This window comes from Komagataeibacter saccharivorans (assembly GCF_003207825.1).
Taxonomy (GTDB): Bacteria; Pseudomonadota; Alphaproteobacteria; order Acetobacterales; family Acetobacteraceae; genus Komagataeibacter; species Komagataeibacter saccharivorans.
The window spans coordinates 1-57671 of the sequence record NZ_NKTY01000019.1 but is presented as its reverse complement, the minus strand read 5'-3'; the positions used below and the strand labels follow the sequence as shown (position 1 = coordinate 57671).

The window sequence follows — 57671 nt, the reverse complement described above, 5'->3', positions numbered from 1 at the left end:
ACCTGATACGGGATTTCCGTCACCACGATCTGCCAGGTACCGAAACGGCCCTGTTCCACTTCCCACTTCGAGCGGATGCGAAATGCGCCGCGTCCCGTCTCGTAGGCGCGGACCATGGCCTCGCCATCTTCGACAATGCTGCCACCGGTGGGAAAGTCGGGACCGGGCATATGCGCCATCAGTTCCGCCGTCGTCGTACCAGGCTTGCGGATCAGGGCAAGGGCGGCGGCACAGATTTCCCCTACATTATGCGGCGGGATGCTTGTGGCCATACCCACGGCGATACCGGCCGCGCCATTGGCCAGAAGGTTGGGAAAGGCCGCGGGCAGGACAACAGGTTCCTGCTCCTCGCCATCATAGGTGGGGCGGAAATCGACGCTGTCTTCGTCAATGCCTTCCAGCAGCGCCTTGGCGACAGTGGTCAGACGGGATTCGGTGTACCGCATGGCCGCCGCGTTATCACCGTCGATCGAGCCGAAATTGCCCTGCCCTTCGACCAGCGGGTAGCGCACGGCAAAATCCTGCGCCAGCCGGACCAGCGCCTCGTAAACCGAAGCATCGCCATGCGGATGGTATTTACCGATCACATCGCCCACCACACGGGCGCATTTCTTGAACCCGGCGGACGGGTCCAGCCTGAGCTGCTGCATGGCATAGATCATGCGCCGATGCACAGGCTTCAGCCCGTCGCGCACATCGGGCAGCGAGCGCGACATGATGGTTGACATGGCATAGGCCAGATAGCGTTCGCTCAGCGCATCGACCAGCTTGGTATCTTCGATATGACCGGCTGTTGTGTCCACAGGCATGCAATCTTCCTCCCGCAGGTGAACAGATAGCGAAACTTTACGGTTTGTCCACCGGGTTGTGTCCGTCGGGTTCCGCAGGCTCGTCCTCACCCGCCTGACCGGGTGGCACGATATCGGCCTTACGGGCAATCATATCCGCCAGTCTGCCCCGTGCTTCAGGCACGGGACGGTGGCGCTGTCCAAACGCGTCACGATGCAGGAAATGACCGGACAGGCGCAGGCCGTCATACCAGTCCTGCGGCGTACCCACCTGATCGGAGTCCAGAACGAAAGCCGGAAGCGGCAGCAGGCGGTCGCGCCATTCCCCAGCCCGCTCATCCGACACGGCCCGTCCCGTACGCGGCGAGACCCATTTCAGATCGCCACTGTCCCCACCAAGCGCACAGTGCCCCAGATCCAGACCAAAACCCAGTTCGGACAGAAGCAGCAGTTCCCACCGAACGACTTCCGCCATGCCTTCGCGCTCCGCCCATTCAGGGTCGAGGCTTATGCGCGCCAGCAGGCTGGTCAGCCCCTGAAATACGGCCAGATGGGGCTCGCGTTCCGGCAGGCTGCCATCAGCCAGTGCGCACAGGGAAGCCAGAATGGCCAGCGGCACCGGATAATCCAGTATGCGCGCGGCAGACGCATGCACCGTTTCAGCCGTAATCGTGCCAAGCTGTTCGGACAGGCGGGCAACCCAGCGCGCGCGCACCAGATTGCCGGTCTGCCATACCGCGCGACCCCGGCTGGATGATCCGCCACGGGCCAGCCCATGATACAGGCCGTATTCGCCCGTCAGCACATGGACAATCGCGCTGCCTTCCCCATACGGGGTGGCAGATAGCACAAGGGCGGGTGCCTCCCATTCCATCAGGAAGCACCCGCCCTTGCGTAAAGAAAACCGGAAACCGGCAACTCAGATCAGTTGCCAGCAGCCTTTGCCACTTCAGCGGCAAAGTCGTTTTCTTCCTTCTCGATGCCTTCGCCAAGCTGGAAGCGGTCGAAACCGATCAGCTTCGCACCAGCCTTCTTGACGATCTCGCGCACGCGGCTTTCGCCATCATGCACCCAGACCTGCTCCAGCAGCACCACTTCTTCGTAGAACTTGCGGATACGGCCATCGACCATCTTTTCAATGATGGCTTCCGGCTTGCCCGATGCACGGGCCTGTTCCACCAGAACCGCGCGCTCACGCTCAAGCGCCTGCGGGTCAACACTGTTCACGTCCAGCGCAGCCGGACGGGTCGCCGCGACGTGCATGCCGATCTGACGGCCCAGCGTTTCCAGCGCATCGCTGGCGGACGGTGCTTCAACAGCGGCCAGAACGCCAATCTTGCCCAGACCGGGGCTGACGGCGGAATGAACGTATGTCGCAACCACGCCCGACGGGACGCTCAGCACGCGCGCACGGCGGATGGACATGTTTTCGCCAATGGTGGCGATCAGGTGCGTCAGTTCATCGGCAACGTTGCGGCCGCTCTTGAGCACGGCTGCCTTCAGCTTTTCCAGATCGTCGCCAACCGTAAGGGCGGCATGCGCCACTTCGGATACGAAGTTCTGGAAATGCTCATTACGGGCCACGAAGTCGGTTTCGGCATTGATCTCGACCATGGCAGCCTTGTTGTCGGCCTGCGCCACGCCAACCAGACCTTCAGCCGTCACACGACCGGACTTCTTGGCAGCAGCCGAAAGGCCCTTCTTGCGCAGCCAGTCGATCGCGCCTTCGATGTCGCCTTCGGCTTCCTTGAGCGCCTTCTTGCAGTCCATCATGCCCGCGCCGGTCTGCTCACGAAGATCCTTGACGAGTGCTGCGGTGATTTCCGCCATTATCCTGATACTCCTCACGACAGGCGCACGCCCCGCAATCCTGCGGGGCGTGTCCTTGCTGTGTCAGTAGCGTCGCGGGGTCATGCCACCACGACGCAATGATGTTATTCCGCGCTTGCGGCGGCTTCCGTCACGGCTGCTTCCACGGCGGGGTCAACCGGCAGTTCTTCGGCAGCGCCAAAGTCTTCGCCCGACGCGCCCAGCTCGGCGGAGATGCCATCGAGCACTGCGGACGAAACCAGCTCGCAATACAGCGCGATGGCGCGGATGGCGTCGTCGTTACCCGGAATCGGGAAAGTCACGCCACGCGGGTCGGAGTTGCTGTCCAGCACCGCCACAACCGGGATACCCAGCTTGTTGGCTTCTTCAACCGCCAGTTTTTCCTTGTTCGTGTCGATCACGAACAGGATGTCCGGCAGGCCGCCCATTTCCTTGATGCCGCCGAGCGAACGCTCCAGCTTCTCACGGTCGCGGGTGATGTCCAGGACTTCCTTCTTGGTCAGGCCCTGGGTGCCGTTTTCCAGCATGTCGTCAATGCCACGCAGGCGCTTGATCGAACCGGTAATGGTCTTCCAGTTCGTCAGCATGCCGCCCAGCCAGCGGTGGTTGACGTAATACTGGCCGCAACGCTTCGCCGCTTCCGCGACCTGGTCTGCCGCAGCGCGCTTGGTGCCGACGAACAGCACGCGACCGCCACCGGCCACGGTGTCACGGATCGCCTTGAGCGCACGGTCCAGCATGGGAACGGTCTGCTGCAGGTCGATGATGTGAACCTGGTTACGCACACCGAACAGGTACGGCGCCATGCGCGGGTTCCAGCGGCGGGTGTGGTGACCGAAGTGCACGCCGGCTTCAAGAAGCTGGCGCATGGTGAATTCAGGCATTGCCATTTCGGCTTGATCCTTGTGTCTGGTTTATCCTCCGTGAAGCGCGCCCTGTTTTTCAGGACACCAGAGGTACTGGCTTCACGTGCGAATTGGCCCCAACGCGGGACCGTGGCGGGATATGGCCGTTTTCGGCGCGCATTGCAAGAGCCGTGGGCCAGCATCCCGGCCATGATGCAACTTTTTTCCCGAGCACGGGTTAGGCTGCGCAAGGATGCGACACCATCCACCGCGCCGCATGCGCGCGGCCAGATATTTCGATAACGGACATAAGGACCGATCCCCCATGGCAATCACCAAATACGCGACGGCACACTGGTCAGGCGGACTGAAGGACGGCAAGGGCGAGATCTCGACCCAGAGCGGGGTACTGAAGCAGCAGCCCTACGGCTTCAATACCCGTTTCGAGGACAAACCCGGCACCAACCCCGAGGAACTGCTGGGCGCAGCCCATGCCGCGTGCTTCGCCATGGCGCTGTCGGGCATTCTGGGCGGGGCGGGGCTTACGGCCACGTCGCTCGATGCAAAATCCGAAATCGTGCTGGACAAGCAGGGCGAAGGCTTTGCCATCACCCATGCGAAGCTGACGCTGGAAGCCGAAATCCCCAACGCGACGGAAGAACAGTTCAGGGAACTGGCGGAAAAGGCGAAAGCAGGCTGCCCGGTCTCCAAGCTGTTCAATGCAACGATCACGCTGGATGCCAAGCTGAAAGGCTGAACCGGCAAATGGCGGGGAGCGGATGGCGTTCCCCGCCCGACCTCATGCTCAGGCACCATACGCTTCATGACAGGCATGGCATTCAGTCAGGTCTCGACCGACGGACCCCTTCCCATCCCGTCCTGATCGACATGGTCAGGCAGGTGGCAATCCGGGCAACTTCACAAAATTACAGGTTCCTGATTGCCCACCTGCCCCCGATGGCGCAGCAGGTGATCGGCCAGAACGCAGGCCATCATCGCCTCGCCCACCGGCACGGCACGGATACCTACGCAGGGGTCATGACGCCCCTTGGTCATGACATCCACGTTCTCCCCTTCGCGCGTGACGGAGGGAACGGGCGTCAGGATCGAACTGGTTGGCTTGACCGCAAAGCGGGCCACGACCGGCTGACCGGTGGAAATCCCCCCCAGCACGCCACCAGCATGGTTGGACGCGAACCGGAGCGCGCCATTTTCCATCCGCATCGGGTCCGCGTTTTCCTCACCCGTCAGGCAGGCGGAAGCGAACCCTTCCCCGATCTCGACCCCCTTGACGGCATTGATGCTCATCAGCGCCATGGCGAGGTCGGAATCAAGCTTGCCATATATCGGCGCACCCAGTCCCGGCGGCACCCCGTCGGCCACCACCTCGATCACGGCGCCGATGGAAGAACCCTTCTTACGAATATCGGCAAGGTAGTCTTCCCATACCGGCAGGATCGAAGCATCGGGACAGAACAGCGGATTGGCATTCACCATATCCCAGTCCATCCGCGCGCGGTCGACCGCATGCGGACCGACCTGGACCAGCGCCCCGCGGATACGCACGCCCTGCCCCAGTACCTTGCGCGCCACGGCTCCCGCCGCCACCCGCATGGCCGTCTCCCGGGCAGAAGACCGCCCACCACCACGATAATCGCGTATGCCGTATTTCATGTCATAAGCGACATCGGCATGGCCAGGGCGGTAACGGGTGGCGATATCGCCATAATCACGCGAACGCTGGTCGGTATTGCGGATCAGCAGGGAAATGGGGGTGCCGGTTGTCTGCCCCTCGAACACACCGGACAGGATTTCAACCTGATCGGCTTCCTGCCGCTGGGTGGTGAATTTCGACTGCCCCGGACGGCGGCGGTCAAGCCACGGCTGGATGTCGGATACATCCAGCGGGATGCGCGGCGGACAGCCATCAATCACGCAGCCAATGGCCGGGCCATGGCTTTCGCCCCACGTGGTGACACGGAACAGATGGCCGAAAGTGTTATGGGACATAAGGGCAGACTTCCCGCAATCAGTTACCGGCGACCGTGATGTCCGGCGCGGTCGGGTTCTTCATGCCGACAATATGGTAGCCGGAATCAACATGGTGGATTTCACCCGTCACGCCACCGGACAGATCGGACAGCATGTACAGCCCGGCCCCGCCAACTTCCTCCAGCGAGACGTTGCGTTCCAGCGGGGAATTATACTGGTTCCATTTCAGGATATAGCGGAAATCGCCAATGCCGTTGGCCGCCAGCGTCATGACCGGCCCGGCCGAGATGCCATTGACACGGATGCCATCGCTACCCAGATCGACCGCCATGTAGCGCACCGAAGCCTCAAGTGCCGCCTTGGCCACGCCCATCACATTATAATGGGGCATCACACGCTCGGCCCCCAGATAGGTCAGCGTCAGCATCGACCCGCCGGGGTTCATGATGCTGGCCGCGCGACGTGCGACAGCGGTGAAGGAATAGCACGAAATGTCCAGCGCCTTGAGGAAGGCATCACGCGGGGTATCGACATAGCGCCCGCGCAGGAACTGCTTGTCTGCCCAGCCGATGGCATGGACCAGAAAATCGATCTTGCCCCATTCCTTTTCGATTGCGGCAAAGGTCTCGTCAATCGCGGCGTCGTCCGATACGTCACAGGGCAGGACCAGCGACGACCCGACCGATTCCGCCAGCGGACGCACGCGCTTGCCCAGTGCTTCCCCCTGATAGGTGAAGGCCAGTTCGCCCCCCTGTTCGGCCACGGCGCGCGCGATGCCCCACGCGATCGAGCGGTCATTCGCCACCCCCATAACAAGTCCCCGCTTCCCCTTCATCAGTGTTCCCTTGGCGGAGATTTTGGGCGCGCCGTCTGACATGTTATTATCCTTAATGATAAATGGCGGATGAATTTTCGGCCTCGTGGTTGCACAAGCAGCCGTTTCGGACAAGATGCCGAGTGTCGCAATTGTAGCGAATATTCCTCACGCGGTAACTTACCTTATGTTTCCATATGTTTCGCATTCCAGCCCTGATGGGCCGGATGCGCGGCAGACAGCATTGCGGAACCTGAAATTCATGACCCCTCCCCTTATCGCCCTGGATGCGGACCCGTTCGACCTGTTCGATGCCTGGATGCGCGATGCAAGCGAACACGAACCCAATGACCCGAACGCCATGGCACTGGCCACCGCAACGGCGGAAGGGCGGCCTTCGGTCCGTATGATCCTGCTCAAGGGGGCGGACCGGCGCGGGTTCGTGTTCTATACCAACCTCAACAGCCGCAAGGCTGCCGATCTCAAGGCCAATCCCCATGCGGCCCTGCTGTTCCACTGGAAAAGCATCCGCCGCCAGATCCGCATAGAAGGCCCGGTGGAACCGGTCAGTGCGACCGAAGCGGACGCCTATTTCGCCAGCCGCAGCCGCATATCGCGACTGGGGGCGATTGCGTCCAACCAGTCGCACCCGCTGACGGACCGCGCCGTTTTTGAAAAAGCGATTGCCGAGCTTGAGGCCCGCTACCCCGGCGACGATGCCGTCATTCCCCGCCCGGCCAACTGGACCGGCTTTCGCGTGGTGCCCCAGCATTTCGAATTCTGGCAGGACCGCCCCTACCGCCTGCATGACCGCGTCGTATGGGACCGGCAGGGCGAAGGGTGGAACACACAGCGGCTTTATCCCTGATGCCCGAACTTAACGCCGCGTGATCCGTTTTCATCCGGGGGGACCTGCCTGCGCGTCTCCCCGGATGAACGGAGCATGAGGTACGTTGATGTGCATACGTAGTATACTTCTGCCACTGGCGGGGATGAGCAACGCGGAAAGCGCCCTTCAGGTCGGCGGCTATCTTACTTCCATGTTCAATGCACATCTTTCGGTCCTGCATGTGGGTACTGACATGCAGGAAATCGGCCCCCTCGTCGGTGAAGGGATGTCGGGCGCAATGGTGGAAGACATGATCGCGGCAGCGCTGAAGGAAAGCGCATCGCGACTGAAGGGTGTCCACCAGCTTTTCAATGACTTCATCCAGCGCACCCATATTCCCGTTGTAAAGGCCGAGACCCACCACCCGCATGGCCCCAGCGCCAGTTTCATTACCCATACCGGCCATACCCGCAGCATCGTATCCTTTCAGGCCCGGCTTTCGGATCTTGTGGTCGTGCGCCAGCCCAACCCGGAAGGGGATGTCTCCTCCTCCGATACGCTGCATGCCGTACTGTTCGAAAGCGGACGCGGGGTCATCATCGTTCCGCCCGTGGCGACCGAAACTGTCGGCCGGCGCGTCTGTATCGGCTGGAATGGTACGGTTGAAGCCGCGTCGGCCATTCATCACGCCCTGCCCCTGCTGCGCCGCGCGGATGCGGTGCATATCGTGCACAGTCCGGCCTACCAGCGCCCTGGCCCGGATGCCCGGCATGTCGCCGCTTTCCTTGCACGACATGACATCGCCGCCACTATTCACAAATTTGGTAGTGATTATCGCCCGGTGGGGGAAGACATGCTGGCGACAGCCCACAGCTTTGATGCCGACCTGCTGGTAATGGGGGCGTATTCACATTCCCGCCTGCGCCAGATGATATTGGGGGGTGTAACGCGGCATATGCTGGAAAACAGTGATATTGCCGTCCTGATGAGCCGCTGAACCGCCAGAATCGTCCATCATCGGCGCACCGGAGGGGATATAGAAGAAACAAGCAGGCAAAAACGTATATCTACAGCCAGACGCCTTGATTTTACGCCCCACGGGGATTAGGTGTGGCGTGAAAAGAACGCCATAGCCTAGTGTAAAATCTGGTCTGGGGGATATTATGCGCATTGATGCGGACATTGTGGCAGAACTGAAGCAGGCGGGTGAGAACGCATCCGAAGTGCTTCGTGTTGCCCTGACGCGACTGCGCGGACGCATTGCTCTTGTTTCTTCTTTCGGGGCGGAATCAGCGGTCATGCTGGCGCTGGCAGCCGAAATCGATCCTGCGGTCCCGGTCCTGTTCCTTGAAACCGGCCAGCATTTCCCCGAAACGCTGGCATACCGGCAGGAACTGGCCCGCGTCCTGAACCTGCGCGACGTGCGCGACCTGCATCCCGCCAAAAAGCAGATCATGAACCGTGACCCCGAAGGCCAGCTATGGGCCTTCGACCCGGATGCGTGCTGTGCGCTGCGCAAGGTCGAACCGCTTGATGAGGCGATGATCCCCTTCGATGCGTGGATCACGGGCCGCAAGCGTTCACAGGCCGCCACCCGGCAGGGCCTGCCGGTCGTGGAAGCCACCGGGGATGGCAAGGTCAAGATCAATCCGCTGATAAGCTGGACCCCACGCGAACTTGATGCCGAGATGACGCGCCGCAACCTGCCGCGCCATCCCCTTACGCTGCGCGGCTATCCTTCCATCGGCTGCGCGCCCTGCACCCGGCCGGTTGGCGAAGGTGAAGATCCGCGCAAGGGTCGCTGGGCCGGGCAATCCAAGACGGAATGTGGTATTCACGTCCGTGCGGCGGGGTGAGGCCAGCCTGTCCCCTTTCATCGGCCCGGTTTCGGGGCCATCTACTTTTCCTGTTTTCTTTCCTGTTACGGAAGGTCTGTAATCCATGGACGATCTCGACCAACTAGAGGCCCAGAGTATCTTCATCATGCGTGAAGCGTACCGGAAGCTGAAGCCGCTGGCGATGCTGTGGTCGCTGGGCAAGGATTCCAACGTCATGGTCTGGCTGGCGCGCAAGGCCTTTCTTGGGCGCGTGCCGTTCCCGGTCATGCATGTGGATACCGGCAAGAAATTCCCGGAAATGTACAAATTCCGTGATGAATATACCAAGAAATGGAACCTCGAACTGCTGCTGGGCGACTGTCCGCCGGTTGAGGAAATCGATCCCACCCTGCCGCCTGCCGCGCGTTCCGCCGCGCGCAAGACCGCAGGACTTGCCGCGATGATCGACAGGTACAAGCTTGCGGGCGTGATCGCCGGCATCCGGCGTGACGAGCAGGCCACCCGTGCCAAGGAACGTGTGTTCAGCCCCCGCGGCTCCGGCCACAAATGGGATGTCCGCAACCAGCCGCCGGAATTCTGGGACCAGTACGCCACCCCGCATGAAGCCGGCATGCATGTGCGCGTCCATCCCCTGCTGTCATGGCGCGAGATTGACATCTGGCGTTATATCGAACGCGAGAACATTCCGCTGGTCGATCTGTATTTCGCCAGGGACGGCAAGCGTTACCGCTCGCTGGGCGATCAGGACATCACCAGCCCGGTCGAAAGCAATGCCTCGACGGTAGCGGAAGTGATTGCGGAACTGGAAACGTCCCGCACATCCGAACGCGCGGGACGTGCCATGGATCATGAATCCGAGGATGCGTTCGAACGCCTGCGCGTGGCCGGTTATCTCTGAGCGGACAGGACGGAGTTACAATACAATGAGTACAATCCCGACCCCTGCCCCGCAGGACGCAGCCACCCCCATCGTGATCGTGGGCCATGTTGACCACGGCAAATCCACGCTGATCGGTCGCCTGCTGTACGATACCGATAGCCTGCCCGAAGGGCGGGTCGCGCAGATTATCGAATCCAGCAAGAAGCGCGGCCTTACGGTTGAATGGAGCTTCCTGCTCGACAGTCTCCAGATCGAGCGCGATCAGGGCGTGACCGTTGATTCCACCCGCATTCCCTTCCGGCTGGGAACACGGCAGTTCGTGATCGTTGATGCGCCGGGCCACCGCCAGTTCCTGCGCAACATGATTACGGGCGCTGCCGATGCCGAAGCCGCCGTGCTGGTGGTTGACGCAAACGAAGGCGCGCAGGAACAGACCCGCCGCCACGCCATGCTGCTGCGTCTGATCGGCATCCGTCATGTCATCGTGCTGATGAACAAGGTCGATATCCTCGACTACGACCAGCAGAAGATCGAAGCGGCTGAACAGGACGTGACCAACCTGCTGCGCCAGCTTGAGATCGAGCCGACCGTATTCGTTCCCGCTTCCGCCCGTGAAGGCGACAATATCGCCGACCGGTCCGAACGGATGGCGTGGTACAAGGGCCCGACGCTGACCGAAGCGCTGGCGCAGGTGCCCGCACCGTCTTCCCGCGCCGACCTGCCGCTGCGCCTGCCGGTGCAGGATGTCTACCGTTTTGACAGCAAGCGTGTCGTTGTCGGTCGTATCGAACGCGGCCGTATCCGCGTGGGTGATGAAGTGGTGGTTGGCGTGCATGGCGCCCGCGCGCGTATCGCCACGATCGAAAGCTGGCACACAGCACCGCAGGTTGCCGCCGTTGCCGGTCAGTCCGTGGCTGTCACGCTGGAACCCGACGTGATCCCCGATCGTGGCGATTTCCTGTTTCCGGCATCGGAATCGCCGCTGCGCGCGGCCCGCATCCGCACGCGCCTGTTCTGGCTGCGTCAGGAACCGCTGCATGTGGGCGAAAGCTTCAAGCTGCGTCTGGCCACGGCTGAACATCAGGTTACGGTCGCGGCAATTGACTCTGTTGTCCGCCTTGAGGACCTGACCGAACAGCCTGCTGAGGAAGTCCCGCCCGAGGGCTTTGCCGAGATCACGCTGGCCGTATCCGAGACCATGCTGTTCGACCCCTTCCTGCCGGGCACGGCGGACGGTCGTGGCGTGCTGGTCGACCGTAACCAGCAGATCGTGGGCGGCGCACCGCTGATGGGTGTTGCCGAAAGTGTTGCGGGGCGCAACGCCATTCACCCCACCGGCAGCGCCGTTTCGCTGTGGGATCGCGCGCAGGCCAAGGGACACCGTGGCGGTGTGTTCTGGATGACCGGCCTGCCCGGCGCAGGCAAGAGCACGCTGGCCCGTGCAGCGGAAAACCGGCTGTTCGCCCGCGGGATCGATGTATCCGTGCTTGATGGCGATACGCTGCGCGCGGGGCTGTGTTCGGACCTTGGATTCTCCGATGCGGACCGGCGTGAAAACGTGCGTCGTGCAGCGGCAGTAGCCCGGATTCTGGCTGAAAGCGGTCAGGTCGTGATCGTGGCGCTGATTTCCCCCACCGTCGCGGACCGGGAACTGGCCCGTCAGATCGTTGGCGAAGGTTTTCATGAAATCTTCATCGACACACCGCAGGCCACCTGCGAACAGCGTGACCCCAAGGGTCTGTATGCTGCGGCACGCGCGGGCAAGATCGAAGGCTTTACCGGCATCGACGCCCCTTACGAAGCCCCTGCCAACCCCGCCCTGCGACTGGAGACGGCAGAGCGCACCAGCGATGAAACGGCGGCAAAGCTTGCCACCTTCATCAGTGATGCGATCCGCATTGACAGTGCGGCGGACCGCCAGCGTTCGTAACTGCACAGGCCTGCTCCCCTGGGGGCAGGCCAGACGGCAATACAGGGCCGGGTTGAAGATGGGCGCCAGCCATGGCAAGGCTGGCGCCGTTTTATACCAGTCGCGGCAGGTCGGTCCTGTCGCCCGAAAAGGATCGGTTCAGAAGTGGATGTCAGGAACAACCGCCGGGATTTGACCGGAACAAGCGTCATTACGGCCAACCGTCTGCTTGATGGCCGTATTGTCTGGCTGACCGGACAGGGATGGTCGGAGGCGATCAGCCATGCCCGCGTCATCGACAATGCGGATGTGGAAGACGTGATAAAGCAGGTCAAGGCCACGCCTGACGCGCGTATGGTTGTGGGCATCTATGGCGTGCAGCTTGACCCTGCCGCCGCCGGCATCGCGCCCGTTACGGTACGTGAACGCATCCGTGCGTTCGGGCCGAGCGTCCACCCCGATTTCGCCCCTGTGGAGACATCCAATGTCCACTAACACCGCAACCCTCCCGGTCGGACGGTATGCCTACGATCAGGTGGACCGTACCTTCCTGTCCCAGCGCGTGGCGCAGTTCCGCGCACAGGTGAACCGCCGCATTGCGGGCGACCTGAGCGAGGATGAATTCAAGCCGCTACGCCTCATGAACGGGCTATACCTGCAGTTGCATGCCTACATGCTGCGCGTGGCCATCCCCTACGGCATGCTGGGATCGGACCAGATGCGCGAACTGGCCCATATCGCGCGCACCTATGACCGTGATTACGGCCATTTCACGACCCGGCAGAACATGCAGTTCAACTGGATCAGGCTGGAAGATACACCCGATATCCTGCAGCGTCTGGCGGATGTGGACATGCACGCCATCCAGACCAGCGGCAACTGCATCCGCAACGTGACATGCGATGAGTTTGCAGGGGCTGCGGCCGATGAACTGCTTGACCCGCGCATCCATGCCGAGATCCTGCGCCAGTGGTCCACGCTGCATCCTGAATTTTCATTCCTGCCGCGCAAGTTCAAGATTGCCATCAGTGGCAGCCCGCAGGACCGCGTAGCCGCCCGTTTCCACGATATCGGTCTGGTCGCCCGCCCCGGCGCACAGGGTCGCCCGGTATTTGACGTGTTTGTCGGCGGCGGACTGGGGCGCACACCCGTCATTGGCGTGCTGCTGCGTGACAACCTGCCCGAAGAGGATCTTGTCGCGTATCTGGAAGCGATCGTGCGCGTGTACAACGCCTATGGCCGCCGCGACAATATGTACAAGGCCCGCATCAAGATCCTTGTGCAGGCGTTGGGTGTCGAGACTTTCCGCGAGAAGGTGGATGCGGAATTCGCCCTGATGAACCGGGCTGATTACCGTCTTGATCCCGCCATTGTGGATGGGATCCGCGCGCGTTTCGGCATTCCCGCGCTTGATGCCCCCGCGGATGCGGCAGACACGCTTGCCGCCGCGCGCAGAACCGATGCACGCTTTGACCGCTGGGTGCGTACCAACACGCATCCCCATCGGCATGAAGGCTTCATCAGCGTCGTGATCTCGGTCAAGCCTGATGGCGGCATTCCCGGCGATGTGACGGCGGACCAGATGGACCTGATTGCCGATCTGGCCGATGGCTGGTCGTTTGGGGAAATCCGCGTCACCCACATGCAGAACGTGGTGCTGGGCCATGTGCGCAAGGACCGGCTACATGAACTGTGGCAGAAGCTGGTCGCAGCCGGTCTGGGCACGCCCAATATCGGACTGATCGGCGATATCATCGCCTGCCCCGGTCTGGATTACTGCTCGCTTGCCAACGCGCGTTCCATTCCCATTGCCCAGAAGCTGAGTGCACGCTTTGCCGATCCTGAACTGCAGGAAAATATCGGTAAGCTGCATATCAACATCTCCGGCTGCATCAATGCCTGCGGCCATCACCATGCGGGGCATATCGGTATTCTGGGCGTGGACAAGCGCGGGGAAGAGTTCTTCCAGCTTACGCTTGGCGGTTCGGCCAGCAACGACGTGGCCATTGGCCAGATCATCGGGCCGGCGCTGCCGGAAGATGAGACGGTCGATGCCATTGCCCGACTGGTCGATGCCTATCTGGTGCTGCGCAACGAAGGCGAAGAGTTTATCGACACATACCGGCGGCTCGGTGCCGCCAGCTTCAAGGATGCCGTCTATGCCCCTGCTTGAGAATGGCCGCATTGCGGAAGATCGCTGGGTTGAAGCGGTCGATGGCGCGCCGCTGCCGGACGGTGCGGTTATCGTTCCCTTCGCACGGCTGGAGGAAGGTCTGGCCCGCACGGGCACGGCCCCTCTTGGTGTCGCCATTGAACCGGATATGGCGGTGGAGCAGCTTCGTGTCGCCCTGCCACGCCTTGGGCTGGTGGCCGTTACCTTTGGTTCATTTCGTGACGGGCGGGCCTTTACGCAGGCCCGCGCGCTGCGTGAACATCTGTCGTTCGATGGTGAAATCCGCGCCATGGGCAAGCCCCTGCCCGACCAGTACGAGTTCATGCTGCGCTGTGGCATAACCACGGTAAAGACTGAACGACCCGAAGATGTCACAGTATGGCAGCAGGCACACGAGATGTTTTCTGTCGCCTATCAGCCTTCCACCCTGCATGAACGTCCACAGGGACTTGGCCTGCGCCGGTTCCTGTCCTGAACCGTTATACGTGCCCCCTCCGGTATGTCGCGCATATGATACCGGAGGGACATGTTTTGGTGGTCTCCGTTATTTGTAGATGACAGGAATAGCGCCCTCTCAAGCACTCATTTACGGCCATTCATGATTCCCCGCCTGTAAATTAAAACCCGACAACCTGATATATTAAAGAACTTATTAAAAATAAAATTGTTTGGATATATTTTTTAATACTTACAAAATAATAATATTTAAAAAGTATATCAGGAAATTCATTATCCCTTTGTAGAATTTTCGCTGTTATCCTTGGGTGCCGAAGCCAATCTGAACGACTGACTGCTGCATCGGCTCATGCCATAGAACGAAAATTACTCTCGGTTCGTACAGCACATGCCCGTAAATAAATTGCTTGCAGAAACACGCTTTCACCTATTTCAAAAATAATATTAATTATGAAATAACTACTGTATAATAGTAAGGTAAAATATAATTTTATTATAATACATATCGCGATCCAACGCGCCATTATCGCATTTTTATAGGAAGACGTGTAATGGATACGCCTCTCACCCGATAATTCTCATTCCGTCTGGCAACATCTGAGCTGGGCTATTACAGTGATTGTTTGCCTCACCATCTTTCCCATCCCGCTTTTCTCTCTTTGATTTGGCCGGGTATGCTGTCAGACGGAAGGCGATTTTAATAGCGCGGCTTATTCTGACGGAAGCCACACACCCGTCCTTTTCCCTGACACCAAGGCATGTTACCGCAAGCCAATGCGCAACCCTGTTTTCCAAGTGATACGGGCATGACCCGCCTTCTGTCTGCAAGGGCAAGGATGTGCAGCGCTGTCCTGGGGGCAACATGGTCGGGGCTGGCGACACTTTTAACACCTGCGCTTCGCCTCAATCTTTACTGCCGCATGCGACGCGGCAAGGAATCCGCCGTCAGTCTGCCGCAGCGGCGCGGCATTGCAGCATGTTCCCGGCCCTCCGGCCGCCTGATCTGGCTTCATGCGGCAAGCGTGGGGGAAACGGTGGCGGTACTGCCTGTGATCGGGCAGATTCTTTTACTGGACCCGTCACGGCATGTCCTGATTACAACCGGCACGCTAACGGCGGCTGAAATCGTGCATACACGCCTGCCTGCCCTGACGGGATACGAACGGGTCAGTCATCAGTTCGCCCCGCTGGACGTGCCACGCTGGACCGCGCGGTTTCTGGATTTCTGGCAACCCGATGTCGTCGTTCTGGTGGAAAGTGAACTGTGGCCCAATCTGATCGCGGCCTGCCGGAAACGGCGCATCGCGCTGGCGCTGGTTAATGGGCGCATGTCAGACCGTTCACTGGCCGGATGGCGCAAGGCGCGATGCCTGCTGCGCCACATGCTGTCTGCTTTCAACTGGATCATGGCGCGCAGCGTGGAAGATGCCAGCCGCCTTGACCACGGCGGCGCAGGCCGGATTGATCTGATTGCCGACCTGAAGGAAGCTGCCGATCCCCTGCCCTGCGATCCCATGGCACTGACCCGCATCAACCATGCCATCGGCAACAGACCGGTCTGGATCGCGGCGTCCACCCATGAAGGGGAAGAAACGACGATTCTGGCGGCAGGCGATCTGATACGGCAGGCAATACCCGATGCACTGACCATCATCATCCCGCGTCATCCTCCCCGTGGGCCGGAAATCGCGGCACTGAATCATACGCAAACACCCCGTCGGGCGCGGGGGCAGTTTCCGACCGGGCAGGACAAGGTCTGGATATGCGATACGGTGGGGGAAACAGGGCTGTTCTTCGCCCTTGGTGCGCCCGTCCTGCTTGGCAACAGCCTGCCCGGATGCGAAGGCGGCGGCCACAATCCCCTTGAACCCGCCCGCGCGGGGTGCTGCGTTGCAAGTGGCCCCAAAATCGATAACTTCCGTCAGGCTTATGCCGGACTGGGTACAGATGTGCGTTACGTCACCACAGAGCAGGACATTGCAGAGTGGGTTCTGTCCTGCCTGCATCATGAGACAGGTCCGCCGTCCCTCCATACACATCATGATCCGGCCCTTGCCCGCGATGTGGCACAGGCCGTTCTGGCTTTAGGAAAAAAGAGATAATGCGCGCCCCTGCCTTCTGGTGGCGCAGTCCTGCACAGGCAGGACCTGTCGCCTCATTCCTGATGCCGTTCTCCCACCTATATGCTTTCGCTACGTCACGTCGCATGCGCCGGACAGGATGGCACGCGCCGGTGCCTGTTCTGTGTTGCGGCAATATCGGGGTTGGTGGGGCAGGCAAGACACCGCTTGTGCTTGATCTGGCCCAACGCGCCATTGTCCGTAGCCACAGGCCCGCTGTCCTCTCACGGGGATATGGCGGGCGCGTGGGGGGAGGAACACGGGTGAATGCGCAGATCCATACCGCCCGCGATGTCGGGGATGAGCCGCTTCTGCTGTCACGTATCGCGCCATGTTATGTCGGCGCGGACCGGGCAGTATCGGCACGCAGGGCGGTGGCGGACGGCGCGGACTGTCTATTGATGGATGACGGTTTCCAGAACCCCACGCTGCATCCGGACGCGGCCCTGATTGTGGTGGATGGACAGGTCGGTTTTGGTAATGGTCATGTCCTGCCTGCGGGGCCACTGCGGGAACCCGTTCCCACCGGGCTGGCACGGGCAGCCGGGGTGGTCGTGATCGGGCCGGATCGGATGGATGTAACATCCGGGGTCAGGGATCGCCTGCCCTGTTTTCATGCATCCCTGCGACAGGATACGGGCAGCATTCCTATCGACAGGCCGGTTGTCGCCTTTGCCGGGATCGGGCGCCCTGCCAAGTTTTTTGATGGTCTGGCCAAAAATGGCATTCATCCCCGCGCCTGTCTCGGCTTTGCGGACCATCATGCCTATACCGTCCGCGACTGCCATCGCCTGCAGGCACTGGCGGAGAAATGGAATGCCTGTCTCGTGACAACTGAAAAAGACGCCGTCCGCCTGCCCGCTCCTTTTCGCCAGCGCGTCGTCACCGTTGGGCTGCACGTTACATGGGCCACGACTGGGATGCCTGAGCAGATACTGGATCTATGGCTGGACAAGACCGAACGATGAACGAAAAAAAAGCTCCTCCTCCTACGCGGCAGATGCATGTGGAAGCCATTTTTGTTCGTGCCCTGCTGGCCATCTTCCGCCGCATTGGTCCTGTCCGGGCGTCCAATCTGGGGGGATGGCTGTGCCGCACGGTGGGGCCGAGACTGCCCGTATCCCGTATTGCGGATGCAAATCTGCGCATGGCCATGCCCGAGCTTGACGGCGGTATGCGTCGCGCGGTGATCCGCGAGATGTGGGACAATATCGGTCGCAATGCCGGTGAATTCCCGCATCTGTCCACCCTGCCCCATAATCCTGTCGATGGACCGGGCTGGGATGTGGTGGGAGAGGAATATCTTCACGCACAGGCCGCGCGCGGTGGCCCGACCATTTTCGTATCCGGCCATATCGGCAACTGGGAAATGCTGCCGCCTGCCGTGGCGCGATATGGACTGCCGTTCTCATCCTTTTATCGTGCGCCCAACAATCCGCTGGTGGATCGCATCCTGTGCGACCTGCGCGATCAGGCCATGGGCCAGCCCGTGCCACTGTTCGCCAAGGGCGCGCGGGGTGCCCGGGGCGCACTTGCCCATATCCTCAAGGGCGGGCATCTGGGCATGCTGGTGGACCAGAAAATGAATGACGGCGTGCCGGCCCGTTTCTTTGGCCTGCCCGCCATGACGGCAGGGGCAATGGCGGCCATGGCCATCAAGCTGCGCTGCCCGGTCATTCCCGGATATGTCGAACGGCTTGGCCCGGCACGCCTGCGCATTCATGTCCACCCCCCCATTGATCTGCCCGATACAGGCGAGCGGAGTCAGGATCAGATGGACCTGACCCAGATGGTCAATGACTGGATTGAAAGCACGATACGACAGAAACCGGGCAGTTGGTTATGGCTCCACCGCCGATGGAATAGGCAAATGCCTAATTAGTTGCTCAATTAATAACCATATTAAACTTAAATTATTGTTTTTTTGTCACAGACGGAGTTTTCTGCCTGTTTCTTCGGCTTTATTCGCCATTTTTAGTTTGGCAAAGCAGCCATGCGCCCATAGCATCATCCATACAGTGTCACGGTCACGCCATGACAGGTCACACAGCCAATGGAATGAGCATGATGGATCAACGATATTCTGATGCCAAAGTTGTTTCCCTGCGGCAGGGTTTTCTTCCGCGTCATCGCGAATACCTGATGCGCTGGCTACAGGCTGGCGCGTGTATGGGCCTGTGCGATGCGGATGTCGCCAACCGTAACGAACACGATGAGCCTGATATTGAACATGTTCTGGTCTGGGTGCGTGAAAATGCCAACCCCGCCTACATGGTCCGGCCGGAAGGCATGGGCTGGGCGCTGATCGATCAGATCCGTGACCATCACCTGGCCACCTATCGCAGCTTCGAAGCCGCGCTGCACGCGATCCGTCCGGTTCTGTCCTGCGGGGCGACTGTCGCGGCCTGACGGGCCGCGACTGTAATTACACCCTTACCCGCCCTGTATCAGTTCGCGCCACGGCGCAGCTTGCCAGCGGGCGGGACGACGATCTGGCTACCGCCTGTCGGAAGAATCTGAAATACGGCCAGGTCACGCCGGGTCTTCCCATTTTCCAGAAAACCGAACGCGCCATCCACCCCACCGAATCCCTCCGGCCGGGTCAGCGCCTGCACGGAATAGCCATTCGCACTGCCGGTCGGTCGCGTCTGGTCCAGCGCCTTTACCAGCGCTGCGGCATCATAGCTCAGGTCCGCCAGTGGCGTGGGCATGTGGTGATACCGCGCCATGAACTGCTGTATGAATGCCTGACGGGTTGCCGGATCGGGCGCTGCGTACCACGCCCCCTGCAGTGCGGACAGCTTGCTGGCAAACGCGCCCCATAGGCCCGGCCCCATGATCTGCACATGGGCCCTGTCTACATGGGCCTGTGCCAGCGCATTGATAACCTGCCCCAGTTGCAGCCCGGTATCGCCCAGCAGCAACGCATCGAAAGGCGGGGCCGGGAACGCCATGGGCGCGGCAGGAGGTGCCGCAGGCACCGCCGGCACATCGGTCTGGGTCGTGGCCTGCTGCGGTGCCCCATCCGGGTTGGTCGGGTCCACACCTTCCGCCGCGGGCTGGGTGGCAACACTTGCTGCCGCCTGCTGCACCGGATCGGGCTGCGGCACGGCTGCGGCACGGCTGTCATAGGCCGACAGGGTTTTCAGGCTGGCCGTAATCCCGTCCTGCGTCGTGTCATGGAACATGATCTGCGGGGACTGCAGGCCGTTTTCCTCACATACCTGCTGAAGCGCCTGACCCAGCGCATGGCCCAGACGGTTATCAGGCAGGAAGGCGGCGAAATGCTGCCGCCCCTGCTGGCGGGCCGCCAACACCATGCGCCGTACCTGCTGTTCGGGCGCGATACCCAGTGTCCACACACCGGGCTGGGCCACCGACATGTCACTGGTAAAGGCCATTACGGGGATTTTTGCCGGGACCGTAACAGCCGCCGCCTTCGCGGTATCGTCCGTGGTAAGCGGCCCCAGTATCAGACCGTCCCCTGCCGCAATGGCGCCCTGTGCCGCAAGGGCGGCATTACTGCCGGGCGCTGCCGTGTCGCGCACATCCAGCGGCGGGGACGTTGGCGTATTCATGGCCATGCGGGTGGCGGTCAGCATTTCCTGTCCCAGCCGGGCATTCGTGCCGGTCAATGGCAGAAGCACGCCAACGCTGCGTCCCGCCTGTGGGGCATGACTGACGTGCCCGCCACCGCCTGCGCACGCGCTCAGGGCCGACAGCGCCAGGCTTGCCAGCAATAAGCGCTTGCATGCGCGGCGCGGAGAGGCAGAATCAACATCCTGTCCTTGCATCTGGGTTCCGAATGTCTGACGCCTCATCTTCCCTGCCTTCAAAATCTTATCCTGCTGCGGAACATCCGGGGGACACACCCCGCCCCGAAGTTCATAGCGGAGAATGTGACGCCCGTCATGCAGGGAACGCGGAGGAAACCGTTCCGGTTCGGATTCAACCCGGAGAACTTGTTCTTGTCGCCACCCCCATCGGCAATCTGGGCGATATCAGCCGCCGGGCGGTTGAAACGCTGGAAGCCGCCGATCTGATCCTGTGCGAGGATACCCGCACCAGTGCCCGCCTGCTGCGCGAATACGGTATCCGCACCAGAACCCGCCCCCTGCATGACCATAACGAGGAACAGCAGATCCCCGCCCTGCTGGACGCACTGGGCAAGGGGGAGCGCATTGCCGTCATTTCCGATGCGGGCACGCCGCTTATGTCCGACCCCGGATACCGCCTGGTGCGCGCGGTCGTGGCGGCTGGTGGCCGGGTCAGCGCCGTGCCGGGACCCAATGCCGCCGTAATGGCCCTGACCCTGTCGGGACTGCCGCCCCATCCCTTCATGTTTTCAGGTTTCCTGCCACCACGTGACGCCGCACGGCGCGAAGTGCTGGCCCGCCTGCACGCGGCGGAATGCGCGGGACTGTCCGCCACGCTGATCTGGCACGAAGCACCGCACAGGGTGGCGGAAATGCTTGCAAGCCTTGCCGATGTCATGGGCGGCACCCGCCCCGCCGCCGTGGCGCGTGAACTGACGAAACGCTTTGAAGAAGTCCGGCGTGGCACCGTGGCGGAACTCGCCGCCCATTACGCCCAGAACCCGGCACGGGGTGAAATCACCGTTGTTCTGGGACCACCGGCGCAGGATGACAGCACTGCCGCCGATCTCGACAGCCAGCTTCGCGCGGCGCTGCAGACGCTTTCGGTCAAGGATGCGGCTGCCCTTGTCGCGGGCATTACCAGCCTGCCGCGCCGCACGGTTTACGCCCGCGCGCTGGAACTGGCGCGCGGGGCGGAATGAAACAGCCGCTGACCCAAGTTAGTGTTCGGGCAGGTCGGTATTGAAAAGTGAATCCGCCGGGGGTGCGCCACCGGTGGTGACATCAAGCAGTTCAACGCGGGTTACCTGCTGCTGGGCATCCTGAATGATCCATCCGCGCAGCAGCAGCGGATTGTTGCGGAACACCAGCGTCAGACTGCCATCGCCGGGCGATTCGGTGCGCACCACCGTAATATTGAGCATGTTGCTGTCGCGTGACAGGCCCGTCACGGTCACATCGCCCGAAAGCTGGAGATGCGGACGCAGCAGCAGGCCCAGCGGCGTCTTGTCCATCGGCATGGTGGTGGTCTGGTCAAGCTGGCTGTCGTTGAACACGACCTGATCGTGATTGGCGACCAGCAGCAGCGGGCTGGGCGGATCATACTGAAAGCGCATCCGGCGATTCGCGCGGTCGATCCATGCCGTGCCCGTGGTCTGCTTGCCATCGGGAGCGATCTGGCGGAAACGGGCCTTGAGCAGGCTGATCCCATCCAGATGATGCTCCACCCGTTCCAGCAGGGCATGATCCTGATCGGATGCGCCAACAGCCATCTGTTCCTGAGCGTGGGCAGGAAGCACTGCGCCCCCCACCAGCAGACAGGTCAGGACACAGGCAGCGCCAGGGCGGAAAAATCTCATGATACAGGGCAATCCAGTATAGCGTGGCAACCCAAGTGGTGCCCCAACATCGGGGTAAGATCAAGGCAGCCGGATTACGAACTGCCAATCAGGACACCGGCCACAAATACCAGCAGGCCGCCAATCACGATCTGCACAATGGCGGAACTGAACGGTGTTTCCTGATAGCGCCAGCGTATCCATGAAATGGCAAACAGCTCGATCACCACCACGATCACGGCGGAGATCATCGCAACCGAAAAATCGCTGATAAGGAACGGCAGCGTATGGCCGATCCCGCCCGCCGTGGTCATAAGCCCGCAGATCAGGCCGCGCAGCAGCGGCGCGCCCCGCCCCGACAGTTTGCCATCATCGGACAGGGCTTCGGCAAAACCCATGGAAATGCCCGCCCCCACCGACGCCGCCATACCGACCAGAAAGGCATTCCACGGCAGATGCGTGGCAAACGCGGCTGCGAATACCGGCGCCAGCGTGGACACCGAACCATCCATGAGACCGACAAGACCGGGCTGGACAATCTGGAGCACAAAGCGGCGACGCGCATCCTCGTCCTCGCTTTCACGCTTGCTGGTAGGCAGGCGGTCCACTTCGATGGCATTGGCGGCCTGTTCATGCCGGTCTTCCGCATGGGCCAGGTCGCCCAGCAGCTTGCGGGTAACCGCGTCGGTGGTGCGCAGGGCGGCCTGCCGGTAGAAACGCGCCGCATCCATTTCCATCTGCCGTGCATGGCTGCGCACGGCCTCGATCCCCAGCGTCTGTACCTGCCATGCCGGTTTGCGCACAATGAAATCCGCAATATCCTGCCTGCGGATCAGGGGAATATGGGGGCCGAACCGTCTGGCATACAGGTCAATCAGGTCGCGACGGTGCTCGTCCTCTTCCTGCGACATGTCGGTGAAGATCTTGGACGTGTCGGGGTAGTTTTCCCTGATGGCGTAGGCAAAATCGGAATAGATGCGCCCGTCTTCCTCCTCATTGGAGATAGCGAGCGCCAGGATTTCCTGATCGGAGAGGGACGAGAATTTGCGCATTTACCGATCTATGCACAAACTCTTCCTGAACCTCAACAATATTATAAATTAAAAATAATTCTCAGTTGTAATAGGCAAGTAAAGGCATCAGAAATGATTATGCTTCTCGATTACATTTCTTGCAAAAAGACCAGTTGACCGGGCGGACGGCGCTCCCCCACCCGGTCCCGACTTGCCGCCATAGACCGATCAGACTGCCGCTTCGGTAAAGATGTGGGTCACATCACCCTTCCAGCGGCCATGATAGGCAGCAAGCCATGCCTCGGCCTGAGTGGGGCCACCGGATACGATTTCACGCAAGGGGTCGAGATAGCGTGTCTCGTCCTGTCCATGCGCATCACGGCAGGCGCGTGCGCGCAGGCCATCGGTCGCCAGTTCGACCATGCGGGCCGCAACACCACGCAGATCACCCTGCCCCCACGGCGTATCCAGCCCGGTGCGGGGCACGGCGGCGCGGATGGCGCTGTAATCATCCCAGCCGTGTTCCAGTACCAGCTTTTCCGCCGCATGCAGGGTGGCGTCGTCATATAATATACCCGTCCACAATGCGGACTGCGCCAGCATCATGGCCGGAGATCCCGCATCCGCGCCCCGCATTTCCAGAAACTGTTTTAGTCGGACATCGGGAAACACAGTGGTCAGGTGATCTTCAAAATCCCCGATGGTGGGACGCTCCCCTTCCAGCCCCGGCAGGTCGCGCCCATCCAGCCACGCACGGAAGGAGCAGCCCGCCACATCAATCATCCGGTCATCGCGGGTGACGAAATACATCGGCACGTCCAGCAGCCAGTTCACATAGGCTGCGAAGCTGAACCCGTCGCGCAGGAACAGGTGTGGCATGCCCGAACGGGCATTATCCGTGTCAGTCCATACCTGCGCGCGATTGGACAGCAGGCCGTTGGGCTTCCCCTCATAGAAGGGGGAACTGGCGAACAGCGCGGTCGCAACCGGCTGCAACGCCAGCGATACACGCATCTTGCGGGCCATATCGGCCTCGGACCCGAAATCAAGGTTCACCTGCACCGTGCAGGTCCGCAGCATCATGTCCAGCCCCAGCGTGCCGACGCGCGGCATGTAATTGCGCATGATGGCGTAGCGGCTTTTGGGCATCCACGGGATATCCGCGCGCGTTGCGGTCGGATGGAAGCCGATCGGCGCGAAGCCGATGCCAAGTTCATTACATGGCTTGCGGATGGACGCGAAATGGCGATCCATTTCGGCCGCCGTTTCATGCAGGCTGGCCAGTGGCGCACCGGAAAGTTCAAACTGGCCACCCGGCTCCAGCGAGATGGAGCAGCCCTTTGCGTCCGCCGCGCCCTTTAGCCCGATCAGCGCATCGCGATCAATGATTTCCTGCCAGCGCGCGCCACCGTTCTCACCCGCAAGATCACGCAGCAGCGCTTCGATCCCCTGCGGCGCGTATGGGGGGGATGACCACGCCCTGCGCTGCGGCCCGGCTGCATCAGGCAGGACAAAACCGAATTTTTCATGTTCCGTACCGATCCGCCATTCCTGGCGCGGACGGGCGCCTGCCGCCAGTACGTCGACCATCTGCTGGAATGATTCGATTACGTTTGAATTATGCGCGCCGGGGTTCGACATGGCGGGGGTAATATCCTCATGACAGTCAGATCAGGACCGGCGACAGGCTGAACGCGCATGCCGGAAAGGGAATGGGTAGTTACAAACCTGTACCACATACGGCTTCGAGACCAGCCCCGACAAGAGCCAGCGCCGCCGCCGCCGCCGTATCGGCCCGCAGCACCCGTGGCCCCAGTGAAAGCGGGCGCACGAAGGGACGCGCGCGCAGCATGTCATGCTCCCGGGGTGAAAAACCGCCTTCGGGGCCGATCAGCACGCTGTCCCCGATACGGGGCGCGGGAGCCATGGCGTGTTGCGGGCTGCGCTCAAGGGCAGCAAACAGGGCTGTATCATCAGGCCATTGGGACAGCATCATGGGCAGCGCCTCAAGCGGATCGATGGTGGGCACGTCCAGCCGTTCGCACTGTTCGGCGGCCTCTATGGCAATGCTTTCCAGCCGCGCTGCATTGATACGATGGGTATTGGTCCGTTCGGTCACGACCGGCCGGAACCGCACGACCCCCAGTTCGGTACCCATGCGGATGACCGTTTCGGTCGCGTCGCGCTTGAGGGGGGCAAACAACAGGCACAGCCCCTGCGTGGAAGCAGGCGCGCGAGTCTGTTCCACAAGCCGGACGCGGCAGCGGTCACGGCGCAGGTGATCGATCACGCCCTGCCACGCGCCGTCACGCGCGTTGAAAACCTCCACCGCGGCACCGGCCTGCTGGCGCATGACCGTGCCCAGATAATGGGCCTGCCCCGGCTCAAGGTCGAGCATGCCATCCACCGCCATGGGTGGCGTGCCGGTGGGGGAAATGAACAGTCGGGGGCAATCCCTCATACCAGGCGGTAACCTTTCGCTGTTTCACACGGCCGGAACCAGTCTTGACCCGGCGGGGTCTTCCGGCCCATCTGTTTCGCCATTAGCAGCCACGGGGCGTTCCGTCATCGGCAAACCCGTCGCCGCCGATGCCGTTTATCACGAAGGAGTTGCGCCTTGGACCAGCCTGTACCCCATACGGACATCCGGGTGGATGGCTGGATCGGTCGCCTGCCCGCGCGCCTGCGCCCCTATGCACTACTGGCGCGGCTGGACCGGCCCATTGGTACATGGCTGCTGTTCCTGCCCGGTGTGTGGGGCATCATGCTGCCTGCCGGTGTGACGCCCGCGCAGCGGATTTTCCTGATCGTGCTGTTCGGTATCGGCAGCGTGGTGATGCGGGCCGCGGGCTGCGTGGTCAATGATATGTGGGACCGCGACATCGACCGGCAGGTTGCCCGCACGGCGGGCCGTCCGCTGGCGTCCGGCGCACTGTCCATGCGTGAAGCCGCACTGTTTCTGGCCGCACTGCTGCTGATCGGGTTCAACATCCTGATGAACCTCAATACCCTGTCGCAGGTACTGGGCACGTCTTCCCTCATTCTGGTCGGGCTTTATCCGCTGGCCAAGCGGGTGACATGGTGGCCCCAGCTTGTCATGGGCTTCACGTTCGGCTTCGGCGCGCCGCTGGGCTATGCCGCGGCGGCCGACCGGGTTGATGCCGCGCTGTGCGCGCTCTACGCCGCGACAATCGTCTGGCAGCTTGGCTTCGATACGATCTATGGCTTTCAGGATATGGAGGACGATGCCCGCATCGGCGTACGCTCCACATCCCGCCTCATGGCCGGTCATGCACGGCTGTTTGTTGGAACCTGTTACGCGCTGACCCTGCTTGGCCTGATGGCGGCGGGTGGCCTTGCCCATGCGGGATACGGGTTCTGGCTGGCGCTGCCCCTGCCTGCCCTTCTGCTGGGCTGGCAGGTGACGCGCCTGGAGGAAAACGATCCCGCCACATGCCTGCGCCTGTTCCGCTTCAACCGTGAAACCGGGCTGGCCATAGCACTGGCGATACTGGCGGGCACCCTTACGCGCTGACAGACAGCGCCCGCGCCAGAAAACGCTCGGCCATTCCCATGCACTGAAGGAAAAGGGCAGGATCGAAACGGTGCCCTTCGTCGCGCAGGAAAGCATGCTGCGCGTTGAATTCATGCCATGAATACCGGGTTCCGGCCTTTTCCAGCGCCGCGCGGATTTTCTCCCGTCCTTCAAAGGGCACATGCGGGTCCTGCCTGCCCCATACCAGCATGACCTCCCCGCTCAGTTCATGCACGCGTTCCAGCGTGTCATCGCACTGCCCATGACCAAGCGTGCCGGAATGGATATCGGTGGCATAGAAACATACAGCCGCGCGCACACGCGGATCGAACGCGGCCCGGAAGGCCAGATGACCGCCAAGGCACACGCCCATCGTGGCCAGCGCCCCCGTGCAGGGCGGATAAGATGAAAGCCAGTCCAATGCGGCACGGGCATCCGCATCATAACCGGTCAGCGCCTTTTCATATTTCAGGAAATTGCCCCGATCGGTCCCGGCAGTGTCATAGGCCAGAACGGTGCCGCACGGTTCATATTCATGATAGACTTCCGGCACGCACACGACATGACCCTGCCCCGCCATCATGGCCGCCAGCCTGCGGATCGGTGCCGTCACCTGATAGATTTCGGAAAAAAGCACGATGCCGGGAAAGCGCCCCTCAATAGCGGGGCGAAAGACATGCATCCGCATCATGCCCGACGACGTTGGAATATCGACCGTCTCATGGGAATGGATAATCATCTCAATGCCTTTTCCGTTGCACAGGACTGCATGATAACACCCTGCATCCCCCCGTCCGATAGGGGATGCAGAAGACGCCAGCGTAATATCAGGTCTGAAAAACAGGGCGTTCCTATCCAGATATTGCGCAAAAAAACAGCTTCATGCGTTGACATCCCACGGCATCAACGGCCTGTATGGGGCATGATTTTGTTACAGAAAACATAATGTCATCGCTGTTTGCATTCTCCCTGGCCTCGCTGGCGATCATATCTGTCGTGATCCTGATCGCCCGGTTCAAGATAAATCCGTTCATCGTATTGTTCACGGTATCGGTTGGTCTGGCGCTGTGTGCGGGCATGCCGCCACAGAAGGCCATTGGATCGTTTGAAGCCGGTGCGGGTCATGTACTGGGGCATGTGGCGACCGTCATCGCGCTGGGTACGATGCTGGGCAAGATGCTGGCCGAATCCGGGGGGGCTGACCGTATCGCGGTTACGATCACCCATCTGGCTGGCAAAAAGCGCATAAGCTGGGCCATGATGGTGATCGGCCTGCTGGTCGGTCTGCCGGTGTTTTTTGAAGTCGGATTCGTGCTGCTGATTCCGCTGGCATTCACGCTGGCGCGTCGCAACAATATTCCCCTGCTGCTGCTCGCGCTGCCGCTGGGAGCGGCCCTGTCGGTCACGCACGCCATGATCCCGCCGCATCCGGCCACCCTGCTTGCCCTTTCGGCCTATCATGCCGATATCGGGCGCACGATCCTGTGGGGTATCGTGATCGGCACCCCAGCGGCGGCGATCGCGGGACCGATCTATGCCCGCTTCATCGCAAGTCGTATCGGGCCACTACAGCCCAGTTCGCTGGAAGCGCAGTTCGTCAATCATGAACTGCCCGAAAGCATGCCCGGTTTCGGCATTACGGTGCTGACCATCATGTCGCCCGTCATACTGATGCTGATCGGGTCGGTGGCGGATTTCGCGGCACCGAACAACCGGGCGCTGAACAATGCGCTGCACTTCATTGGCAACACCGACATCGCGCTGGCGCTGGCCACCCTGCTGTCCTTTCAGGTTTTTGGTTCCGCGCGCGGCTTCAGCCGTGAAACAATCCTGAAATTCACCAATGACTGCCTTGCCCCCACCGCACTCATCATGCTGCTGGTGGGTGCTGGCGGCGGCTTTGGGCAGGAACTGGTGGATAGCGGTGTCTCATCCGCGATTACCAGTATGGCCGTGGGGGCGCATGTGCCCCTTCTGGTGCTGGCATGGCTGCTGGCGGTGGTGGTGCGGGTCGCGACCGGATCGGCCACCGTGGCCATGAGCACGGCTGCTGGCATTGTGGGGCCGATCCTGCTGCGCACGCATTCGGCATCGCCCGAACTGATGGTGATCGTGACGGGTGCGGGTTCAGTGGCGCTCGGCCCGCTGAATGATGCCGGGTTCTGGCAGATCAAGGAATATCTTGGCCTGTCCGTTGGCCAGACAATCAAGACATGGTCTGTGATCGAAACGCTGATTGCAGTACTCGGACTGGTTTTTGCCCTGCTGCTCTCGCTGGTTGTATCGTAGGGAATGACGGATTAGGGGGCGGGCAGCAGGTCCGCGCAGGATGCCGCTCCGATCCCCTCTGCCCTCAGGGTTTCCAGAATCCTGCCTGACATGGCTTTCACGCTGCGGCAGGCATCATGCAGCACGACGGTATCAAACCCGGCCCGGCAGGCATCGCGTGCGCTGGCGGCTACGCAATAGTCCAGCGCAACACCCGTCAGGAACACACGGGTAATGCCCCTGTCCCTCAGCAGTCCTTCCAGCCCTGTCCGGCCGATACGGTCATTGTCCCCAAAGGCTGAATAGCTGTCGATATCGCGGTCCAGTCCCTTACGCAGCAGCACGCCAATACGGGCCTGATCCAACGCGGGAGATAGCGCGGCCCCTTCACTGCCCGCCACGCAATGCACCGGCCACGGGCCGCCCCGCTTCCTGAAGGATACATGATCCGCCGGATGCCAGTCCTGAGTGGCCACGACCAGCCCGAATGGCAGATGGCCAAGCCGGTTGATAACCGGCACGAGCGCATCCGCCCCGGTCACGGCCAGTGCGCCGCCGGGCAGAAAATCCACCTGCATGTCGATAATCAGCAGGGCATCGGTTGCGGTTACGACAGGCATAGCTGGTCCCTACGGTTTTGCTTACCGCACCATCATGCCTGATCCATTCCATTCCGCCATACCCCATGGGTAGCGGTGGGATGCCGTCAGTCCCTGCCCGTACAGACATCAGGCCGGGCGATTGCACCCGGCCTGATATTTCTTATCCCTTGGCGTAGGGATTGCTGGAAGCGCGCAGCAGCAGCCGGATCGGCGTGCCGGGCAGGTCAAATTCCTCCCGCATGCCATTGACCAGATAGCGCTGATAGTCGTCAGGCAACTGGTCCGTACGGGTTCCGAACAGGATGAACGTGGGCGGACGCGCCTTCGCCTGCGTGATGTAGCGCAGTTTCAGCCTGCGCCCATCAACCAGCGGCGGCGGATGGCGGGAGACCATCATCTCGAACCAGCGGTTGAGTGCCCCGGTCGGCACGCGACGGTTCCAGATTTCATGCGCCCGTCGCACCGTCGGCAGCAGCTTGTTGATGCCAGCCCCCGTCAGCGCAGAGAACGAGACCACCGGAATACCGCGCATCTGCGCCAGTGACATCTCGATCCGGTCCTTGATGGCCTGCCGGGTTTCGGCCCGGTCTTCCACCGCGTCCCACTTGTTCAGCGCCAGCACGCAGCACCGCCCTTCGCGCTCAATCAGGCGGGCGATCTGCAGGTCCTGCTCATGCACGCCCAGCGTCGCATCCAGAACCAGAATGACGACCTCCGCCATTTTCAGGGCCTCGATGGAGGCGGAGACGGACATCTTCTCCAGCGTCTCGTCAATACGGGCCTTGCGGCGCAGGCCCGCGGTATCGACAAGCTGGATCGGACCTTCATCGTCGTTGAGCGTGACGGCAATGGAATCGCGCGTAAGCCCCGGCTCGGGGCCGGTAATCATCCGCTCTTCGCCCAGAAGCCGGTTGAGCAGCGTGGACTTGCCTGCATTGGGCCGCCCGACAATGGCCAGCCGCAGGGGACCGGGGGGACGCACGTCCTCCACCTCCCCGGCTTCTTCCTGCTGGATACGCCGGTCACGGCGGCTCTGTTTCTGCACGGGCGGCAGATCGGTCGGTGGCAGGCGGTCCGCTATTTCGGACATAAGATCGGCCACGCCTTCCCCATGCTCGGCGGAGATGGCAAGCGGAGCGCCCAGCCCAAGCGAATAGGCCTCCATCGCGGCGGCGGCGCCCTGCCGTCCCTCCGCCTTGTTGGCGATCAGCAGCACCGGGCGGCCCTGCCGACGCAGCCAGTTGGCGAAATGTTCGTCCGCGGGTGTAATGCCACTGCGGGCATCAATGCAGAACAGGACCAGATCCGCATTGGCTACGGCGGATTCGGATGAGGCCCGCATCCGCCCGTACAGCGTATCGGGGGCGGCTTCCTCAAGTCCGGCTGTGTCGATTATGCGGATGGCGCGACCACGCACTGTGGCCTGCCCTTCCTTACGGTCGCGGGTAACGCCGGGGGTATCCGCCACAAGGGCCTGCCTGCGCCCGACAAGCCGGTTGAATATGGTCGACTTGCCGACATTCGGCCTGCCCGCGATCACGACAACCGGCAGCGCATCCGCCGAAACGGATGGAAAAGATGAACTCACTGCGGCAACTTTCTTTTTAACTGTAGGCTATAAGGTAGCCCTTATTGTCCATCAGCAACAGCAGATTATCGACAATGATGGGCGCGGTCGTGACCTGACCCGGAAGGGCGTGAAGGGATTCGATGTGCCCCTGCGCGGGATCGATGATGGCGACGCCATTTTCCGGCAGGCTGGAAATCATCACCAGCTTGCCGCCCGCCAGTATGGGGCCATTCCATACGATGCCGCGTTTCTGCTTGTCGGCGTTTTCGTACTGGCGCAACTGCGTGATCCAGCGCACATGACCCGACAGGCGGTCCAGGCAGGCGACCTGTTCGTCCATGGAAACAAGGAAGATCCAGTCCCCGATCACCAGCGGCGTATTCTGGCCCGAAATTCCGCGCTCCCACAGCCTGCGTCCCGAGCGCATATCGATGGCGACCAGAACGGAACCCGTGCTTATGGCGTAGGCCGTACCATCGACAATGACGGGCATGCCATGAACACACGAAAAGTCGATCAGGGCTTCCTGTCCGTTCGTGCTGCCCAGCGTATCGGCCCACACGACCTCACCGCCTTCAGCGCGCAGGGCGACCAGATCGCCTGAACCGAAACCGGCCAGCACAACGCCATCGGCCACGGCCGGGGCGGGCTGGCCGTATATGACGGTATCGGCGGACGTCGCGGCGTAGCTCCACAGGATGTTACCGTTTTCGGCGTCCACGCAGTACAGGTGTTCGTCAATCGTGCCGAAGAACAGCCTGCCATTGACCAGCGTGGGGGCGGAACGGCCGGGGGCCTGAATATTGACACGCCATTTCAGCTTGCCGGTTTCCGCACTGACCGCCAGCGCCTGACCCACACCATCGACGATGTACAGCGTATCGCCATCAACAGTCAGGCCACCGCCCAGATTGTTGGACAGCATCTTGCGCGGCTTGGGGTTATATTCCCACAGCTTGTGCATGCCGGGCCAGCGGTAGGCACGGATGACGCCCTGTGCATCGGCTACGAAAATCCGGCCATTCTGCACCACCGGCGTTGCCTGGATGATGCCACGCCCGCTATCGCCCAGCGCGACATAGGACAGAAGCTGCGGCTCGGAATTACCAGCCCCGATATCGTGGGTCCACTGGTGGCGCATCTCGCCGCCCCAGGCGATGTTCACACCGTCATGATCAGGCCGGATGCCTGACTGGGGCCACGCATTGACCGCGATGGGCGCAGGCACGTTCACGGCCTGCGTTTCATCGGCGTCAACCGTCAGCCCCGCAACCGTATGCAGCACATCCGAGCGATGGCCGATCAGCAGCGGCGTTTTCTTCTTGCCTGCCTTGCAGGCCGCAAGGGCTGGCAGCAGGGCTGCCCCCACGCCAAGGAGCGCATGGCGTCGGCTTAGGACTGATTTCATGTTTTTTCCGTCTGTCGGCATCATGAGCGGACCACGCCTTGAACTAGCCACCCGCGTCGCCCCCCAGCGTCTGGAGCATGGCTTCCGCACGGTTGCGCACGCCATCGGGTATGCCCATGTCCATGCTCAGCCGCTCGAACCGGGCGCGTGCGTCAGCTTCCTTGCCTACGCGCAGGTCCAGCAGGGCTTCGGCTTCGATGGCCTGTCCGCGCCATGGCTGTCCCGCGCCGTCCAGCACGGCAAGCCGTGAACGCAGGGTAGCGGGATCGCCACTGTCGATCTGATGCTGGACCCACAGCAGGCTGGCGAGGGAGGCTACAACCGGATCGACACCGTGTTCCTGCGCGACACCATCCCACAATGTCAGGGCACCGGCATTGTCACCGCTACCGGCCAGAAGGGCGGCGCGTTCCATGCGGGCAAGGATGCGCAGCGGTGGCCGCGCCTTGCCATCAAGGGCAGCAAGTTCCTGAAGGGCGTTTTTCTGTCCCGCTGTCAGGGGCGCGGTGCTGCCCGGCATATCCGCAGGGCCACGGGCCGCATCATGCATTGCGGTGAAATAGGAAGCCGATACGGCGGCGTCAGCCTGATGGGCGCGATAGACCGAATACTGCCACCCGCCCGCGCCGATACAGATACCCGCGACCACGACACCCGCAACCACCAGATAGCGCCGCGCCAGTGCCCGGATGCGTTCGGCACGGATTTCCTCATCGACTTCCCTGAAGATGTCGTCAGCCACGTTCCTGTCGTTCCCTGCTTGCTGGCGCGGTGCGTGATGCGTCGCGCGTCGTAAATCTCTGCCCCAGCATATCCAGCCTGAAACGGCACGGCAAACCGCCCTGTCCGGTCGCCATCCCCATTTCCGCCATCATGCCTGTCCGATCACATAGACCGGGCCGTTTTCCGCCGCCAGTCGTAAGCGTGCCCGAAATGCACAAAGTTCAGGTTTTTCACCGTTTCCGCTCCCGCCACTGCCGTAACAGGGCCAGCGCCGCCTGTGCCACCTGTTCCACGTGCAGCCCTTGCATCGGGGCTTCGCCCTCGGGGCCAGGAGCTACGACCGCCCGCGCCCACGGACCGCAGGGCGCGTATTCCGACGCACGGCTTCGCCCGAACAGGCCAAGCGTGGGAATCCCGCTTGCCGCCGCCAGATGCATGAGACCGGAATCATTACCAATAAACAGCGTGCATTGTCCCATCAGCGCAGCAACCTGCGTGACCGATAGCGTTCCACCGGTATCAAGCGCATCAGGCAACTGCGCCAGAACGGGCCGCGCGCGCGCCTGCTCCGCCTCTCCCGGTCCATAGAGGACCACCGGGCGCAGGCCGGGATCAGCCGCGCGCAGCAGGTCGAACAGGGCCACAAACCGTTCCGCCGGCCATATCTTGCCATCCCAGTTGGCTGTCGGGCCAAGTGCGACCCAGTTCACGCCCGTCCCCAGCATGCGCGACGCCTGCGCACGTTCGACCTGACTGGTCCATGTCACCGGCAGCGGCGCGGGGCTCAGGCTGAGCAATGCGCCAATATGGGCAATCCGCCGCCCCGGCCTGCGGCCACCACGCATCACGTACCGCCTGCCCACGCGCAGGAAGTAGCTGGTGATGGAACCACGCAGGTCGATGCATATATCCCATCTGCGCCCCCGACACTGACGCCACAGGTCGAACCAGTGCCTGTCATACGTACGCTTGACCATCACGATCGTACGGACCCGACGTGGCATATGGGCGAACAGGCCAGCCGCCACCGGGCCGCAGGCTATGGTGAAGTCAGCCTGCGGATAACGCCGCAGCAGGGTATCCAGCAGGCCGGTTGACAGGATGGCGTCCCCCAGCCGGGTGGATGTTATGAACAGGATGTGCATTTTACGGTGCTAGTCACGTTTTGCGGATGTGCCAACCCGTCTTTGCCCTTGTCTGTCACGCCGGCTGTGGCCAGATTATGCCCATGGCCAGAATCGCTCACCTTCCCGCCCGCGCCGTACTCAGTGTATCGGGGGCGGACCGCGTTTCCTTCCTTCAGGGGCTGGTGTCAAATGACATGACGGCAGTCGCCCCCGGCCATGCCGTATGGACGGCGTTCCTGTCCCCGCAGGGCAAATGGCTGGCGGACTTTTTCGTCTTTGCCGACCCGGAGGGCACGCGCCTGCTGCTGGACTGCGACGCGGGGCAGGTGGACATGCTGCGCCAGCGCCTGTCGCGTTTCCGACTGCGCGCGCACGCTGAAATCGGGGAAACCGGCTACGCCGTTCACGCCGCATGGGGTGGCGATGCCACAATGCCCGAAGGGTATCCCGCCGCCCCCGATCCCCGCCTGCCGCAGGCTGGATGGCGCTTCCTGCTTGGCCACCCATCCCCCACCGCCCATGCGGACGATGTGGATTACGACCGCCACCGGCTGGCGCTGGGCCTGCCCGATGGCGCGCGTGACTGCGAAAGTGACCGGACCCTGCTGCTGGAAGCCAATTTTGACCAGCTCAATGGCATTAGCTGGACCAAGGGCTGCTACATGGGGCAGGAACTGACCGCCCGCACGCGCTATCGTGGTCTGGTGCGCCGCCACCTGCTGCCGGTTACGGCGCAAAGGGAACTGCCGCCACCGGGCACGCCGGTCCTGTCGGGCACCGCTACGGTGGGAGAAATGCGCTCATCACGCGACGGGGCGGGCATGGCGATGATCCGCAACGAACATATCCATGACACGGGCCTGACCGCCGCAGGCCACGCGATAAGCGTGCAGGTGCCGCCATGGTTCTCCCTTCCCGCCAAGGCGGAATAAAGCCTGCCAGTGCGCATTTCGGGGCCGGTTCAGGCTCCTCCTTCAAGGTAAAAAACGCATGTCCTACACGCCGCCGGATTCGGCTGTTCGCTCCGCCATGATTGGTCGGGTCAAATTCAATGCCGATGGCCTGATCGCAGCCATTGCCCAGCAGCATGACAGTGGCGAGGTACTGATGCTGGCATGGATGAATGCCGAAGCACTGGATGAAACCCTGCGCACGGGCCACGTATGCTATTATTCACGCAGCCGGTCGGGCCTGTGGCGCAAGGGCGAGACATCAGGGCAGGTCCAGGCCCTGATCGACGCCCGGCTGGACTGCGACCGCGATGCGGTCCTGCTGCTGGTGAACCAGAAGGGTGTCGCCTGCCATACGGGACGGCGGAGCTGCTTTTACAACGCCCTGCGCCCCGAAGGCATGGTCGAGATCACACAGCCGGAAATTGCAGCGGAAACGCTTTACGGCAGCAAAGGCTAGGCAATCATGGCTTATGATGAGGAAAAACGCGAACAGATCGGCAAACTGATCTGGATCGGGATCATGGTGGTGGCCACGGTTGTCATGGGTATTTTCATGCTCAGGAACGAACTGCATGCCCTGATTTCAGAAAATGAACCTCTACCGCCCGGCGTTACGGCTCCGCAGACGCCGGATGCACCGCCGCAGAATGCGCAGCCAGCAAATCCATGACTTCATGCGCGGCGGCAGTGGCCGGGTCCTGACCCGGCCCGCGTAACGCCGCGCGGATATGGCTGAATCCCGCGCGCTGCAGGCTCCGGCAGTTTTCGTCCTTCAGCAGGCGCTCAACGGTGTCGGCCAGAAGTTCGGGCGTGCAGCGTTCCTGCAGCAGTTCGGGCACCAGCCTGTGGCCGGACAACAGGTTGACCATGGCCACATAGGGCACGCGGATCAGACGTCGCGCCATCGCCGCCGTCAATGGATTGACCCGGTACGTCACGGCCATGGGAACATCCGCCATCGCCAGTTCCAGCGTGGAAGTACCCGATTTGGTCAGTGCGGCACTGGCTGCGGCAAACGCATCGTGCTTGTCCTGAACGTCGGTAATGACCAGCGGCTGGACCGGCCAGTTCGCTACCCCCCTGCGCACGATATCCCCGATAACGGGGGAGACCGGCACAACCGGCACGATGCCCGGCATACGCTGCTGTAAAATGAGGAGCATGCGCCCAAATACCGGCAACAGACGCGGCGCTTCCGACCGGCGGCTACCGGGCATGAGCACCAGAACCTGCGCAGAATCCGCTATGCCGTAACGCCTGCGAAAATCAGCCCCGGAACCCTGATCCGCGCCGGATTGCAGCACGGGGTGACCAACAAAACGTGCCTCGATCCCGTGGCGGGCAAAAAATTCCGGCTCGAACGGCAAAAGGCACAGCATCCGCTCCCACAGGCCCGGAAATTCCCGCACCCTGTGCTCACGCCAGGCCCAGACCTGGGGGGCGACATAATGCAGCCGGGGAATGGATAGCGGCGCGATCCGACGCAGAAGCCGCAGGGCAAAACCGGGGCTGTCAATGGTCACGACCAGATCCGGACGGCGTGCAGTAATATCCTGCACCGCCTGATCCAGCCTGCGTGAGAGATGCCGCAGTCTGGGCAGTACTTCCAGCAGTCCCATGACCGCAAGATCACGCAGCGGAAACAGCGAGTGCAGCCCCTGCGCGCGCATGTGTTCGCCCCCTATCCCGGCAAAACGGATATCCGGCCGCGCAGTGCGCAGCGCCGCCATCAGACGAGCGCCCAGCACGTCACCGCTGGCTTCGCCCGCCATGATCCAGATGGTCGGTCCATGCCCGGTAGGTTCTGGTAGCGGAGGGATGGGAGAATGGGGTCCAGTCATGCCAGACCGGCTTATCGTGTCGGATCAGCCAGCGCAAATACCGATGGTGAAAAATCTGCCACATACCCGGGCAGCCGGTGCAGGCCGCCTGTTCATGACATCACCCGGAAATTTCCGGGTTTCTGAAAAACAGGCAGCGAGGCGTCGTTCCCCGTGCCGCTACCGCCCGTTCAGGATGGTGCGGATGCTGGCGCGGATATCCTCGGGCAACGGCACATACCCCAGCAGCAGGGCTGACTCCGCACCGTGCTGCATGCTCCAGTCAAAAAACGCCCGCACCGCCCTGCCCTGCGCTGTCGTGGCACTGTCCGTCGGGATCAGCACGTAGGTTGCGGCCATGATCGGCCAGGCTCCCGCGCCATCGCCATCCAGCACATCAGCGGAATGGGTCGCATCATCCGCCCAGTGGGCGGAGGTCACGGCCAGACGGAAGCTTTCGGGGTCTGGCGCGACCACATCTCCATGGTGATTACGCAGTTCGGCCATGGGCATGTGATTGCCCGCGGCATAGGCGTATTCCAGATAACCGATGCTGCCTTCGGTATTGCGCACGGCCGCGGCGACACCGTCATTGCCGCGCGCGCCTTCGCCCACCGGCCATTCGATGGAGGTCCCCTTACCTTCCTCCGCCGCCCAGCGCGGCGAAACCCGTGCGAGATAGGACGTGAAGACAAAGGTCGTGCCCGACCCATCGGCCCGCCGCACCGGGGCCACGGGCATGGCAGGCAGGCTGACACCGGGGTTTTCCGCAGCGATACGTGGATCATTCCACATGGTGATATCGCCACTGTACAGCCCGGCCAGCAGTTCACCCGTCAGGTGCAGATGACTGCCATCCAGACCGGGCAGGTTCACGACCGGCACGATCGCCCCCAGCACCGTGGGAAACTGCATCAGGCCATTGTGCGCCAGTTGGGCCGCATTCATCGGCGCATCCGACGCGCCGAAATCCACCGTGCGGGCCTTGACCTGATTCTGCCCGGCACCTGACCCGATGGTCTGGTAGTTCAGGCGGATATCCATCGCACGGGCGGCCCCTGCCCCCCACGCGCCGTAAATCGGCGCGCCGAAGCTGGAGCCCGCCCCGGTAATATCGGTTGCATAGGCAGGCAGGCTGGCCGTGCATAACATGGCCGCCAGTGCCAGACCGATACGCCCCGCACGCCCCCTGTTGGCCAGCAGGCCCGAACGCCTAGCCCCGCAGGACCGCATTGCAGCTTTTCTGCGCGGCAGCGACCACCCGGTCACAGACAGCTTCGATTTCCGCATCGGTCAGTGTCCTGTCCATCGGCTGAAGGGTTATCTCGACACCCAGTGATTTATGCCCCGCCGGAACCTTGTCACCTTCATACACATCGAACAGATGAACCGCGACGATAAGGTTCCGCTCAGCGCCTTTCACGGCCCTGAGCAGTTTTTCCGCAGGCAGGTCCGCCGCGACGACAAAGGCGAAATCACGCCTCAACGGCTGGAAGGCGGACAGGGCGGGCGGCGCCTTGCGCTTGCGCCTGGGTTCGGGCACGGCGTCGGTATAAAGCGTGAAGGCACAGACCGGGACATCAATCCCCCGCGCCGCCAGCAGGGCGGGATGCAACTGCCCGAAATGACCCAGAACCAGCTTCGGTCCCTGCCGGATCACCCCCGACCGGCCCGGATGGTAGTAGGACGGGGCATCGGCAGTGATGGTGCAGCCTTCCATCGCAGCCCCGGCAACAGCAAGCCCTGCCAGCGCGTCGGCCTTGACCTGCCACAGATCGACCGGCTGCGCGGGCTGGCCGGGCAGACGCGGCGAATGGCCGCTGCGGATACCGGCGGCGATCAGTTTCTGTCCATCGGCGTCAAAACCGGGGCCGACTTCGAACAGGCCCAGATCGGGATAGCCCCGTGCTGCATTCGCCCTGACCGCTGCCAGCAGGTTGACCAGCGGGGTCGGACGCATCTGGTCCAGATCGGCGGCGATGGGGTTGAGCAGATGCAGGTCAGCCGGTGTTTCACCGAATGCCGCGGCCTGATCCATCGCCACGAAGGAAAAGCCCACGGTTTCCAGCAACCCGCGCGCCGCAAGCTGCCGGCGCAGGCCGGCGATGCGCGTCTGGCGGCTGCTCAGGGCAGGCAGCGGCACGGCACTGCGCAGCGGCAGCGATACGGCAGGCACGCTGTCCAGCCCACGCAGGCGCAGGATTTCCTCCACCAGGTCCACTTCCGGGTCGATCTCGATCGCGCCCTGTGCGGCGGCCTGCGCACGTGCGGGCGGCAGGTCCGGGCGCTGGTCCAGCAGCATGGGGGTAGCGATGTCATTGCGCCATGAGGGTACATCCACCACCACATGGCGGGCATCCCGCTCCCGCACTGCAAAGCCAAGCCGCTCCAGAAGGTGCACGGCATGATCCGGCGCTTCGCTCAGGCCGCCCAGCGTCTCAAGCCGTGCGAATTCCAGATGCGCCTGACGCTGCCACGCGGGTTCGACCCCGGCGGACACGACACTGCCCGCTTCCCCGCCACACAGGTCAAGGATCATCCGGGTCGCGGCCTCAAGGGCTGCGGGCGGCAGGGCCTGATCCACGCCGCGTTCAAAACGCTGTCGGGCATCGGAATGCAGGTTGTGCCGCCGCCCTGCCAGCGCGATGGCCACGGGATCAAACAGGGCGCATTCGACAAACACATTCGTGGTCGTTTCACTGACCCCGCTTTCAGCCCCCCCCATGATCCCGGCCAGCGACTGCACGCCCCGGCTGTCGGCGATAACGCAGTCATCGGGCGTCATGACGTGTTCGCTGCCATCAAGGGCAGTAAAGGTTTCGCCTGCCCCCCGGCAGATGGTCAGTTCACTGCCCAGCAGTTTATCCGCGTCAAATACATGCAGCGGACGGCCAAGGTCGAATGTGAAGAAATTGGTGATGTCCACCAGCGCCGACACCGGACGCAGGCCAATGGATTCCAGCCTGCGCCGCAGCCATTCGGGGCTGGGACCATTCTTCACGCCCCGCAGGCTGCGCCCCAGAACCCACGGACAGGCTTCGGGGAAGGTAACACGCCAGTCGATGGGGGTATCGAACCGGCTTTCCACCGTCGCCGTCAGCCACGGCTTCAGTTCGCCCAGACCGGCAGCAGCAAGGTCACGCGCGATCCCGCGCACCGCCAGCGCGTCCCCGCGGTTGGGGGTGATGGCGATGTCGATGACGGGATCATCCAGATCAGCGAACAGGGCGTAGGACTGGCCGGGCACGGTATCGTCGGGCAGTTCCGCGATCCCGTCGCTTTCCTCCCCAAGTCCGAGTTCGCGCAACGAGCACAGCATGCCGCCGCTTTCCTCACCCCGCAGCTTGCCTGCCTTGATGGTGATGCCGCTGGCCGGGATGAATGTGCCGGGTGGCGCGAAGATCACATGCAGGCCCGTGCGCGCATTCGGCGCGCCACAGACAACCTGCACGCGCTCAAACCCCTCACCCGCGTCCACCTGACAGACGCGCAGGCGGTCGGCGTTGGGGTGCTGGGTGGCTTCGATAATGCGGGCGGTGCGGAACGGAGCGAGGATCGCGCCCCGGTCTTCCACCCCTTCGACCTCAAGCCCGATGGTGTTCAGCGTGGCGCAGATTTCTTCCAGCGTTGCCGTGGTCTCAAGATGTTCGCGCAGCCATGACAGGGAGAACTTCATCGATCACAGACCTTCGTGCAGCATGGCGGGAGACAGGGGGGACGTGCCGTAATGACGCAGCCAGCGCACGTCGCTTTCATAAAACGAACGCAGGTCCGGAATACCGTGGCGCAGCATGGTCAGCCGTTCGATCCCCATGCCGAAGGCAAAACCCTGCCATTCACGTGCATCCAGCCCGCAATTGGCCAGCACGCGCGGATGGACCATGCCCGCCCCCAGCACTTCCAGCCAGTCGCCGCCGGTACCGATCTGGCCCGTCCTGCGCGACCAGCCGATGTCGATTTCCATCGAGGGTTCGGTAAACGGGAAATAGGAAGCGCGAAAGCGCACCGGCAGGTCGGGCATCTGGAAAAACGCGCGCAGGAAATCAGACAGGCAGCCCTTGAGGTGCCCCAGCGTGATGCCCTTTTCAATCACCAGTCCCTCGCACTGATGGAACATGGGAGAATGGGTGGCGTCATGATCGGCGCGATAGGTGCGGCCGGGCGCGATGATGCGGATGGGCGGTTCCTGCCCCAGCATGGTGCGGATCTGCACGCCCGATGTCTGTGTGCGCAGCACGCGCTCGGGCTGGCCGCTGGCTTCCGCCGGCAGGTAGAACGTATCCTGATCGGTACGGGCGGGGTGATGGGCGGGCGTGTTGAGGGCCGAAAAATTGTGCCAGTCGCTTTCGATATCCGGGCCTTCGGCAAGCTGGAAGCCCATGGAGCCGAAAATGGCGGCCATTTCCTCGATCGTGCGGGTAATGGGGTGCAGCAGTCCCTGCGCATCCGGCGCACATGGCAGCGTCACATCCACGCGTTCAGCCGCAAGGCGGGCGTTCAGCGCCGCCGTTTCCAGTTCCTGCCCGCGGGCTTCGATCAGACGCGAGAGTTCATCGCGCAGCCGGTTCAGCGCGCCGCCACGCGTGCGCCGTTCATCGGGCGTCATGCGCCCCAGTTCCTTGAGCAGCGCGGTCAGCCTGCCCGACTTGCCCAGCGTGCCGACACGCACCGCATCCCATTCACGCAGGTCGGTCGCGGCAGCGAGTGCCTGAACTGTCTGTTCCCTCAGGGTTTCGAGATCGTCACTCATAGCACCTCGCGCAGGCTTTCACCGGGCGGGCTGGCAGTGGATAGCAACCGGCGGCTTCTACCCGCACGGGCCAGACCCGGCACATGAAACTGTGCCCGCCGCCGGACGGAAAAGCGGCACGGGCATTGCATAAAAACAAAACGGGCCGCCCGTTGGGACGACCCGTTTCGTGGACCTGTCGCCACACGGGCGGGGACAGGGTTCAGGCCAGAGCGGCCTGGGCCTTCTTCACGATCTCGGCGAAGGTTGCCGCATCGTCATAGGCAATGGCAGCAAGGACCTTACGGTCGATCTCGATGCCAGCCTTGTCCAGACCGTTGATGAAACGGCTGTAGGTCAGGCCATGCTCACGCACCGCAGCGTTGATACGCTGGATCCACAGGGCGCGGAATTCGCGCTTCTTGTTGCGGCGGTCGCGGTAAGCATACTGAAGCGACTTTTCCAGACGTTCCAGCGCAATGCGGTAGTTGGTGGAGGAACGACCACGGAAGCCCTTGGAGAGTTCAAGGACCTTCTTGTGGCGGGCGTGGGTGGTTACGCCGCGTTTCACACGTGCCATATCTCAGGTGCTCCTTATGCCAGACCGTAGGGAGCCCACTGCTTCACAGTGCGGCCGTCCATTTCCGTCAGCACCTGCGAACCACGGTTCGTGCGCTTCATCTTCTGCGAGCGGTTGATCAGGCCATGGCGCTTGTTGCCCGGTCCTGCCAGCACCTTGCCGGTCGCGGTGATCTTGAACCGCTTCTTGACCGATGACTTGGTCTTCATCTTGGGCATTTTCTTCTCCTGATGTCTGGTGCCCGTGTCCCTGCCCCTTTCGGGTCGGAACACTTCCATTGCGGCCGGGCATGCCCTACAGGCCCGGACGCGCGAACAGGCAGGCTATAGACAACACCGCAGGCAGGATCAAGCCCCTTCCCCGCCCCACGGCATGCTTTCCCCCATCCGGCCCGTACTGTAGGAGGAAAACGCAAGATCATATCGGGAGGAAAGCACAATGACACAGCGCGTCGCATACATAACAGGTGGCAGCCGCGGCATCGGCGCGGGCATCGCCACGGCGCTGGCGAAGGATGGGTACGACATCGCCATTTCCTATGTCCGCAACGAACATGCAGCCGAGGAAACGGTGGCGGCAGTCCGCGCGCTGGGCCGCCGTGGCATTGCCATCCGCTGCGATGGCGAAGGCAATGGCAACCGTGCAGCCATATGTCAGGTCGTGAAAGAACTGGGCCGGATTGACGCACTGGTGTGCAATGCCGGGATCTACCCCTATGGCGACGTGGCCGAGACCACGGATGAACAGGTCGACGCCGTGCTGGGGCTGAATGTCCGCGCCGTGATGATCGAAACCATCGAAGCCGCGCGCCACATGACCACGGGGGGCCGCATTGTCCTGATCGGATCGACCTTTGCCGATCGCGCACCTTTCCCCGGCATTTCGCTTTATTCCGCATCCAAGGCCGCACTGAGCGGATTTGCCCGTGGCGCGGCACGCGATCTTGGCCCGCGCGGAATCACCATCAACGTGGTGCAGCCCGGCCCGATCGATACCGACATGAACCCCGCCACGGGGGAAGCTGCCGACCTGCTGCGCAGCTTCATGTGTCATAAGGAATATGGCCGGATCAGCGATGTCGCGGCTCTGGTCTCGTTCCTTGCCAGCCCGGCGGCCGGTTTCATCACGGGCACCGCGCTGACCACGGATGGCGGCCTGGCGGCCTGACCTGTGGCCTGCGGGCGGGGTGATGACCCATGCCGCCCGCACTACGGCAGCACACCAGCAATGGGGCCTGCGTCCCGGTCACATCATACCGGGCGCGCTCCGCTCCCTCTGCCCTTCCTCACCAACAGGTGATACCAGACCTGCATGTCCGAAACCTTGCAGGAAATCACCATGCCGTCGGCTGTTCTTTATTCCCCCGAAGATGTCCGCAAACTGGCTGCGCAGGACACGATCATCCTGATCGACGTGCGTGACGGGAAAGACTTTGCTGCCGGCCACATTCCGGGCGCGGTGAACATGCCCGATATTTTCACCTATCTGGCGGAAACCACGCAGGACGGACTGCACAGCCTGCAGGAAAAATTTTCCACCCTGTTCGCCGATTACGGGCTGGATGGGAACAAAACCGCCATCATCTATGAAGATGCGCTGCATACCCGCTACGGTGCGTCCTGCCGGGGTTACTGGATACTGAGCTATCTCGGCTATCCGCGCGTGGGCATACTTGATGGCGGGCTGAGCGCATGGCGCCGTGAAGGTGGCGCGCTGAGCACCGAAGCCACGCAGCCGGTGCGGGCACGGTTTCCGCTGTGCATCAACCACGCTCTCATGGCCACGCGCGACGACGTATACGCAGCCCTTGGCTCCACCACCACGAAGCTGCTCGACAACCGCGACAGCGTCGAATGGCTGGCGGAAAGCTCCTCCCCCTACGGTGTGGATTTCGCGCCCCGCAAGGGCCGCATTCCGGGGGCCGTATGGATTGAGTGGTACGATTTCATGAAGGTGACGGATAACCACGCCGCCTTCCGCAGTCCTGACGAAATCCGCGCCCTTGCCGCATCGCGCAACCTGAACCCGGATGATGACATCATCATCTACTGCTTCAAGGGTGCGCGCGCGGCCAATACCTATGTCGCCCTTGCTTCCGCCGGGTTTACACGCCTGCGGCTGTATATGGGATCATGGAACGAATGGTCCCGCGACCCCGCCCTGCCGATCGAAGGCGGGATACCCAAGGCGGCGGCTCCTTATCACCAGAACTGAAACTGACAGCACGGCCGATGCCTCCCCGCGTCGGTCCCCTGCCCTTTCCATCCTGACTGGCCGTGAGAAATATCGGAACATGCGCCGGTCGGACTGCACGCAGCACATCAGCGATACCGCCCGGTCAGGCTAAAAACCGGCGGCATTGGTTATCCTGCCTGACGCCACTACAGCCCGTATGCCTGAGTGTTTCTGGCATTCAGGCCACGAAATTCTGTGTACGTTACGGGCGATCTATACAGGCCGCACGTAGAACCAGCCACGCTGCGTCAATTCATCTGAAAGTCACGCCATCCTTGCGGTCCGGCCATTGAGGGGCGCAGCAATGCCACGGATGACATGCGGAAGCGATTCCGCGCCAGCGTAGCTGCCCCCGTGTCCGTTAAGGCCGCCCATTCCGCCATTGCAGCAGCGCACCACCACGGCTACCGCCCGTTCCCGCTCAACCGAGCGCGATGGAAGACAGAGACATACTCTCTGCCCCTCCTCACGCACCTGTGAAGAAGGCGCAAAATACAGAAACCAAAGGTTTCCGTATTTGAAATATCAAATAGCCGCTCAAACCGTATGGTTAAGGGGTTCCGCCATTTCCATGGCATCCATTTTCATACGAAAGACATACTGCAATGCCCAAGGTTCTCGTCCTCTATTATTCGTCCTACGGCCATATCGAGACGATGGCCCATGCCATAGCCGAAGGCGTACGGGCCAACGATGCAGAAGTCGTTGTCAAACGCGTCCCTGAACTTGTTCCCGAGGACGTTGCGAAGGCCCATCACTTCAAGACCGAACAGGGCGCTCCCATCGCCACAACACAGGAACTGCCCGAATACGACGCCATTATCGTCGGTGCACCGACCCGCTTTGGCCGGCTGCCCGCACAGATGGCCAATTTCTGGGACCAGACCGGCGGGCTGTGGCTCAAGGGCGCGCTGATCGGAAAGGTCGGCGCGGTATTTACCTCCACCGCATCCCAGCATGGCGGGCAGGAGACCACGCTGTATTCCCTCATGTCCAACCTGCTGCATCATGGCATGGTCATTACCGGCCTGCCCTACAGCTTTCAGGGGCAGTTGAAGCTGGATGAAGTCACGGGTGGCTCCCCCTACGGCGCGACCACCATTGCCGCAGGCGACGGCTCCCGCCAGCCCGATGCCAACGAACTGGACGGGGCGCGTTATCTGGGCAGCCATGTGGCGGGCATTGCAAAAAAACTTGCCTGAATACTGCGGCGCGAAGGGGCACGATCTACACCGTGCCCCTTCGTGCTATTTCAGATGTTTCAGGCTTTCGCACTCTTCTTCCGTCGCCCATGGCGAATGCGCGAAGGCCCTGACCAGATAATCCAGCAGCGCCGTCACCCGGACGGGACGCAGCGGACTGGGTGATGTCACGATGTACAGGGCGACAGCCGGGGCTTCCCATTGCGGCAACGCCTGCACCAGCCGACCCGATTTCAGGCCATCCCAGACCATGAATTCCGGAAACAGGCCGAAACCAAGACCCGCTTCCAGTGCGGGCAGGAATCCTTCCGCATTATTGGCCCGCAGGCGGGAAGCCTGTGACAGCACGAATTCCTTGGCCGTTTTCCTGTGCCGCAGCCTGATCTTACCGGGTGCGGATGTATTCGTGTAAACAAAGCCCTTCTGGTCTTCCAGTTCACGCGGATGGTCGGGCCTGCCTATTGCATCCAGATAGGCGGGAGCGGCAACCAGCAGCAGCCGCACGGTGCAAAGACGCCGCGCGCGCAGCGAGGAATCCGCAAGGGACGCGATCCGCAGCGCAAGATCATATCCCTCCGCCACCAGATCGACGACCGCATCGCTGAAATCGATCGCGATATCGACCTCCGGATACTGGCGCATGAATTCGGGCAGAAGGGGGGCGAGATGCTGGATGCCGAATGTCACCGGCGCTGTTACCCGGATCTGGCCGGATGGCTTCAGGATACCACCCCGCGCCTCCACTTCCGCCGCTTCGGCTTCGGCCAGTATGCGATTTGCATGCCCCTGAAGCAGCCGACCCGTTTCCGTCAGGGACATATGCCGGGAGTTGCGGTTGAACAGGGAGACCCCAAGCGCCTGCTCAAGCCGCCCCACGGCCTTGGATACGGTGGGTTTGGAAAGCTGGATATCTTCCGCCGCACGGGCAAAGGACCCCCATTCCGCAACCTTGGCAAAAATGGCCCATGCCTCGAAATCAGGTAAGCGCATTTGAAATCCCTGGAAACGATCCTTGGTGAAGGTTTCACTATAGGCCGCCCACACGATTGTTCCAGCCTGCCGCAGGCATACAGGCAGCGGACCGGCAAGTCCGCCCCCATACCGGAAAAGCCCACCCCTGAATCAACAGATCAGAAACGTTGGCTTTCCTTTATTTCCATATACGCTCCGATCGCGGCGGACGTAATATTCTGGTGTTGATGAAAGTACAGAAACCGAAAGGTGATCCGATGATTGAAATCCGACCTTTTGACCACATCGGTCATGCCGATCATGGATGGCTGGATGCACGCCATCATTTCTCGTTCGCCAGTTATTTTGATCCGGCGCGCGTCAAATGGGGGGCATTACGGGTATGGAACGATGATGCCATAGCACCCGGCACCGGTTTTGGCACCCATCCGCACCGGGATATGGAAATCATTACTTACGTGCGCGAAGGCGCAATTACCCACGAAGACAGTCTGGGCAATCGCGGGCGCACGCAGGCGGGCGATGTGCAGGTCATGTCAGCGGGAACCGGCATCCGCCACAGCGAACATAACCGGGAGAGCGAAACCACGCGCCTGTTCCAGATCTGGATCATGCCCGACCGGGCAGGGCATGCCCCCTCATGGGGTACACGCACCTTCCCCAGGGGTGAACGGGCGGGCCAGTTTGTCGTACTCGCATCAGGCCGCCCCGAGGAGGACGATGCCCTGCCCATCAATGCGGATGCCCGCGTTCTGGGAGCGACGCTGCACAAGGGACAGGTCGTGGAATACCGGCTTGGAGCCGAACGGTTCGGCTATCTGGTGCCCGCGCGGGGGCGGGTGGAGATCGAAGGGGCGAGTGTCAACGAACGCGATGGAGCCGCGATTTCAGGCACGGACATCCTGCGGATACGCGCACTTGAGGATGCCGAGATCGTCCTGGTGGACACCCACGACTGACTGCCGTGGATAATATCCCGTAGCCTGTAGCCGTAACTTACAAGGCTACAGGTCACGGAATGCAGTCAATCAGGCGTAAAGATCAACACCGCCCTGATCTTCGTCCGCACCCTGCGCGGTCTGGGCGGAGCTGTTGGTGGAGCCGGACGTCGTTTCGGAAACGATGTTACCGCTCGAATCCTTCACGATGGTGGTGATGGAGCCATCGCTGTTGAAGACTTCGCTTGTCGTCGTGCTGCTGGAAGAGCTGGACCCCGAGGAGGAGGATGACGAAGAGGACGACGAACTGTCGCTGGAAGATGACGTGCCGAACAGGCTGCTGAGTGAGTTGCTGCTGAGGCTTGAGATGGAAGAAGACATCTGGGACTCCATAATTGCGGTGAAATTATTTTGATATAATTAAGCTCAATAAAAGCGCTTCCCCATCTCACGATGGAAGGTTTTTCATGTCAAGATCAATATACGGATAAATCAGACCCCACGAATCCAGAAAAACGAATTATATTGACGGATTCATTGATTTGTATTTTTTAAATCAATCATCGAATCGCACGTCATATTCTTTCCGTGCAATGCTTCGTTATTATTTATTACAATATATTACATTATGTATTGTTTCGCATACATGTGTCGCCATGCCGACCCCCGAGGAACGCAACAGTCGAAAGCAGGGCTGCGCGTAACGCAACCCGTTTTCATTTGCACTGACCGTATTCAATCCATCTGGACAACGGGCCAGCCAACAGGCGTCATCTTCATCATATTTTCACGGAATGCAGTATCCGGGCGAGAATAACACTGGTAACACCATCATAATTCGATGTGCAGCCGACCAATACTGCAGGGCACGATTTAAGATAGGTACCCAGCGTGACCGTTTTCCATTCCAGCCCCCCTACTCCCCCGTCTGGAAACCGCCGTTTCAGGTCGCTGCTACCTTACATGCTGCCATTCCTGATTGTTGTTGCATGCGACGTGGTTATTGAACTGCATGACTATCAGCACGCGAAAATGGAGGTGCGGGCGGAAGCCCTGCGCAATACCCAGGCGTATGCGAACCTGATCGCCGACCGGCTGAATACGCGCTTTACGGAACTGGATGTCGCCTCCGCCGCGCTGCAACTGCCACATACCAACCCCGCAACACCTTCCCCCCAGATGGGTGAAGCGCTGCGTCGCTACCTGCTTTCGCGCGCCACGCCCTATACGTTCAATGTTCTGGCGGCCGACGGGGAAACGATCCAGTGGTCTACCGCACCGTCGGGAACCACCCAGGCAAAGAACGCGCAGACATCCGCCGCAGACTTCACCCCCCTTGACCATTCCGGCAACCACCTTCTGGGCCGGATACAGTATCGGGACGACACAGGGGATGCCGTGCTGCCCCTGCTTGTCCATGGCGATACGGATGAACATACGGGGTATTTCTTTGCCTCCAACTATCATCTCGACCGCCTGCTCGATATCCGCGAACTTCCTGCCAACTATCGCAGGGGCTGGTCATTCACGCCCGTCGATACACGTGACGGCGCGGTCCTTCATGCCCGGCCTGATTCTTCGCGGCGCTCCACTCCCACCCCGGCGGCAGACATTGCCATCGTGGTGGCGTCGCCCGTGGACGACTACCCCTTCAGCGTGCGCCTTGCCGTGCCGGAAAGCCGTGTCCGGCAGACCTACTGGCGGCATGCGCCATCACGCTGGGGGATAGAAGCGCTGGCCTTCGGCTTGCTGCTCAGTGCGGTCGCGGTGACGATCCGGCGGCGCGAGCGCGAACAGATGCTGCAACTGACCCGGCTGACCGAGTTCAACAGCTTCATGGCGCAGCTTAACCAGTGCATCAGCCAGGCGAAGAACGAGGAAGCCCTGTTGCAGGAAATCTGCGACATGGCCATTCACTACGCGCACCTGAAAATCGCCTTCATCGGGCGACCAGATGAAAACGGGTCCATACGCATGCTGGCCGTGGCCGGGCCTGCCGGATGCATGGATGGCGTATCCATTTCCGTCCACCCGGACGTGCCGGAAGGTTGTGGCAATGTGGGCCGGGTGTGGCGCAGCGGGCAGCCCATTTTCAACGCATCCTTCAAGAACGGGGAACATACCGCCCCATGGCGGGAATGGGCCATACGACAGGGTGTGTGTTCCAACGCCGTGCTGCCCATCCATCGCGACGGGCAGATCTGGGCGGTGCTGAGCGTCTATCACGAACAGGTCGATGTATTTGACGACCAGCTTCAGGTGCTGCTGAAGGAAATCGCAACCGACATATCGAGCGGGCTGGAACAGCTTTATAACCGTCGCCTCCAGACCGCCCTGCTGGACAACTCGGTCGTCGGTATCCTGCTGGTCAAAGATCGCATCATCCAGATGACCAATACCCGCGTGGCGCAGATGCTTGGCCTGACCCCGGACTCACTGGTCAACCAGTCGGCTGAAATGCTCTATGCCGACAGGGAGGAATTCGAACGGGTCGGCGCCATATATGAACAGTTGCGGACCCGGTCCGAGGTGCGGGTTGCGGGCGTGCGCCTGTCCCGCCCAGACGGCCGCGTCATGATCGCCGATTTCTCGGGCGTGCAGCTCAGTGACATCAACGGCAATGTATCGGTCTGGACCATCGAGGACGTAACCAGCCGCGATGTGGCGCAACGCCTCTATCATGCGCTGGTCAATACCGCTGACGCCGTGCTGCAGGCCAGCAGCGACACCGAGATGTGCGCCCGCGCCTGTTCGGATCTGGTGCATGACACGCTGTTCCATGCGGTATGGATCGGCAGGATGGAACCGGGCTACCGGCTGAATGTCATCGCCCGCGCAGGCGAAGGGACGGATGGTATGGACGCCCTGGACCTGCGCGCCATGGACGAAGTGCCCGTGCCGCTGGTCGCCGCGCGCGCGTGGAAGACGGAGGCCCTTGCCTACAGCAACGATGAACTGGGCGAACAGGCGCAGGCGCCGTGGTTCGATTTCGTCAGGCGGAACCAGTGGCGCGCTGTGCTGTCCACGCCGATCTGGCGCGGTGGATCAACGTGGATGGTCATCACCTTCGTTTCCCCGCAGCCCCATATCTTTGATGCGCAGAGCATAGCCCTGTGCCAGCGCGTCGCCCATCTGCTGGGCCACGCGCTGGATACGCTGGACGCCAAGCAGCGCGTCGAAAAATTACAGGTGGAGGAATCCCAGCGCGCACGCCACGATCCCCTGACCGGCCTGCCCAACCGGCTGGCGCTGGAAGAATACATGCCGCTGGCCCTGGCACGGGCGCGGCGGCAGGGCACTGCCGTTGGCGTCAGCATGCTCGATCTTGATGACTTCAAGCTGGTCAATGACAGTTACGGGCATGAGGCAGGCGACGTACTGTTGCAGGAACTGGCCCGTCGCATGCGGGCCGGACTGCGCCAGACCGATTACATCGCGCGACTGGGCGGTGATGAATTCGTCATTATTATCGATGACCTCGACCCGCTCGTTCCCGTAGCGCAGGCCACGACGGTACTGGACCAGTTGCATGTGGCGGTTGAAAGTCCCTTCCAGGTCACGCCCGAATCCCGCGCGGTGGTGGGGATGACCCTTGGTCTGGCGCTTTACCCACTGGACGGGGAAGATCCCGATACCCTGTTACGGCGCGCCGATGCCGCCATGTACCAGTCAAAGGTGACAAAGGCCACGCGCAAGACATGGTGGTGCCTTGCCAGCGCAACCGTGGCGCGACCGCCCACGGATAATGCGCCCGAAACGATTGCATTTGATGCCTATGGTCCCGAAGCGGCAGAACTGCTGACACGGGCGCGGAGCTTCCTCGCCCGTATCCGGCATGATTTCATGGAACGTTTTGATGACCTTATTGGCGAAACGCCCGATGGGAAACGCATCCTGTCCGTCTTCACGGCGGAAGAACTGGCCCACCTCAAGGAACAGCAGCTAAAGCATCTGGGCTTCCTGCTCGCGCCTGAAACCACGCGGCAGGACATCGTGGCGATCGCAGGCCGGATCGGCACCGTACATGCCCTTTCGGGGCTCACGCCGACATTGCTTAGCGAATCCTACAGCATTTACCGTCGCCTGCTTATCGACCGTCTGGACAAGGCCATGCTGCGCGCCAGCGAGCAGTATCATATCCTGCTGACCACCGAAATTCGCATTCAGGATGACAAGGGCGCGCAGCTACAGGCGGGTCAGGTGGTCGAACAGACCTATTTCTCCCTTCTGTCCGAAAACCTGCCCGTAACCGACCGCAGCCTTACCGACGCCACCGCACAGGAAATGGAAGATTTCGGCCAGTTACCCGGCATACAGGCCGCCATGCTGTTCCGCGCCAGCGCATCGGGGCAACTGGTTGTGACGGGCACCGGCGGCCCACAGGCACAGAAACTGGGCAACGCCATGCTGCCAGTCCTCGCACAGCCGATAACCGAGCCGGACCCGTCATTCAACCAGTCCGTCACAGGCATCGCATGGCGTAGCCGACAGCGGCAGCATTGCGCCTCCTACGTTACGGATCCCCGCGTTGTAGTGTGGCGTGACGTGATGAAACACCTTGGCATCGTGTCATCCCTCAGCATTCCGATCAGGGGAAACGATGGGCAGGTGATGGCCGTACTGACCGTTTACGGCGCCTATCCCAACCAGTTTGAATCGCTGCTGATGCAGCAGTTCGCCAGCGGATTGCAGCAACGGTGGGAACAGATCTGGCAACGCTATCCTTCCCCACTCCCCACGGCGACCATAACGGAACCCCGGCCCCGATAACGCCCCCATGAACCGCCATTGGAAGAACGTGGCCCGTAGGGATGAAATCCGGCTTCACGAAAACTGGGGAAAGACTGCCTGAATGGCCACCAAGAGCCGTTCTGCAAATCATGGAGAGGGGGGAACGTTTTTGGTGCCCCCTCTTTCAGAGCGCCGCAGATGATGCCGCTTTAAAAAAGGCAGCATCCGGAAATTGATCACTAATCCAGTTTCAAATGGCGTCTGAATCCGGACCAGATCCGCGCCAGCCGTCCCTGCATGACTCACAGACCACGCCATTACACGGAAACGGGTACAGCCGACGAAATGGCGAAGGCCCAACCACAATGCACCAATGGGCAATCCCGCCTGCACGGACAGCGAACCCTGATTACGTGCATCATGACCCAGCAGGTTGAAACCTACAGGCAGGCACATTATTTTATTGGGGAGTTTTTGGCTGGGGGACCTGGATTCGAACCAGGGCTGACCGGGTCAGAGCCGGTAGTTCTACCGCTAAACTATCCCCCAGCAAGGAGAAAGCGGCGCGATGCGCTGCGGTGATCAGGCATATACCCGTCGGTTATCGGGCGTGCAACCCCCCTGATTGCTTTTTTGCAAACTTTCTCTTTTGGCTTGCGTTTTACGCAGTACACTTAACACAATAGGTAATGCCTCGATCGTCAACGGGTCTAACGGGTTTGGATGAACATGGTCCAGCAGCCGCTCAGCGCACAGATAAGGGAACAGGGATACATTCCCCTTCCCACCCCCGCGCCGCAGCGCCGTAGCGTGCGCGGGCCACTTTATGCCGCCATCGACCTGGGCACCCATAACTGTCGCCTGCTGGTCGCCCGCGCGGGTGAACGGGGGCTGCGCGTGATCGACAGCTTCAGCCGTGCCGTCCGGCTGGGAGAGGGCCTGCACCATTCCGGCCAGCTTGCCGAGGCCGCGATGGAACGCACCATCGCAGCCCTGCGCGCCTGCGTCGCGCGGATGGGGCTGTATGACCTGCATGACCACCGCGCAATTGCGACAGAAGCCTGCCGCCGTGCGGGAAATGGCATGGACTTCCTGGCCCGTGTTCTGAACGAGACGGGGCTGAACATCTCCATCATTTCCGCGCGGGAAGAAGCGGAACTGGCGCTGGCTGCATGTACATCGCTGCTGCAGGACAGGCGGGAGACCACCGGGCGGGGGCTGCTGTTTGATATCGGCGGCGGCTCGACCGAAGTCGCATGGGCGCGAATCGACCGCGACGCCCGGCGGCATGACCTGTCGGGCTATGTCAGCCTGCCGGTTGGCATCATGACGCTGGGCGAACGCGACGGCGCGGATATTTTTTCCGACACGGGCTATCGCGCCGTTGTGGATGAAATCAGCAATGTACTGCGCGGTTTTGACGACGTACACTGCATTGCGCGCGAAATCGCACGGCAGAATGTCACGCTTCTGGGCACCAGTGGCACCGTCACCACGCTGGCCAGTCTGGCGCTGGCGCAGGAGCGTTACGACCGCACGGGAATTGACGGGGCAAGCCTGTCGGTGCCGCAGGCGCTGGGCATAATCGACAGCCTGCGCCAGTCCGGCCTGAACGGGCTTGCACGCCATCCCGTTATCGGCCCGGACCGCGCGCGCTACCTTCTGCCCGGCTGCGCCATATTCGAGGCGATCGTCACCACATGGCCCATGGCGGAAGTAAGGGTGGCGGACCGGGGATTGCGCGATGGCATGCTTTTACGCATGATCGGGGATCGCAGACGACGCGGCGGCTTTTCCGCCACCTCGTCTTCCCTCTCCTTTCATAATCGTATGGAGCACCGGGTCAGTCCCTGACCGCGTCCCGTCATGAAACAGCGTTCTTCTACCCGCATACCGGGCAAGGCCCGTAACAGCAGCCTTACGCCCGGCAGCAACGACACCAGCACCGACGGACAGGCAGCGCGCGCCAACCGGACCAAGACCGTCACGGTCAAGAAGGCGCGCGGCCGCACGACAGCACAGCACCGCTGGCTGCAACGGCAGTTGAATGACCCCTACGTTCAGGCCGCGCAGAAGCAGGGCTGGCGTTCACGCGCGGCCTTCAAGCTGATTGAACTGGACGACCGTTTTCACCTGATCCGCCCCGGCACCCGCGTCGTGGATCTGGGTGCGGCCCCCGGCGGCTGGACGCAGGTGGCGGTCAAGCGCGGCGCGGCGGAAGTGGTCGGCGTCGATCTGCTGCCGGTTGATCCGGTGCCGGGCGCTACCATTCTTGAAGGGGATTTCAACGATCCCGACATGCCCGACCGCCTGACCGAACTGCTTGGGGGAAAGCCCGATCTGGTCATGTCGGACATGGCGCCCAACACCACAGGCCACGCCCCAACCGATCACCTGCGCATTATCGGGCTGGCCGAACTGGCGCTTGATTTCGCGGTCCATATCCTCGCCCCCGGCGGCGCATTCATCGCCAAGGTGTTCCAGGGTGGTTCGGAAAAGCAGATGCTGGGCGAACTCAAGAAGATGTTCACGCAGGTCCGCCACGCCAAGCCTCCTGCCAGCCGCAAGGAATCGAGCGAACTCTATGTCGTGGCGACAGGGTTCCGCGGTCTGGACAGCGAAGAAAGCTGAACTGCCCGACCGCGTTTCCTGACACTCAGCCAGGTACGTGGTGATCGTCCCACAGCCACGCAGCCCCCCGCACACCCGAACTGTCGCCATGCTGGTTGCGCACAATCGGCGTGCGGCAGTCGGGGGTAATGACATAGCGGCGCATGAGCCGGGGCACGCGCTCGTACAGCGTTTCAAGGTTGGACACACCGCCGCCCAGCACGATGACATCGGGGTCCATGAAATTGATCGCCATGGCGCAGGCCCGCGCCATGCGGTCCATGTAACGGTCCAGCGCCCCGATCGCGGTCAGGTCGCCTGCATCCGCCTCCTGCTCGATATGGGCAGCGCTGCGATGGCCGGGGCCTTTCCAGTCCTGCGCCAGCGCGGAGCCGCTCAGGAACCGCTCCATACATCCCTCATTGCCGCAGAAACATTTCGGCATGGGAAATTCCTCAAGCCGGGGCCACGGCAGCGGCGTATGTCCCCATTCACCCGCGATATGGTTGCGCCCGATCAGCAGCTTGCGGTCGATCACGATCCCCGCCCCCATGCCGGTGCCGATGATGACGCCAAACACGCTATGATAACCAGCGCCCGCACCGTCTATCGCCTCGGACAGGGCAAAGCAGTTCGCATCGTTTTCAATGCGGACTTCGCGGCCCAGCGCCGCCGACATGTCGCGTATCAGCGGCTGGTTGTTCAGCCATGTGGCATTGGCGTTCTTGATCACGCCAGCATCGGGGCTGATGGAACCCGGAATACCGATTCCGACCGTCCCCGTACCCCCCAGTTCCTTATCCACGCCATGGATCAGGTCGCACATGGCCGCAATGGCCGCATTATAGCTGCCCGGATTGACAATCCGCCGACGGACAAGCTCGGCTCCGTCCATGCCAAGGGCTGCGATTTCGATCTTGGTGCCGCCAAAATCTATTCCGATACGATAGGAAGCCATCCGGAGTCTTTCTTTCATCATGTTTTATCAGTGGCACGTTTTCTTTTATGGTCGTACCTGCAGGGAACATCAAACCCTGATGTCCGCACATAGCTGCCCACCACACGGAGACATGGCCCCCCATGAGTGAGATCCTGCTAGACGCCCGTGGCCTGACCTGCCCCCTGCCCGTGCTCAAGGCCAACCGCATGCTGCGCGGGCTGGCGCCGGGGACGCGGCTGCGCGTGATTGCGACCGACCGGGCATCCGTCGCGGATTTTCAGGCTTTCTGCCGCGAGACGGGCCACGCCCTGATCGCATTCGGGGAAGAAGGCGGCACGCTGTCCTTCGTAATCCGCCGCAGGCAGGAAACGGACGCCGCATCCCATTCGCGCCCATGATCCGCCCCATTGTCAAACTAGTCTAAAACCAGTTGTCCCCTTGGCAGGATGCCCCACAAGGATGTAATGCGTCCGCCACCACGTTATTTCAGGAAGCACCGCGTACAGATGACCGATGACCTGACCAACCTGTCCTTCGAGGACGCACTGGCCGAACTTGAAGCCATCGTGCGACAGCTTGAGGTAGGCCAGCTCAGGCTGGAGGACGCGATCACATCCTACGAACGCGGCGCCGCCCTGCGGCAGTACTGTCAGAAGAAACTGGACGAGGCGGAAGCCCGCGTTCAGGCGATTGTCCAGCGTGCAGACGGTACGCTGGAAGCAAAACCAATGGATTGATGCGCCAGATGAACCAAACAACAGCAACCGCGTCCCAAACAGACGGTACGGATCGCATGGTCCGTCTGCGTGCATCCATGGCCGCGCGCGCCACGGCGATCGAACATATGATCGACCGTCTCCTGCCCCGCGTCGAAGGGGGGGAAGCCCGCCTGATCGACGCCATGCGTTATGCGACACTTGGCGGCGGCAAGCGCCTGCGTGGCTATCTGGTGGCGGAAGTCGCCAGCCTGTTCAAGGTCGCAGCCGAAGGCGCCGACCGTGTCGCCGCTTCGGTTGAAATGCTGCATGCCTATTCCCTGGTGCATGACGACCTGCCCGCCATGGACGATGACGACCTGCGCCGTGGCCAGCCCTCCACCCATCGCAAGTTTGACGAAGCCACCGCCATTCTGGCCGGTGACGCGCTGCAGACGATGGCGTTCGACATTCTGGCCAACCCGCTGACGCATGACAGCGCAGAGGTGCGCATCAACCTTGTCCGCGCGCTGGCCGACGCATCCGGTGCCGCAGGCATGGTTGGCGGCCAGATGATCGACATGGAAGGGGAAGGCCGTGCGCTGTCGCTGGAAGAAGTCGCCCGCCTGCACGCGCTCAAGACCGGCTGCCTGATCCGCTATTCAGCCGAAGCCGGCGCCATTCTGGGGCAGGCCAGTGATGACGTGCGCAAGCGCATTTCCGCCTATGGCCGCGATCTGGGTGCCGCGTTCCAGATTGCGGACGATGTGCTGGACGCCACCGCCAGCGCCGAGGAACTGGGCAAGACGGCCGGCAAGGACGAAGCCGCGGGCAAGTCCACCTATGTCGCCCTGCTGGGCGTGGATGGTGCCGCGCGTGAGGCGAAGCGCGTGGCCGAACAGGCTGAATCCCATATCGACATTTTTGGCCCGGAGGCTGATCGCCTGCGCGATCTGGTCCGCTACGTGGTCGAGCGCAGGAACTGATGGACATGACCGACACCAACACCCCTTCCGCGATTCCGACCCTTGGGCGCTATGCGCAGCTTGACCGGGTGCGCGCGCCGCATGACATGCGCAACCTTTCGGTGGAGCAGTTAAAGCAGCTGGCGG

At 61.9% G+C, this 57671-nt stretch carries 54 protein-coding genes and 1 tRNA gene (1 of these 55 running past the window's edge); 29 read left to right on the top strand and 26 right to left on the bottom strand.

The genetic code is table 11. From position 1 onward, the window contains the following. From parC to rpsB, 4 genes are all read right to left on the bottom strand, one after another. Positions 1-809, bottom strand: the 5' end (the start) of a protein-coding gene (gene parC / locus CFR79_RS11235; RefSeq protein WP_110547966.1) for a DNA topoisomerase IV subunit A. It extends 1414 nt beyond the left edge of the window; only the first 809 of its 2223 coding nucleotides appear in the window; it begins with the start codon at positions 807-809; the stop codon falls past the left edge of the window. A 37-nt stretch (positions 810-846) separates the two neighbouring features. Beyond that, positions 847-1662 (bottom strand): DNA repair protein RecO, encoded by an 816-nt coding sequence (recO, locus tag CFR79_RS11230; RefSeq protein WP_110547965.1) that lies wholly within the window; start codon positions 1660-1662, stop codon positions 847-849. Positions 1663-1712: 50 nt separating this feature from the next. Continuing rightward, a complete protein-coding gene (tsf, locus tag CFR79_RS11225; RefSeq protein ID WP_102323543.1) occupies positions 1713-2618 on the bottom strand; it encodes a translation elongation factor Ts in 906 nt (301 codons plus the stop codon). 104 nt (positions 2619-2722) lie between these two features. Beyond that, entirely contained in the window at positions 2723-3508 is a 786-nt protein-coding gene (rpsB, locus tag CFR79_RS11220; RefSeq protein WP_102323542.1) for a 30S ribosomal protein S2, read from the bottom strand. 280 nt (positions 3509-3788) lie between these two features. Here rpsB and CFR79_RS11215 point away from each other — a divergent pair, with 280 nt between their 5' ends. Beyond that, positions 3789-4220, top strand: a complete 432-nt coding sequence (locus CFR79_RS11215) for an OsmC family protein (RefSeq protein WP_102323541.1) — start codon at positions 3789-3791, stop codon at positions 4218-4220. 161 nt (positions 4221-4381) lie between these two features. On the opposite strand, the gene aroC is transcribed toward CFR79_RS11215, so the two are convergent. Continuing rightward, positions 4382-5473 (bottom strand): chorismate synthase, encoded by a 1092-nt coding sequence (gene aroC / locus CFR79_RS11210; protein ID WP_110547964.1) that lies wholly within the window; start codon positions 5471-5473, stop codon positions 4382-4384. Positions 5474-5492: 19 nt separating this feature from the next. Continuing rightward, positions 5493-6332, bottom strand: a complete 840-nt coding sequence (gene fabI, locus CFR79_RS11205) for an enoyl-ACP reductase FabI (protein WP_102323539.1) — start codon at positions 6330-6332, stop codon at positions 5493-5495. Between the two features lie 199 nt (positions 6333-6531). Between fabI and pdxH the strand changes: the two genes are divergently transcribed. The 12 genes from pdxH (at position 6532) to CFR79_RS11145 (ending at position 18883) form a co-directional block, all read left to right on the top strand. After that, complete coding sequence (gene pdxH, locus CFR79_RS11200; protein WP_110547970.1) at positions 6532-7137, top strand: pyridoxamine 5'-phosphate oxidase; 606 nt, start codon at positions 6532-6534, stop codon at positions 7135-7137. A gap of 124 nt (positions 7138-7261) precedes the next feature. Next, positions 7262-8095 (top strand): universal stress protein, encoded by an 834-nt coding sequence (locus CFR79_RS11195; RefSeq protein WP_102324192.1) that lies wholly within the window; start codon positions 7262-7264, stop codon positions 8093-8095. Between the two features lie 166 nt (positions 8096-8261). Beyond that, positions 8262-8954, top strand: coding sequence for a phosphoadenylyl-sulfate reductase (locus CFR79_RS11190; protein ID WP_110547963.1), 693 nt, complete (start codon positions 8262-8264; stop codon positions 8952-8954). 85 nt (positions 8955-9039) lie between these two features. After that, complete coding sequence (cysD, locus tag CFR79_RS11185) at positions 9040-9834, top strand: sulfate adenylyltransferase subunit CysD (RefSeq protein WP_102323537.1); 795 nt, start codon at positions 9040-9042, stop codon at positions 9832-9834. Between the two features lie 25 nt (positions 9835-9859). After that, entirely contained in the window at positions 9860-11746 is a 1887-nt protein-coding gene (gene cysC / locus CFR79_RS11180; protein WP_110547962.1) for an adenylyl-sulfate kinase, read from the top strand. A 144-nt stretch (positions 11747-11890) separates the two neighbouring features. After that, positions 11891-12220, top strand: a complete 330-nt coding sequence (locus CFR79_RS11175; RefSeq protein ID WP_102323535.1) for a DUF2849 domain-containing protein — start codon at positions 11891-11893, stop codon at positions 12218-12220. After that, complete coding sequence (locus CFR79_RS11170) at positions 12210-13898, top strand: nitrite/sulfite reductase (RefSeq protein WP_110547961.1); 1689 nt, start codon at positions 12210-12212, stop codon at positions 13896-13898. Before CFR79_RS11175 ends, CFR79_RS11170 begins: the two co-directional genes overlap by 11 nt. Further along, the gene (locus CFR79_RS11165) at positions 13885-14373 is read left to right on the top strand and encodes a DUF934 domain-containing protein (protein ID WP_110547960.1); all 489 of its coding nucleotides are present in this window, start codon (positions 13885-13887) and stop codon (positions 14371-14373) included. Before CFR79_RS11170 ends, CFR79_RS11165 begins: the two co-directional genes overlap by 14 nt. 817 nt (positions 14374-15190) lie before the next feature. Beyond that, positions 15191-16456, top strand: coding sequence for a 3-deoxy-D-manno-octulosonic acid transferase (locus tag CFR79_RS11160; RefSeq protein ID WP_258373552.1), 1266 nt, complete (start codon positions 15191-15193; stop codon positions 16454-16456). Further along, positions 16456-17442 (top strand): tetraacyldisaccharide 4'-kinase, encoded by a 987-nt coding sequence (gene lpxK / locus CFR79_RS11155; RefSeq protein ID WP_110547958.1) that lies wholly within the window; start codon positions 16456-16458, stop codon positions 17440-17442. Before CFR79_RS11160 ends, lpxK begins: the two co-directional genes overlap by 1 nt. Beyond that, positions 17439-18356, top strand: a complete 918-nt coding sequence (locus tag CFR79_RS11150; protein ID WP_110547957.1) for an LpxL/LpxP family acyltransferase — start codon at positions 17439-17441, stop codon at positions 18354-18356. The genes lpxK and CFR79_RS11150 overlap by 4 nt, the downstream gene beginning before the upstream one ends. A gap of 182 nt (positions 18357-18538) precedes the next feature. Next, positions 18539-18883: a hypothetical protein gene (locus CFR79_RS11145; protein WP_102323529.1), complete on the top strand. Its 345-nt coding sequence runs from the start codon at positions 18539-18541 to the stop codon at positions 18881-18883. Positions 18884-18921: 38 nt separating this feature from the next. On the opposite strand, the gene CFR79_RS11140 is transcribed toward CFR79_RS11145, so the two are convergent. Beyond that, positions 18922-20268 (bottom strand): penicillin-binding protein activator, encoded by a 1347-nt coding sequence (locus tag CFR79_RS11140; RefSeq protein WP_408884570.1) that lies wholly within the window; start codon positions 20266-20268, stop codon positions 18922-18924. A gap of 11 nt (positions 20269-20279) precedes the next feature. On the opposite strand from CFR79_RS11140, the gene rsmI reads away from it, so the two are divergent. Then, entirely contained in the window at positions 20280-21272 is a 993-nt protein-coding gene (gene rsmI / locus CFR79_RS11135) for a 16S rRNA (cytidine(1402)-2'-O)-methyltransferase (RefSeq protein ID WP_254057883.1), read from the top strand. A gap of 18 nt (positions 21273-21290) precedes the next feature. Here rsmI and CFR79_RS11130 read toward each other — a convergent pair whose 3' ends face one another. The 4 genes from CFR79_RS11130 to CFR79_RS11115 all read right to left on the bottom strand — a co-directional run bounded on the left by CFR79_RS11130 (position 21291) and on the right by CFR79_RS11115 (position 25382). Continuing rightward, entirely contained in the window at positions 21291-21929 is a 639-nt protein-coding gene (locus tag CFR79_RS11130) for a LolA family protein (RefSeq protein WP_110547955.1), read from the bottom strand. 74 nt (positions 21930-22003) lie between these two features. Beyond that, positions 22004-22960: an iron exporter MbfA gene (mbfA, locus tag CFR79_RS11125; protein WP_110547954.1), complete on the bottom strand. Its 957-nt coding sequence runs from the start codon at positions 22958-22960 to the stop codon at positions 22004-22006. Positions 22961-23149: 189 nt separating this feature from the next. Beyond that, on the bottom strand, positions 23150-24562 hold the full coding sequence (locus CFR79_RS11120; RefSeq protein WP_110547953.1) for a glutamate--cysteine ligase: 1413 nt from the start codon (positions 24560-24562) through the stop codon (positions 23150-23152). Between the two features lie 79 nt (positions 24563-24641). Beyond that, complete coding sequence (locus tag CFR79_RS11115) at positions 24642-25382, bottom strand: 16S rRNA (uracil(1498)-N(3))-methyltransferase (protein WP_110547952.1); 741 nt, start codon at positions 25380-25382, stop codon at positions 24642-24644. Positions 25383-25538: 156 nt separating this feature from the next. Here CFR79_RS11115 and ubiA point away from each other — a divergent pair, with 156 nt between their 5' ends. Further along, a complete protein-coding gene (gene ubiA / locus CFR79_RS11110; RefSeq protein WP_110547951.1) occupies positions 25539-26456 on the top strand; it encodes a 4-hydroxybenzoate octaprenyltransferase in 918 nt (305 codons plus the stop codon). On the opposite strand, the gene CFR79_RS11105 is transcribed toward ubiA, so the two are convergent. Beyond that, positions 26446-27195, bottom strand: a complete 750-nt coding sequence (locus CFR79_RS11105; protein WP_110547950.1) for a dienelactone hydrolase family protein — start codon at positions 27193-27195, stop codon at positions 26446-26448. The two genes, ubiA and CFR79_RS11105, sit on opposite strands and share 11 nt — an antisense overlap. Before the next feature lie 206 nt (positions 27196-27401). Between CFR79_RS11105 and CFR79_RS11100 the strand changes: the two genes are divergently transcribed. Further along, positions 27402-28745 carry a GntT/GntP/DsdX family permease gene (locus CFR79_RS11100; protein ID WP_102324190.1) on the top strand — a complete coding sequence of 448 codons (1344 nt, stop codon included), beginning with the start codon at positions 27402-27404 and terminating at the stop codon, positions 28743-28745. Positions 28746-28756: 11 nt separating this feature from the next. Here CFR79_RS11100 and CFR79_RS11095 read toward each other — a convergent pair whose 3' ends face one another. The 5 genes from CFR79_RS11095 to CFR79_RS11075 all read right to left on the bottom strand — a co-directional run bounded on the left by CFR79_RS11095 (position 28757) and on the right by CFR79_RS11075 (position 34172). Then, a complete protein-coding gene (locus tag CFR79_RS11095) occupies positions 28757-29344 on the bottom strand; it encodes a nicotinamidase (RefSeq protein ID WP_110547949.1) in 588 nt (195 codons plus the stop codon). A 142-nt stretch (positions 29345-29486) separates the two neighbouring features. Beyond that, positions 29487-30914 (bottom strand): ribosome biogenesis GTPase Der, encoded by a 1428-nt coding sequence (der, locus tag CFR79_RS11090; RefSeq protein ID WP_102323520.1) that lies wholly within the window; start codon positions 30912-30914, stop codon positions 29487-29489. Positions 30915-30930: 16 nt separating this feature from the next. Continuing rightward, on the bottom strand, positions 30931-32304 hold the full coding sequence (locus CFR79_RS11085) for a PQQ-like beta-propeller repeat protein (protein ID WP_110547948.1): 1374 nt from the start codon (positions 32302-32304) through the stop codon (positions 30931-30933). A 43-nt stretch (positions 32305-32347) separates the two neighbouring features. Beyond that, positions 32348-33046 carry a hypothetical protein gene (locus CFR79_RS11080; RefSeq protein WP_102323518.1) on the bottom strand — a complete coding sequence of 233 codons (699 nt, stop codon included), beginning with the start codon at positions 33044-33046 and terminating at the stop codon, positions 32348-32350. A gap of 211 nt (positions 33047-33257) precedes the next feature. Then, positions 33258-34172: a glycosyltransferase family 9 protein gene (locus CFR79_RS11075; protein WP_110547947.1), complete on the bottom strand. Its 915-nt coding sequence runs from the start codon at positions 34170-34172 to the stop codon at positions 33258-33260. Between the two features lie 83 nt (positions 34173-34255). Here CFR79_RS11075 and ygfZ point away from each other — a divergent pair, with 83 nt between their 5' ends. After that, positions 34256-35086, top strand: a complete 831-nt coding sequence (ygfZ, locus tag CFR79_RS11070) for a CAF17-like 4Fe-4S cluster assembly/insertion protein YgfZ (RefSeq protein ID WP_110547969.1) — start codon at positions 34256-34258, stop codon at positions 35084-35086. Positions 35087-35144: 58 nt separating this feature from the next. After that, a complete protein-coding gene (hisI, locus tag CFR79_RS11065) occupies positions 35145-35564 on the top strand; it encodes a phosphoribosyl-AMP cyclohydrolase (protein WP_110547946.1) in 420 nt (139 codons plus the stop codon). Positions 35565-35718: 154 nt separating this feature from the next. Here hisI and lpxB read toward each other — a convergent pair whose 3' ends face one another. From lpxB to rpmI, 6 genes are all read right to left on the bottom strand, one after another. Then, positions 35719-36948 (bottom strand): lipid-A-disaccharide synthase, encoded by a 1230-nt coding sequence (gene lpxB / locus CFR79_RS11055; RefSeq protein WP_110547944.1) that lies wholly within the window; start codon positions 36946-36948, stop codon positions 35719-35721. A gap of 159 nt (positions 36949-37107) precedes the next feature. Next, on the bottom strand, positions 37108-38160 hold the full coding sequence (gene pstS / locus CFR79_RS11050; RefSeq protein WP_408884569.1) for a phosphate ABC transporter substrate-binding protein PstS: 1053 nt from the start codon (positions 38158-38160) through the stop codon (positions 37108-37110). Beyond that, entirely contained in the window at positions 38141-40603 is a 2463-nt protein-coding gene (pheT, locus tag CFR79_RS11045; RefSeq protein ID WP_110547943.1) for a phenylalanine--tRNA ligase subunit beta, read from the bottom strand. The genes pstS and pheT overlap by 20 nt, the downstream gene beginning before the upstream one ends. Before the next feature lie 3 nt (positions 40604-40606). Then, complete coding sequence (pheS, locus tag CFR79_RS11040; protein WP_102323512.1) at positions 40607-41677, bottom strand: phenylalanine--tRNA ligase subunit alpha; 1071 nt, start codon at positions 41675-41677, stop codon at positions 40607-40609. Between the two features lie 202 nt (positions 41678-41879). Continuing rightward, positions 41880-42236, bottom strand: coding sequence for a 50S ribosomal protein L20 (gene rplT / locus CFR79_RS11035; RefSeq protein WP_010513542.1), 357 nt, complete (start codon positions 42234-42236; stop codon positions 41880-41882). A gap of 14 nt (positions 42237-42250) precedes the next feature. Next, the gene (gene rpmI / locus CFR79_RS11030; RefSeq protein WP_007400447.1) at positions 42251-42454 is read right to left on the bottom strand and encodes a 50S ribosomal protein L35; all 204 of its coding nucleotides are present in this window, start codon (positions 42452-42454) and stop codon (positions 42251-42253) included. Positions 42455-42674: 220 nt separating this feature from the next. On the opposite strand from rpmI, the gene CFR79_RS11025 reads away from it, so the two are divergent. The 3 genes from CFR79_RS11025 to wrbA all read left to right on the top strand — a co-directional run bounded on the left by CFR79_RS11025 (position 42675) and on the right by wrbA (position 45673). Beyond that, positions 42675-43403, top strand: a complete 729-nt coding sequence (locus CFR79_RS11025) for an SDR family NAD(P)-dependent oxidoreductase (protein WP_110547942.1) — start codon at positions 42675-42677, stop codon at positions 43401-43403. Positions 43404-43547: 144 nt separating this feature from the next. Beyond that, positions 43548-44450, top strand: coding sequence for a sulfurtransferase (locus tag CFR79_RS11020; RefSeq protein ID WP_110547941.1), 903 nt, complete (start codon positions 43548-43550; stop codon positions 44448-44450). A gap of 626 nt (positions 44451-45076) precedes the next feature. Then, positions 45077-45673 carry an NAD(P)H:quinone oxidoreductase gene (wrbA, locus tag CFR79_RS11015; RefSeq protein ID WP_102323509.1) on the top strand — a complete coding sequence of 199 codons (597 nt, stop codon included), beginning with the start codon at positions 45077-45079 and terminating at the stop codon, positions 45671-45673. A gap of 45 nt (positions 45674-45718) precedes the next feature. On the opposite strand, the gene CFR79_RS11010 is transcribed toward wrbA, so the two are convergent. Further along, complete coding sequence (locus CFR79_RS11010) at positions 45719-46663, bottom strand: LysR family transcriptional regulator (RefSeq protein WP_110547968.1); 945 nt, start codon at positions 46661-46663, stop codon at positions 45719-45721. Between the two features lie 239 nt (positions 46664-46902). Between CFR79_RS11010 and CFR79_RS11005 the strand changes: the two genes are divergently transcribed. From CFR79_RS11005 to CFR79_RS10995, 3 genes are all read left to right on the top strand, one after another. Beyond that, complete coding sequence (locus CFR79_RS11005) at positions 46903-47604, top strand: pirin family protein (RefSeq protein WP_110547967.1); 702 nt, start codon at positions 46903-46905, stop codon at positions 47602-47604. Between the two features lie 136 nt (positions 47605-47740). Then, on the top strand, positions 47741-47998 hold the full coding sequence (locus tag CFR79_RS15915; protein WP_181417419.1) for a hypothetical protein: 258 nt from the start codon (positions 47741-47743) through the stop codon (positions 47996-47998). 548 nt (positions 47999-48546) lie between these two features. Continuing rightward, positions 48547-52353, top strand: coding sequence for a diguanylate cyclase domain-containing protein (locus tag CFR79_RS10995; protein WP_110547939.1), 3807 nt, complete (start codon positions 48547-48549; stop codon positions 52351-52353). Positions 52354-52789: 436 nt separating this feature from the next. Here CFR79_RS10995 and CFR79_RS10990 read toward each other — a convergent pair. Beyond that, a tRNA-Gln gene (locus CFR79_RS10990) sits at positions 52790-52863 on the bottom strand. Positions 52864-53037: 174 nt separating this feature from the next. On the opposite strand from CFR79_RS10990, the gene CFR79_RS10985 reads away from it, so the two are divergent. After that, positions 53038-54168 carry a Ppx/GppA phosphatase family protein gene (locus tag CFR79_RS10985; protein ID WP_102323506.1) on the top strand — a complete coding sequence of 377 codons (1131 nt, stop codon included), beginning with the start codon at positions 53038-53040 and terminating at the stop codon, positions 54166-54168. Positions 54169-54180: 12 nt separating this feature from the next. Further along, positions 54181-54945 carry an RlmE family RNA methyltransferase gene (locus CFR79_RS10980; RefSeq protein ID WP_102323505.1) on the top strand — a complete coding sequence of 255 codons (765 nt, stop codon included), beginning with the start codon at positions 54181-54183 and terminating at the stop codon, positions 54943-54945. A gap of 25 nt (positions 54946-54970) precedes the next feature. Here the strand turns inward: CFR79_RS10980 and CFR79_RS10975 are convergent, their stop codons facing one another. Next, positions 54971-55882: an ROK family protein gene (locus tag CFR79_RS10975; protein WP_110547938.1), complete on the bottom strand. Its 912-nt coding sequence runs from the start codon at positions 55880-55882 to the stop codon at positions 54971-54973. Positions 55883-56004: 122 nt separating this feature from the next. Between CFR79_RS10975 and CFR79_RS10970 the strand changes: the two genes are divergently transcribed. The 3 genes from CFR79_RS10970 to CFR79_RS10960 all read left to right on the top strand — a co-directional run bounded on the left by CFR79_RS10970 (position 56005) and on the right by CFR79_RS10960 (position 57545). Further along, on the top strand, positions 56005-56262 hold the full coding sequence (locus tag CFR79_RS10970) for a sulfurtransferase TusA family protein (protein WP_110547937.1): 258 nt from the start codon (positions 56005-56007) through the stop codon (positions 56260-56262). Positions 56263-56370: 108 nt separating this feature from the next. Continuing rightward, positions 56371-56601, top strand: a complete 231-nt coding sequence (locus CFR79_RS10965) for an exodeoxyribonuclease VII small subunit (protein ID WP_102323502.1) — start codon at positions 56371-56373, stop codon at positions 56599-56601. A 56-nt stretch (positions 56602-56657) separates the two neighbouring features. Then, positions 56658-57545, top strand: coding sequence for a polyprenyl synthetase family protein (locus CFR79_RS10960; RefSeq protein ID WP_102323501.1), 888 nt, complete (start codon positions 56658-56660; stop codon positions 57543-57545). Positions 57546-57671 lie beyond the last annotated feature (126 nt).

What these genes read in the sequence shown, in the direction of transcription:
- recO (WP_110547965.1), bottom strand. Translation starts at nt 1,662, where the DNA reads ATGGAATGGGAGGCACCCGCCCTTGTGCTATCTGCCACCCCGTATGGG.
- tsf (WP_102323543.1), bottom strand. Translation starts at nt 2,618, where the DNA reads ATGGCGGAAATCACCGCAGCACTCGTCAAGGATCTTCGTGAGCAGACC.
- rpsB (WP_102323542.1), bottom strand. Translation starts at nt 3,508, where the DNA reads ATGGCAATGCCTGAATTCACCATGCGCCAGCTTCTTGAAGCCGGCGTG.
- CFR79_RS11215 (WP_102323541.1), top strand. Translation starts at nt 3,789, where the DNA reads ATGGCAATCACCAAATACGCGACGGCACACTGGTCAGGCGGACTGAAG.
- aroC (WP_110547964.1), bottom strand. Translation starts at nt 5,473, where the DNA reads ATGTCCCATAACACTTTCGGCCATCTGTTCCGTGTCACCACGTGGGGC.
- fabI (WP_102323539.1), bottom strand. Translation starts at nt 6,332, where the DNA reads ATGTCAGACGGCGCGCCCAAAATCTCCGCCAAGGGAACACTGATGAAG.
- pdxH (WP_110547970.1), top strand. Translation starts at nt 6,532, where the DNA reads ATGACCCCTCCCCTTATCGCCCTGGATGCGGACCCGTTCGACCTGTTC.
- CFR79_RS11195 (WP_102324192.1), top strand. Translation starts at nt 7,262, where the DNA reads ATGAGCAACGCGGAAAGCGCCCTTCAGGTCGGCGGCTATCTTACTTCC.
- CFR79_RS11190 (WP_110547963.1), top strand. Translation starts at nt 8,262, where the DNA reads ATGCGCATTGATGCGGACATTGTGGCAGAACTGAAGCAGGCGGGTGAG.
- cysD (WP_102323537.1), top strand. Translation starts at nt 9,040, where the DNA reads ATGGACGATCTCGACCAACTAGAGGCCCAGAGTATCTTCATCATGCGT.
- cysC (WP_110547962.1), top strand. Translation starts at nt 9,860, where the DNA reads ATGAGTACAATCCCGACCCCTGCCCCGCAGGACGCAGCCACCCCCATC.
- CFR79_RS11170 (WP_110547961.1), top strand. Translation starts at nt 12,210, where the DNA reads ATGTCCACTAACACCGCAACCCTCCCGGTCGGACGGTATGCCTACGAT.
- CFR79_RS11165 (WP_110547960.1), top strand. Translation starts at nt 13,885, where the DNA reads ATGCCCCTGCTTGAGAATGGCCGCATTGCGGAAGATCGCTGGGTTGAA.
- CFR79_RS11160 (WP_258373552.1), top strand. Translation starts at nt 15,191, where the DNA reads ATGTGCAGCGCTGTCCTGGGGGCAACATGGTCGGGGCTGGCGACACTT.
- lpxK (WP_110547958.1), top strand. Translation starts at nt 16,456, where the DNA reads ATGCGCGCCCCTGCCTTCTGGTGGCGCAGTCCTGCACAGGCAGGACCT.
- CFR79_RS11150 (WP_110547957.1), top strand. Translation starts at nt 17,439, where the DNA reads ATGAACGAAAAAAAAGCTCCTCCTCCTACGCGGCAGATGCATGTGGAA.
- CFR79_RS11145 (WP_102323529.1), top strand. Translation starts at nt 18,539, where the DNA reads ATGATGGATCAACGATATTCTGATGCCAAAGTTGTTTCCCTGCGGCAG.
- CFR79_RS11140 (WP_408884570.1), bottom strand. Translation starts at nt 20,268, where the DNA reads ATGCAAGGACAGGATGTTGATTCTGCCTCTCCGCGCCGCGCATGCAAG.
- rsmI (WP_254057883.1), top strand. Translation starts at nt 20,280, where the DNA reads ATGTCTGACGCCTCATCTTCCCTGCCTTCAAAATCTTATCCTGCTGCG.
- CFR79_RS11130 (WP_110547955.1), bottom strand. Translation starts at nt 21,929, where the DNA reads ATGAGATTTTTCCGCCCTGGCGCTGCCTGTGTCCTGACCTGTCTGCTG.
- mbfA (WP_110547954.1), bottom strand. Translation starts at nt 22,960, where the DNA reads ATGCGCAAATTCTCGTCCCTCTCCGATCAGGAAATCCTGGCGCTCGCT.
- CFR79_RS11120 (WP_110547953.1), bottom strand. Translation starts at nt 24,562, where the DNA reads ATGTCGAACCCCGGCGCGCATAATTCAAACGTAATCGAATCATTCCAG.
- CFR79_RS11115 (WP_110547952.1), bottom strand. Translation starts at nt 25,382, where the DNA reads ATGAGGGATTGCCCCCGACTGTTCATTTCCCCCACCGGCACGCCACCC.
- CFR79_RS11105 (WP_110547950.1), bottom strand. Translation starts at nt 27,195, where the DNA reads ATGATTATCCATTCCCATGAGACGGTCGATATTCCAACGTCGTCGGGC.
- CFR79_RS11100 (WP_102324190.1), top strand. Translation starts at nt 27,402, where the DNA reads ATGTCATCGCTGTTTGCATTCTCCCTGGCCTCGCTGGCGATCATATCT.
- CFR79_RS11095 (WP_110547949.1), bottom strand. Translation starts at nt 29,344, where the DNA reads ATGCCTGTCGTAACCGCAACCGATGCCCTGCTGATTATCGACATGCAG.
- CFR79_RS11085 (WP_110547948.1), bottom strand. Translation starts at nt 32,304, where the DNA reads ATGAAATCAGTCCTAAGCCGACGCCATGCGCTCCTTGGCGTGGGGGCA.
- CFR79_RS11075 (WP_110547947.1), bottom strand. Translation starts at nt 34,172, where the DNA reads ATGCACATCCTGTTCATAACATCCACCCGGCTGGGGGACGCCATCCTG.
- ygfZ (WP_110547969.1), top strand. Translation starts at nt 34,256, where the DNA reads ATGGCCAGAATCGCTCACCTTCCCGCCCGCGCCGTACTCAGTGTATCG.
- hisI (WP_110547946.1), top strand. Translation starts at nt 35,145, where the DNA reads ATGTCCTACACGCCGCCGGATTCGGCTGTTCGCTCCGCCATGATTGGT.
- lpxB (WP_110547944.1), bottom strand. Translation starts at nt 36,948, where the DNA reads ATGACTGGACCCCATTCTCCCATCCCTCCGCTACCAGAACCTACCGGG.
- pstS (WP_408884569.1), bottom strand. Translation starts at nt 38,160, where the DNA reads ATGCGGTCCTGCGGGGCTAGGCGTTCGGGCCTGCTGGCCAACAGGGGG.
- pheT (WP_110547943.1), bottom strand. Translation starts at nt 40,603, where the DNA reads ATGAAGTTCTCCCTGTCATGGCTGCGCGAACATCTTGAGACCACGGCA.
- pheS (WP_102323512.1), bottom strand. Translation starts at nt 41,677, where the DNA reads ATGAGTGACGATCTCGAAACCCTGAGGGAACAGACAGTTCAGGCACTC.
- rplT (WP_010513542.1), bottom strand. Translation starts at nt 42,236, where the DNA reads ATGGCACGTGTGAAACGCGGCGTAACCACCCACGCCCGCCACAAGAAG.
- rpmI (WP_007400447.1), bottom strand. Translation starts at nt 42,454, where the DNA reads ATGCCCAAGATGAAGACCAAGTCATCGGTCAAGAAGCGGTTCAAGATC.
- CFR79_RS11025 (WP_110547942.1), top strand. Translation starts at nt 42,675, where the DNA reads ATGACACAGCGCGTCGCATACATAACAGGTGGCAGCCGCGGCATCGGC.
- CFR79_RS11020 (WP_110547941.1), top strand. Translation starts at nt 43,548, where the DNA reads ATGTCCGAAACCTTGCAGGAAATCACCATGCCGTCGGCTGTTCTTTAT.
- wrbA (WP_102323509.1), top strand. Translation starts at nt 45,077, where the DNA reads ATGCCCAAGGTTCTCGTCCTCTATTATTCGTCCTACGGCCATATCGAG.
- CFR79_RS11010 (WP_110547968.1), bottom strand. Translation starts at nt 46,663, where the DNA reads ATGCGCTTACCTGATTTCGAGGCATGGGCCATTTTTGCCAAGGTTGCG.
- CFR79_RS11005 (WP_110547967.1), top strand. Translation starts at nt 46,903, where the DNA reads ATGATTGAAATCCGACCTTTTGACCACATCGGTCATGCCGATCATGGA.
- CFR79_RS10995 (WP_110547939.1), top strand. Translation starts at nt 48,547, where the DNA reads ATGCTGCCATTCCTGATTGTTGTTGCATGCGACGTGGTTATTGAACTG.
- CFR79_RS10985 (WP_102323506.1), top strand. Translation starts at nt 53,038, where the DNA reads ATGAACATGGTCCAGCAGCCGCTCAGCGCACAGATAAGGGAACAGGGA.
- CFR79_RS10980 (WP_102323505.1), top strand. Translation starts at nt 54,181, where the DNA reads ATGAAACAGCGTTCTTCTACCCGCATACCGGGCAAGGCCCGTAACAGC.
- CFR79_RS10975 (WP_110547938.1), bottom strand. Translation starts at nt 55,882, where the DNA reads ATGGCTTCCTATCGTATCGGAATAGATTTTGGCGGCACCAAGATCGAA.
- CFR79_RS10970 (WP_110547937.1), top strand. Translation starts at nt 56,005, where the DNA reads ATGAGTGAGATCCTGCTAGACGCCCGTGGCCTGACCTGCCCCCTGCCC.
- CFR79_RS10965 (WP_102323502.1), top strand. Translation starts at nt 56,371, where the DNA reads ATGACCGATGACCTGACCAACCTGTCCTTCGAGGACGCACTGGCCGAA.
- CFR79_RS10960 (WP_102323501.1), top strand. Translation starts at nt 56,658, where the DNA reads ATGGTCCGTCTGCGTGCATCCATGGCCGCGCGCGCCACGGCGATCGAA.